At 66.7% G+C, this 53056-nt stretch carries 62 protein-coding genes, 1 tRNA gene and 2 pseudogenes (2 of these 65 running past the window's edge); 32 read left to right on the forward strand and 33 right to left on the reverse strand.

All coding sequences use genetic code 11. The features are described from left to right. The 3 genes in view from BSG17_RS04570 to BSG17_RS04580 are tightly spaced (at most 18 nt apart) and all read right to left on the reverse strand, a layout consistent with a single transcriptional unit that may run on beyond the window. A protein-coding gene (locus tag BSG17_RS04570) for a translation initiation factor IF-2 subunit alpha (RefSeq protein WP_089821486.1) crosses the window boundary here: on the reverse strand, positions 1-101 show its 5' end (the start). The gene continues 700 nt to the left of window position 1, outside the view; only the first 101 of its 801 coding nucleotides appear in the window; the start codon lies at positions 99-101; its stop codon lies beyond the left edge, outside the window. Between the two features lie 18 nt (positions 102-119). Continuing rightward, positions 120-293: a 30S ribosomal protein S27e gene (locus BSG17_RS04575; RefSeq protein ID WP_089821488.1), complete on the reverse strand. Its 174-nt coding sequence runs from the start codon at positions 291-293 to the stop codon at positions 120-122. A gap of 3 nt (positions 294-296) precedes the next feature. Continuing rightward, the gene (locus BSG17_RS04580; RefSeq protein WP_089821490.1) at positions 297-578 is read right to left on the reverse strand and encodes a 50S ribosomal protein L44e; all 282 of its coding nucleotides are present in this window, start codon (positions 576-578) and stop codon (positions 297-299) included. A 169-nt stretch (positions 579-747) separates the two neighbouring features. On the opposite strand from BSG17_RS04580, the gene BSG17_RS04585 reads away from it, so the two are divergent. Then, the gene (locus BSG17_RS04585) at positions 748-1014 is read left to right on the forward strand and encodes an HAH_0734 family protein (protein WP_089821492.1); all 267 of its coding nucleotides are present in this window, start codon (positions 748-750) and stop codon (positions 1012-1014) included. Positions 1015-1161: 147 nt separating this feature from the next. Then, a complete protein-coding gene (locus BSG17_RS04590) occupies positions 1162-2907 on the forward strand; it encodes a cbb3-type cytochrome c oxidase subunit I (RefSeq protein ID WP_394327949.1) in 1746 nt (581 codons plus the stop codon). A gap of 15 nt (positions 2908-2922) precedes the next feature. On the opposite strand, the gene BSG17_RS04595 is transcribed toward BSG17_RS04590, so the two are convergent. From BSG17_RS04595 to BSG17_RS04615, 5 genes are all read right to left on the reverse strand, one after another. Further along, complete coding sequence (locus BSG17_RS04595) at positions 2923-3678, reverse strand: helix-turn-helix domain-containing protein (protein WP_089821494.1); 756 nt, start codon at positions 3676-3678, stop codon at positions 2923-2925. A 71-nt stretch (positions 3679-3749) separates the two neighbouring features. After that, a complete protein-coding gene (locus tag BSG17_RS27735) occupies positions 3750-4061 on the reverse strand; it encodes a hypothetical protein (protein WP_089821496.1) in 312 nt (103 codons plus the stop codon). A gap of 2 nt (positions 4062-4063) precedes the next feature. Continuing rightward, a complete protein-coding gene (gene cydB / locus BSG17_RS04605) occupies positions 4064-5065 on the reverse strand; it encodes a cytochrome d ubiquinol oxidase subunit II (RefSeq protein WP_089821498.1) in 1002 nt (333 codons plus the stop codon). Next, positions 5058-6497 (reverse strand): cytochrome ubiquinol oxidase subunit I, encoded by a 1440-nt coding sequence (locus tag BSG17_RS04610; RefSeq protein ID WP_089821500.1) that lies wholly within the window; start codon positions 6495-6497, stop codon positions 5058-5060. The genes cydB and BSG17_RS04610 overlap by 8 nt, the downstream gene beginning before the upstream one ends. A 125-nt stretch (positions 6498-6622) precedes the next feature. Further along, positions 6623-8992: a DUF2298 domain-containing protein gene (locus tag BSG17_RS04615; RefSeq protein WP_089821502.1), complete on the reverse strand. Its 2370-nt coding sequence runs from the start codon at positions 8990-8992 to the stop codon at positions 6623-6625. Between the two features lie 119 nt (positions 8993-9111). Here BSG17_RS04615 and BSG17_RS04620 point away from each other — a divergent pair, with 119 nt between their 5' ends. The 4 genes from BSG17_RS04620 (at position 9112) to BSG17_RS26750 (ending at position 10944) form a co-directional block, all read left to right on the forward strand. Further along, positions 9112-9897 carry a glycosyltransferase gene (locus BSG17_RS04620; RefSeq protein WP_089821504.1) on the forward strand — a complete coding sequence of 262 codons (786 nt, stop codon included), beginning with the start codon at positions 9112-9114 and terminating at the stop codon, positions 9895-9897. Further along, complete coding sequence (locus tag BSG17_RS04625) at positions 9890-10336, forward strand: GtrA family protein (RefSeq protein ID WP_089821506.1); 447 nt, start codon at positions 9890-9892, stop codon at positions 10334-10336. Before BSG17_RS04620 ends, BSG17_RS04625 begins: the two co-directional genes overlap by 8 nt. 80 nt (positions 10337-10416) lie before the next feature. Further along, a tRNA-Met gene (locus BSG17_RS04630) sits at positions 10417-10491 on the forward strand. A 288-nt stretch (positions 10492-10779) separates the two neighbouring features. Further along, positions 10780-10944, forward strand: a complete 165-nt coding sequence (locus BSG17_RS26750) for a hypothetical protein (protein ID WP_170864706.1) — start codon at positions 10780-10782, stop codon at positions 10942-10944. Between the two features lie 9 nt (positions 10945-10953). On the opposite strand, the gene BSG17_RS04635 is transcribed toward BSG17_RS26750, so the two are convergent. Continuing rightward, positions 10954-11379 carry a Rieske (2Fe-2S) protein gene (locus BSG17_RS04635; RefSeq protein ID WP_089821508.1) on the reverse strand — a complete coding sequence of 142 codons (426 nt, stop codon included), beginning with the start codon at positions 11377-11379 and terminating at the stop codon, positions 10954-10956. A 136-nt stretch (positions 11380-11515) separates the two neighbouring features. Here BSG17_RS04635 and BSG17_RS04640 point away from each other — a divergent pair, with 136 nt between their 5' ends. After that, positions 11516-12028 (forward strand): universal stress protein, encoded by a 513-nt coding sequence (locus tag BSG17_RS04640; protein WP_089821510.1) that lies wholly within the window; start codon positions 11516-11518, stop codon positions 12026-12028. A gap of 11 nt (positions 12029-12039) precedes the next feature. On the opposite strand, the gene BSG17_RS04645 is transcribed toward BSG17_RS04640, so the two are convergent. The 6 genes and pseudogenes from BSG17_RS04645 to BSG17_RS04670 all read right to left on the reverse strand — a co-directional run bounded on the left by BSG17_RS04645 (position 12040) and on the right by BSG17_RS04670 (position 18468). Beyond that, complete coding sequence (locus BSG17_RS04645; protein ID WP_089821512.1) at positions 12040-12897, reverse strand: aminotransferase class IV; 858 nt, start codon at positions 12895-12897, stop codon at positions 12040-12042. Between the two features lie 77 nt (positions 12898-12974). Next, positions 12975-13562 (reverse strand): anthranilate synthase component II, encoded by a 588-nt coding sequence (locus BSG17_RS04650; RefSeq protein ID WP_089821514.1) that lies wholly within the window; start codon positions 13560-13562, stop codon positions 12975-12977. After that, positions 13559-15112 carry an aminodeoxychorismate synthase, component I gene (gene pabB, locus BSG17_RS04655; RefSeq protein WP_089821516.1) on the reverse strand — a complete coding sequence of 518 codons (1554 nt, stop codon included), beginning with the start codon at positions 15110-15112 and terminating at the stop codon, positions 13559-13561. Before pabB ends, BSG17_RS04650 begins: the two co-directional genes overlap by 4 nt. 83 nt (positions 15113-15195) lie before the next feature. After that, the gene (locus BSG17_RS04660; protein WP_089821518.1) at positions 15196-16206 is read right to left on the reverse strand and encodes a helix-hairpin-helix domain-containing protein; all 1011 of its coding nucleotides are present in this window, start codon (positions 16204-16206) and stop codon (positions 15196-15198) included. 45 nt (positions 16207-16251) lie between these two features. Beyond that, positions 16252-17088, reverse strand: coding sequence for a shikimate dehydrogenase (locus tag BSG17_RS04665; RefSeq protein ID WP_089821520.1), 837 nt, complete (start codon positions 17086-17088; stop codon positions 16252-16254). Positions 17089-17187: 99 nt separating this feature from the next. Further along, positions 17188-18468 (reverse strand): annotated as a pseudogene (locus BSG17_RS04670) (RNA-guided endonuclease TnpB family protein). A gap of 216 nt (positions 18469-18684) precedes the next feature. On the opposite strand from BSG17_RS04670, the gene BSG17_RS04675 reads away from it, so the two are divergent. From BSG17_RS04675 to BSG17_RS04695, 5 genes are all read left to right on the forward strand, one after another. Continuing rightward, on the forward strand, positions 18685-20022 hold the full coding sequence (locus BSG17_RS04675) for a sodium:calcium antiporter (protein ID WP_089821522.1): 1338 nt from the start codon (positions 18685-18687) through the stop codon (positions 20020-20022). A gap of 95 nt (positions 20023-20117) precedes the next feature. Continuing rightward, positions 20118-21470 (forward strand): D-aminoacyl-tRNA deacylase, encoded by a 1353-nt coding sequence (locus BSG17_RS04680; RefSeq protein WP_089821524.1) that lies wholly within the window; start codon positions 20118-20120, stop codon positions 21468-21470. A 175-nt stretch (positions 21471-21645) separates the two neighbouring features. After that, positions 21646-22800, forward strand: a complete 1155-nt coding sequence (gene ftsZ / locus BSG17_RS04685) for a cell division protein FtsZ (protein WP_089821526.1) — start codon at positions 21646-21648, stop codon at positions 22798-22800. Between the two features lie 148 nt (positions 22801-22948). Beyond that, entirely contained in the window at positions 22949-23125 is a 177-nt protein-coding gene (locus BSG17_RS04690; RefSeq protein ID WP_089821528.1) for a protein translocase SEC61 complex subunit gamma, read from the forward strand. A 4-nt stretch (positions 23126-23129) separates the two neighbouring features. Then, positions 23130-23567 carry a transcription elongation factor Spt5 gene (locus tag BSG17_RS04695; protein ID WP_089821530.1) on the forward strand — a complete coding sequence of 146 codons (438 nt, stop codon included), beginning with the start codon at positions 23130-23132 and terminating at the stop codon, positions 23565-23567. 88 nt (positions 23568-23655) lie between these two features. On the opposite strand, the gene BSG17_RS04700 is transcribed toward BSG17_RS04695, so the two are convergent. Further along, positions 23656-23919, reverse strand: a complete 264-nt coding sequence (locus BSG17_RS04700) for a hypothetical protein (RefSeq protein WP_139246548.1) — start codon at positions 23917-23919, stop codon at positions 23656-23658. A gap of 124 nt (positions 23920-24043) precedes the next feature. Further along, positions 24044-24346 (reverse strand): DUF7565 family protein, encoded by a 303-nt coding sequence (locus BSG17_RS04705; RefSeq protein ID WP_089821533.1) that lies wholly within the window; start codon positions 24344-24346, stop codon positions 24044-24046. 129 nt (positions 24347-24475) lie between these two features. On the opposite strand from BSG17_RS04705, the gene BSG17_RS04710 reads away from it, so the two are divergent. After that, positions 24476-25210: a PHP-associated domain-containing protein gene (locus BSG17_RS04710; protein WP_089821995.1), complete on the forward strand. Its 735-nt coding sequence runs from the start codon at positions 24476-24478 to the stop codon at positions 25208-25210. Between the two features lie 9 nt (positions 25211-25219). On the opposite strand, the gene BSG17_RS04715 is transcribed toward BSG17_RS04710, so the two are convergent. Together BSG17_RS04715 and BSG17_RS04720 are read right to left on the reverse strand one after the other, a co-directional pair. Further along, on the reverse strand, positions 25220-25714 hold the full coding sequence (locus tag BSG17_RS04715; RefSeq protein WP_089821535.1) for a metal-dependent hydrolase: 495 nt from the start codon (positions 25712-25714) through the stop codon (positions 25220-25222). Between the two features lie 72 nt (positions 25715-25786). After that, on the reverse strand, positions 25787-26308 hold the full coding sequence (locus BSG17_RS04720; protein WP_089821536.1) for a CinA family protein: 522 nt from the start codon (positions 26306-26308) through the stop codon (positions 25787-25789). A gap of 114 nt (positions 26309-26422) precedes the next feature. Here BSG17_RS04720 and BSG17_RS04725 point away from each other — a divergent pair, with 114 nt between their 5' ends. Together BSG17_RS04725 and BSG17_RS04730 are read left to right on the forward strand one after the other, a co-directional pair. Further along, entirely contained in the window at positions 26423-27520 is a 1098-nt protein-coding gene (locus BSG17_RS04725; protein ID WP_089821538.1) for a pyridoxal phosphate-dependent aminotransferase, read from the forward strand. A gap of 58 nt (positions 27521-27578) precedes the next feature. Then, the gene (locus tag BSG17_RS04730; RefSeq protein WP_089821540.1) at positions 27579-28718 is read left to right on the forward strand and encodes an ArsA family ATPase; all 1140 of its coding nucleotides are present in this window, start codon (positions 27579-27581) and stop codon (positions 28716-28718) included. A 3-nt stretch (positions 28719-28721) separates the two neighbouring features. Here the strand turns inward: BSG17_RS04730 and BSG17_RS04735 are convergent, their stop codons facing one another. From BSG17_RS04735 to BSG17_RS04750, 4 genes are all read right to left on the reverse strand, one after another. Beyond that, on the reverse strand, positions 28722-29570 hold the full coding sequence (locus BSG17_RS04735) for an SDR family oxidoreductase (RefSeq protein ID WP_089821542.1): 849 nt from the start codon (positions 29568-29570) through the stop codon (positions 28722-28724). 24 nt (positions 29571-29594) lie between these two features. Further along, complete coding sequence (locus BSG17_RS04740) at positions 29595-30389, reverse strand: endonuclease V (protein WP_089821545.1); 795 nt, start codon at positions 30387-30389, stop codon at positions 29595-29597. Continuing rightward, on the reverse strand, positions 30389-31294 hold the full coding sequence (locus tag BSG17_RS04745; protein WP_089821548.1) for a rhomboid family intramembrane serine protease: 906 nt from the start codon (positions 31292-31294) through the stop codon (positions 30389-30391). The genes BSG17_RS04740 and BSG17_RS04745 overlap by 1 nt, the downstream gene beginning before the upstream one ends. Positions 31295-31719: 425 nt before the next feature. After that, positions 31720-32253: an inorganic diphosphatase gene (locus BSG17_RS04750; protein ID WP_089821550.1), complete on the reverse strand. Its 534-nt coding sequence runs from the start codon at positions 32251-32253 to the stop codon at positions 31720-31722. Between the two features lie 323 nt (positions 32254-32576). Between BSG17_RS04750 and BSG17_RS04755 the strand changes: the two genes are divergently transcribed. Beyond that, the gene (locus tag BSG17_RS04755) at positions 32577-32936 is read left to right on the forward strand and encodes a PadR family transcriptional regulator (protein ID WP_089821553.1); all 360 of its coding nucleotides are present in this window, start codon (positions 32577-32579) and stop codon (positions 32934-32936) included. A gap of 15 nt (positions 32937-32951) precedes the next feature. Here the strand turns inward: BSG17_RS04755 and BSG17_RS04760 are convergent, their stop codons facing one another. Both BSG17_RS04760 and rnhA read right to left on the reverse strand, forming a co-directional pair. After that, positions 32952-33518 carry a DUF7108 domain-containing protein gene (locus BSG17_RS04760; RefSeq protein ID WP_089821555.1) on the reverse strand — a complete coding sequence of 189 codons (567 nt, stop codon included), beginning with the start codon at positions 33516-33518 and terminating at the stop codon, positions 32952-32954. Further along, complete coding sequence (rnhA, locus tag BSG17_RS04765) at positions 33511-34107, reverse strand: ribonuclease HI (protein WP_089821557.1); 597 nt, start codon at positions 34105-34107, stop codon at positions 33511-33513. Before rnhA ends, BSG17_RS04760 begins: the two co-directional genes overlap by 8 nt. Positions 34108-34206: 99 nt before the next feature. Between rnhA and BSG17_RS04770 the strand changes: the two genes are divergently transcribed. Both BSG17_RS04770 and nreA read left to right on the forward strand, forming a co-directional pair. After that, complete coding sequence (locus BSG17_RS04770) at positions 34207-35184, forward strand: transcription initiation factor IIB (protein ID WP_089821560.1); 978 nt, start codon at positions 34207-34209, stop codon at positions 35182-35184. Between the two features lie 219 nt (positions 35185-35403). Continuing rightward, the gene (gene nreA, locus BSG17_RS04775) at positions 35404-36678 is read left to right on the forward strand and encodes a DNA repair protein NreA (RefSeq protein ID WP_089821561.1); all 1275 of its coding nucleotides are present in this window, start codon (positions 35404-35406) and stop codon (positions 36676-36678) included. Between the two features lie 48 nt (positions 36679-36726). Here nreA and BSG17_RS04780 read toward each other — a convergent pair whose 3' ends face one another. Both BSG17_RS04780 and BSG17_RS04785 read right to left on the reverse strand, forming a co-directional pair. Further along, positions 36727-37176 carry a DUF302 domain-containing protein gene (locus BSG17_RS04780; RefSeq protein ID WP_089821563.1) on the reverse strand — a complete coding sequence of 150 codons (450 nt, stop codon included), beginning with the start codon at positions 37174-37176 and terminating at the stop codon, positions 36727-36729. A 95-nt stretch (positions 37177-37271) separates the two neighbouring features. Continuing rightward, the gene (locus BSG17_RS04785; protein WP_089821564.1) at positions 37272-37559 is read right to left on the reverse strand and encodes a DUF5789 family protein; all 288 of its coding nucleotides are present in this window, start codon (positions 37557-37559) and stop codon (positions 37272-37274) included. 125 nt (positions 37560-37684) lie between these two features. Between BSG17_RS04785 and BSG17_RS04790 the strand changes: the two genes are divergently transcribed. After that, positions 37685-38587, forward strand: a complete 903-nt coding sequence (locus BSG17_RS04790; protein ID WP_089821565.1) for a cell division protein CdpA domain-containing protein — start codon at positions 37685-37687, stop codon at positions 38585-38587. Between the two features lie 11 nt (positions 38588-38598). On the opposite strand, the gene BSG17_RS04795 is transcribed toward BSG17_RS04790, so the two are convergent. Genes BSG17_RS04795 through BSG17_RS04805 form a run of 3 tightly spaced genes read right to left on the reverse strand, consistent with a single transcriptional unit; the run spans position 38599 to position 41263 of the window. Then, positions 38599-39078: a Mut7-C RNAse domain-containing protein gene (locus BSG17_RS04795; protein ID WP_089821567.1), complete on the reverse strand. Its 480-nt coding sequence runs from the start codon at positions 39076-39078 to the stop codon at positions 38599-38601. After that, positions 39078-40829 carry a DNA polymerase/3'-5' exonuclease PolX gene (gene polX / locus BSG17_RS04800; protein WP_089821569.1) on the reverse strand — a complete coding sequence of 584 codons (1752 nt, stop codon included), beginning with the start codon at positions 40827-40829 and terminating at the stop codon, positions 39078-39080. Before polX ends, BSG17_RS04795 begins: the two co-directional genes overlap by 1 nt. Continuing rightward, positions 40826-41263, reverse strand: a complete 438-nt coding sequence (locus tag BSG17_RS04805; RefSeq protein ID WP_089821571.1) for a DUF5788 family protein — start codon at positions 41261-41263, stop codon at positions 40826-40828. The genes polX and BSG17_RS04805 overlap by 4 nt, the downstream gene beginning before the upstream one ends. A gap of 365 nt (positions 41264-41628) precedes the next feature. Here BSG17_RS04805 and BSG17_RS04810 point away from each other — a divergent pair, with 365 nt between their 5' ends. From BSG17_RS04810 to BSG17_RS04835, 7 genes and pseudogenes are all read left to right on the forward strand, one after another. Next, positions 41629-42978, forward strand: coding sequence for an alkaline phosphatase family protein (locus BSG17_RS04810; protein ID WP_089821572.1), 1350 nt, complete (start codon positions 41629-41631; stop codon positions 42976-42978). Positions 42979-43057: 79 nt separating this feature from the next. Next, positions 43058-43459: pseudogene (locus BSG17_RS28895) on the forward strand (DUF7286 family protein); the annotation flags it as partial. Continuing rightward, complete coding sequence (locus BSG17_RS28900) at positions 43456-43818, forward strand: DUF7286 family protein (protein WP_449271713.1); 363 nt, start codon at positions 43456-43458, stop codon at positions 43816-43818. The pseudogene BSG17_RS28895 and the gene BSG17_RS28900, both read left to right, overlap by 4 nt. Before the next feature lie 80 nt (positions 43819-43898). Further along, a complete protein-coding gene (locus tag BSG17_RS04820) occupies positions 43899-44330 on the forward strand; it encodes a DUF5791 family protein (protein ID WP_089821576.1) in 432 nt (143 codons plus the stop codon). Continuing rightward, entirely contained in the window at positions 44330-45229 is a 900-nt protein-coding gene (locus tag BSG17_RS04825; RefSeq protein WP_089821578.1) for an SDR family oxidoreductase, read from the forward strand. The genes BSG17_RS04820 and BSG17_RS04825 overlap by 1 nt, the downstream gene beginning before the upstream one ends. An 85-nt stretch (positions 45230-45314) precedes the next feature. Then, positions 45315-46493 (forward strand): DHH family phosphoesterase, encoded by a 1179-nt coding sequence (locus tag BSG17_RS04830; RefSeq protein WP_089821580.1) that lies wholly within the window; start codon positions 45315-45317, stop codon positions 46491-46493. 96 nt (positions 46494-46589) lie between these two features. Beyond that, positions 46590-47678 carry an aldo/keto reductase gene (locus BSG17_RS04835; RefSeq protein ID WP_089821582.1) on the forward strand — a complete coding sequence of 363 codons (1089 nt, stop codon included), beginning with the start codon at positions 46590-46592 and terminating at the stop codon, positions 47676-47678. Position 47679: 1 nt separating this feature from the next. On the opposite strand, the gene BSG17_RS28440 is transcribed toward BSG17_RS04835, so the two are convergent. Beyond that, on the reverse strand, positions 47680-47850 hold the full coding sequence (locus tag BSG17_RS28440; protein ID WP_342028328.1) for an HVO_0758 family zinc finger protein: 171 nt from the start codon (positions 47848-47850) through the stop codon (positions 47680-47682). A 125-nt stretch (positions 47851-47975) separates the two neighbouring features. Between BSG17_RS28440 and BSG17_RS04840 the strand changes: the two genes are divergently transcribed. The 4 genes from BSG17_RS04840 (at position 47976) to BSG17_RS04855 (ending at position 51430) form a co-directional block, all read left to right on the forward strand. Then, on the forward strand, positions 47976-49133 hold the full coding sequence (locus BSG17_RS04840; protein ID WP_170864707.1) for an MFS transporter: 1158 nt from the start codon (positions 47976-47978) through the stop codon (positions 49131-49133). 88 nt (positions 49134-49221) lie between these two features. Continuing rightward, entirely contained in the window at positions 49222-50313 is a 1092-nt protein-coding gene (locus BSG17_RS04845) for a glycosyltransferase family protein (RefSeq protein WP_089821584.1), read from the forward strand. Further along, positions 50310-50825, forward strand: coding sequence for a DUF7109 family protein (locus tag BSG17_RS04850; RefSeq protein ID WP_089821586.1), 516 nt, complete (start codon positions 50310-50312; stop codon positions 50823-50825). Before BSG17_RS04845 ends, BSG17_RS04850 begins: the two co-directional genes overlap by 4 nt. A gap of 5 nt (positions 50826-50830) precedes the next feature. Continuing rightward, a complete protein-coding gene (locus tag BSG17_RS04855) occupies positions 50831-51430 on the forward strand; it encodes an NUDIX hydrolase (protein WP_089822000.1) in 600 nt (199 codons plus the stop codon). 28 nt (positions 51431-51458) lie between these two features. Here the strand turns inward: BSG17_RS04855 and BSG17_RS26755 are convergent, their stop codons facing one another. Together BSG17_RS26755 and BSG17_RS04860 are read right to left on the reverse strand one after the other, a co-directional pair. After that, positions 51459-51617 (reverse strand): hypothetical protein, encoded by a 159-nt coding sequence (locus BSG17_RS26755; protein ID WP_170864708.1) that lies wholly within the window; start codon positions 51615-51617, stop codon positions 51459-51461. 64 nt (positions 51618-51681) lie between these two features. Then, positions 51682-51885, reverse strand: a complete 204-nt coding sequence (locus BSG17_RS04860) for a hypothetical protein (protein WP_170864709.1) — start codon at positions 51883-51885, stop codon at positions 51682-51684. Positions 51886-52069: 184 nt separating this feature from the next. Here BSG17_RS04860 and BSG17_RS04865 point away from each other — a divergent pair, with 184 nt between their 5' ends. Beyond that, positions 52070-52852, forward strand: coding sequence for a DUF7388 family protein (locus BSG17_RS04865; protein WP_089821588.1), 783 nt, complete (start codon positions 52070-52072; stop codon positions 52850-52852). 171 nt (positions 52853-53023) lie between these two features. Beyond that, a protein-coding gene (locus BSG17_RS04870) for an NAD(P)/FAD-dependent oxidoreductase (protein ID WP_089821590.1) crosses the window boundary here: on the forward strand, positions 53024-53056 show its beginning. 1086 nt of this gene lie beyond the right edge of the window; the window shows 33 of its 1119 coding nt (coding positions 1-33); the start codon lies at positions 53024-53026; its stop codon lies off the right edge, out of view.

The raw sequence follows: 53056 nt of genomic DNA on the forward strand, positions 1-53056 counted from the left end.
TTCTCGTACTCTTCGAGGTCGATGAAGACGCCGAAGTCGGTGATCTCGTCGACCTTGCCGACGACGAGGTCACCTTTGTCGGGCCAACCACTGTACTTCATGTTGGGTTCTCCAGGGAGTTACCGTGCCTCGACGGTCTCGGTAACCTCACCCTCGAAGGCGGCGTTGCCGCCGGTTGGTCGGGCGAGGACGGTGCCACAGACGGCGCAGTTGACGACCGTCGCAGCTTTGCCGAAGACGACCTGTTCGTTCTCACAGTCCGGACACGTGACCTTGTAGAAGCTTCCTGCCATCGTTTACTCCTGGAACTCCAGTCGGCCTGCGCGCCAGCCTTCGCGCATGTGAGCCTTGCCACAGTCGCTGCAGCGGTACTTCAGGTGGGTCTTCTTCGTCGGCTTGTCGCCGCCGGGCACCTTCGAGAACTTCCCGGCGTTCCCGATGACCTTCTTCCCGCGCTTCTGCTGACGCGCGTTCCACTTCATCCCCGTCGGACGGCCCGTACGGACCTTCTCGACTTCGTGTTCGTGGTGTGCCTTACAGTGCGGACAGTACGTGTTGAATCGGCGAGGCATCTGCATAGATATCTACCTTACGCGAAGTTTGACGTCGGACGTTAAAACGAGTTTGGTTTCCGAGAGCCGTGCGCCGGCGAATCGTCGGCGAACCGTCGGTGTCGCGAGGGGGTCACGGGGGGTGCTGACACTCCGTTCCGAAGCCGTTAAGCGGCGACTGTGCCAACCGTCGGTCATGAAGCACCTCATCGTGCACGGGGACCCCGGTATCCGCAAGGACGCCATCATCAACTACGACGACACCGAGCAGATCTGCTTCTCCATCCAGCGGCAGGGCGACTACCACGGACCCGAAGAGGTCCAGCTGTGGTGCGTCATCGGCACCGAAGACGAGCGCGAGGCGTTCGATAAACGCGAGTACGTCCCCCACTGGCTCGACGTCGACACCATCGACGCCGACGCGCTCGACGTCGTCAAGGGGAAAGGCGACATGGCGGTCTGAACCGGTTCTCCACGGTCCACGTTTTCTCGGACGTCAGTCTCCGGGCAGCACGTCTCTCGAGCAGTGACGACTCCCGGCGAACGCCACCGCAGTTGGCGCTCGCCAAGCCGTAGCATACGACGGTACAGTCGATGGGTACGCGTACGAATGGAACTCACGAGCAACCTGCTTCTGACCGCGCTCATGGGGACGCTCCTGCTCGGTGTCGTCCTCTGGCTCGCACGTGTCGAGAACTGGCGACCCGCCCGTTCCGTCGTCGGTGGTAGCACAGTCGTCGACCGAGAGGAGGCACGAACCCCGGCCGAGAAACCCCACGGGATCGTCCGCTGGCTGACCACGGTCGACCACAAGGACATCGGCATCCTCTACGGCGTCTACTCCGTCGCCGTCTTCGGATGGGCGGGCGCTGCCGTCCTGCTGATGCGCGTCGAACTGTTCGACCCTGGAATGACGCTCGTCTCGAACACGTTCTACAACTCGCTGCTGACGAGCCACGGCATCGCCATGCTCATCCTCTTCGGGACGCCGATCCTCGCAGCGTTCTCGAACTACTTCATCCCGCTTCTCATCGGCGCGGACGACATGGCGTTCCCGCGGATCAACGCCATCGCCTTCTGGCTGCTCCCCCCGTCGGCAGTGCTGGTCGTCGCTGGCTTCCTCCCGATTCCCGATCTCATCCCGGCACAGACCGCCTGGACGATGTACACGCCGCTGTCGGCCGGCGTCGGACAGGGCAACCAGGCCAACGCCGGCGTCGACCTACTACTGCTCGGCCTCCATCTCTCGGGGATCTCCGTCACGATGGGCGCGATCAACTTCATCGCGACCATCTTCACCGAGCGTGCCGAGGAGGTCAGCTGGGCCAACCTCGACATCTTCTCGTGGACGGTGTTGACCCAGTCGGGACTCGTCCTCTTCGCGTTCCCGATGCTCGGGAGCGCCATCGTGATGCTGCTGCTCGATCGCAACCTCGGGACCGTCTTCTTCGCGGGCGACGGCGGCGGCCCGATCCTCTGGCAACACATCTTCTGGTTCTGGGGCCATCCCGAGGTGTACATCCTCGTCCTGCCGGCGATGGGACTCGTGAGTCTCATCCTCCCGCGGTTCTCCGGGCGGCGGCTGTTCGGGTTCAAGTTCGTCGTCTACTCGACGCTCGCCATCGGCGTGCTCTCGTTCGGCGTCTGGGCCCACCACATGTTCGCGACTGGCATCGACCCGCGACTCCGTGCGTCGTTCATGGCGGTGTCGCTGGCGATCGCCATCCCGACCGCCGTCAAGACGTTCAACTGGATCACGACGATGTGGAACGGTCGCATCCGACTCACCACGCCAATGCTGTTCTGTCTCGGCTTCCTGTCGAACCTCATCATCGGCGGCGTCACCGGCGTCTTCCTCGCGTCGATCCCGATCGACCTCGTGCTCCACGACACCTACTACGTCGTCGGCCACTTCCACTACTTCCTCATGGGTGGGACGGTGTTCGCAGTGTTCGCTGGCATCTACTACTGGTTCCCCTTGGTTACGGGACGGATGTACCAGCGGAAACTCGGTAAGTGGCACTTCTGGCTCTCGCAGATCGGCGTCAACCTTACGTTCTTCGCGATGCTGCTGCTGGGCTACGGCGGGATGCCGCGTCGCTACGCGACCTACCTGCCGCAGTTCCTCACGCTCCACCAGGTCGCGACGGTCGGTGCGGTCGTCATCACCGTCGCTCAACTCGTCTGGCTGTTCAACGTGGTCCAGTCGTGGCTCGAAGGGCCGGTCGTCGAGAACGGTGACCCGTGGAGCCTGAAAGAAGACGGCCTCTACACCGCCGAGTGGGACTGGTTCGACCGCAAACTGCAGACGACCGTCACCGACGGCGGTGAGGCGACCGACACGGCCGACGGCTAGTCCACGCGACCGGTCTCACGGGGTGTTGTCGGCGTACTCCTTCGCCAACCGCGCCTCAGCCTTCCGGAGCCGGTACGACAGCGTCGACCGGGGCAGACCGAGCGTCGCTGCGAGTTCGTCGAGGGTGACGTCGCGCGGCGTCTCGTAGTACCCGTGTTCGATCGCCGACTCCAACGCCGCCTGCTGGTTGGCGGGGAGCGTCGCCGACAAGAGAATCTCTCCCGCCCACGTCGCGTCCATCAGATGGTCGAACCGGAACGTCACCCCGGCACGGAGTTTCTCGTGAAGCGTCTCGAAGAGCAGGCCCACCCGTCGTTCGTTGCTGGTGAGCACTCGCCAGTGTTGACACCGGCCGTGCCGCCGGACGCGACACAGCGTTCCGAGGGGGAGATACCGGTTCGCCAGCGAGGGTACCGTGTGGCACCGCTCGGTTCCCTCGACCAGCGAGTACACCGTACACTGGTTCCGGCGGTCGTCGAGGAGGTCGTGCGACCACGTCGCCTCGCATGGCGTCTCGCTGATCGACTCGAATCCACGGGCAGGGTCGAGGAGTAACGGCTTGATGTCCCCGAGCGCGTCTACGGGACCGCTCACCTGCTCGAGTCCCCACAGCCGGTCGTCCGAGAGGGCACAGACCAGCGCCTGCGAGGATGCGTCTTCGTGGGTGGCGAAGCAGTCTGTGAGAGGGTCTTCCCCGGCGTCGAACTGGAGCGTGAACGCGAACTCTCGCATCGTTCGATAGTAGGAGCGACCGACGAAGAACGCTCTCATTCCGCCGGTGTCCGTTCGCTGGTCTCGGGTGTCAGTGCAGCAGTAGACGGTCTACCCGCACCGTCCGACGTTCACGCGCCGAGACGGTCGTCGACGAGTCGGTCGACGTTGTAGAAGAGGACGCCGACCGAGAGGAGCGTCGTCGCCAGGAAGACGACGAGTTGCGGGGGACCCGAGGCCACAGTTCCCAGCGCCGCCCCCGCGAACCCCACGAGGGTCAACTCGACCCACGTGACGAGGATGCGCGAGAGCGGGAGACTGCCGACGGTCGAGTTCGGCTCCTCGCCGGTGTTCGTCTCGGCGTCGGTGGCAGTGTCGTCGTCGGCCTCGACTCCGGCTTCGACTTCGGTCCTCCCGTCGGTCTTCTGTTGTCTCTCGTGCATCGTCAGTACGAGTCCGTCGCCTGCACCGGGCCGCTGAACGCGCTGTACAACACCACGAAGTACGTCAGGATAAGCGGCAGCAACAGGGCGGCCGCGATCGACATCAGATTGAGCGGGAGCGTCGAGACGATGGCCTCGGCGACCGAGAGATCGGTCGCCGGGTCGACGAGCGGGAACAGCAGGAGCGCGACGACCGCGACGAGTCCGTACGTCATCACCGCGCTCACGACGAGCGCCAACAGGTCCTGCCCGGCTCGAAGCGCCCACACGTAGCCCCCCGCGAGACCCACCGTCGCGACGACGAGCATCACGACGGGGAGTGTGAGCAGACCGCTCTGGAGCCGGGGCGAGGCGAGCGCAAACGCCGCGAGCGAGACGACGACGGCGAGCAGGTAGCCGACGACCGCGAGTTCGCCGTATCGTCGGAGGTCGCGTCGAAGCTTACCGCGCGTCTTCACTCGCAGGAAGGCCGTTCCCGAGACGACGGTGAGAGCCACCACTGCCAGCCCGACGGTGAACGCCGGGAGCGTGAGCGTTCGCGGACTCCCGGTGAGCCAGTTGGCCACGAACATCCCGAGGAGGAACGGCGCGGCGAGGCTCCCGACGACGAACGACCGCCCCCACCAGCGCTGCCACTCCTCGTCGTGACGCTGCTCGTACATCTCCGGAGCCAGCCCCCGGAGGATCAGCGCGCCGAGGATGGCAAACATCAGCAGGTAATGTCGGCTGAACAGGTTCGCGTAGACGGGAGGGAAGGCGGCGAACAGCGCACCGCCGAAGACGACGAGCCACACCTCGTTGCCGTCCCAGAACGGACCGATCGCCGTGAGAATCGTCTCGCGTTCCTCGTGGTCGTCGCGGGTGGCGAACAGCGCGCCGGCCCCGAAGTCGAACCCGTCGAGGAACAGGAACGTCCCGAGGATGAAGAAGACGAGCGCGAACCACAGCGCCGGCAGTGGCAGGCCGAACAGCGGTCCGGCCGCCAGCGTCTCGACGCTAGTCATCGCCCGCCACCCCGCTAGCTGGCTTGCCGCGGTCCGCGTCCGACGGCGTCGGTGTCGACCGCAGGTCGTCGCTGCCGGGCGGCCCGCTGCGGATGATCCGCGCAACGACGTAGGTGTAGAGGGAGAGGAGTCCGAGGTAGACGACGGCGAACCCGACGAGCGTCGCCGTCGCCTCCGCGCCGGTCAACCCAGGCGAGACGCCCTCGCTGGTCTGGAGGACGCCCTGGACGACCCACGGCTGGCGACCGACCTCGGTCACCACCCAGCCGAGTTCGACGGCGAGGATACCGAGCAACGAGGAGGCCATGAGCGCCTTGTGGAGCAGGTCGTCCTCGAGCAGCTGGCCGCGCCACCAGCGGTAGCCACCCCAGAACGCGAGCAGGATGAACCAGAAGCCCATCCCGACCATCGCGCGGAACGACCAGAAGACGATGGCGACGGGTGGAGCCTCCGTCTCGAAGGTGTCCAACCCCCGTATCGTCGCCTGGGCGTCACCCCCGCTGGCGAGCCACGAGGCGCCGCCGGGGATCCCGAACCCGAACAGCTCCTTGGCGCGCGGGTCAGTGACGTCCGCCAGACTCGTCGGGAACGCGATGAGATACTCGGGGACGTACGAGTCAGTCTCCCACACCGCCTCCATCGCGGCGAACTTCTGTGGCTGCGTCTCGTAGACGTGCCGCGCGTAGAGGTCGCCGTGGATCACCTGCAGCGGCGCGGTGACGAGGAGGGCGACGAGCGCAATCTTCAGCGTCGTCTCCCAAAACGAGATCTCGTCGACCGGGTAGCCCCAGACGTGATGGCGGAAGACGTGGTACGCCGCTACGCCGGCCATGAACAGCGCAACCGACTCGACGGCGGCGTTCTGCATGTGGACGAACATGTACGGGAACCGCGGGTTCGCGTACGCCGCCAGCGGGTCGGTGAGGTGGACGATCGTCTGGCCGCTCTTCTGGGCCAGTTCGAACCCGCGCGGCGTCTGCATCCACGAGTTCGCGATCAGGATCCACACCGCAGACAGCCACGTCCCGGCGGCGACGGCGACACTCGAGACGAAGTACAGACGGTCGGAGACGCGCTCGCGACCGAAGACGAACACGCCGAGGAACGTCGCCTCGAGCATGAACGCCATCATCCCCTCGGTCGCCAGTGGGCCACCGAACAGTTCACCAGCGAACGTCGAGAAGGCGGCGAAGTTGGTCCCGAACTCGAACTCGAGGACGATACCGGTGACCGTGCCGACGACGAAACTGACGGCGAATATCTTCGTCCAGAACCGTCTGAGTTGTTCGTAGACGGGCGCACCGCCTCGGATCTCTTTCCACGTGAAGTAGACGAGGAAGGGGGCGAGCCCCATGCTCATCACCGGGAAGATGATGTGCACAATCGTCGTGAGCGCGAACTGCAACCGACTGGCGATGACTGGATCTACCATGATGCGATGAAACAGGAGACGGCGTGGCTTCGTCGGATGGACGTCTCTACTAGAGGGGTCCGCACGAAGTGAGATAAGCCTGGAGTTGGCGTGCGCTAACTGAGAATCGCCGACAGTGTTATCCGTTACTGCTCACTCGAGTCGACGTCTCGTAACCGGTCGCCGTCGACCCGGTACACCGTCACCTCGTCCGTCCGGTAAACCGGCTCGACGCCCTGTCCCTCCATCTCGTCGATCGACAGCGCGTCCCCGTAGCGAGCGCGCTCAGCCGGTCCGACCCAGACGTACTCGACGTCGTACTCGGTAGTGACGGACGCGAGATCGGCCGTCGACCCGGTGTACGCCGCGTCGACGGCGCGGACCCGCTCGTAGTAGGCGTCGTAACCACGGTAGCCGACCTCGTGGTGCCAGCCGGCGACCGTCGGAACGCCGGTCAGACTGGCCGCCGGACTGGAGTCCCAGTTGTACATCCCGGGCGGGTACGGGTACGACCCGCTCGTCGCGTCCGGGTAGATGCTCGTCGCGGGCGCGGAGAGGATCGTCGTCTCCGAGGTCGCCTGCGCGTCGAGCCACCGGATGGCCTCGGCCTCCGCGGGATGTCGTTCCGTCGCGAACGCCGTCGCGTCTAGCGTCGACGCCGAGTTCTGCTCGAAGTGTTCCGCGAGCGCGAGGCCGCCGTACACCGACGTCGAGGCGACGAGGAGCACGACGAGGACGACGCCGACCGACCGACTCGTCTGCGGTCTGAACGTCGGGGTCCGACCGGCGACGGCGAGTCCCGATCCGGAGAGCAGGCTCGTCAGTACCACACCCATCGCCGTCGCCCACAGCACCCACACCTGCATGTAAGTCTTGAAGACGGTGTTCATCCGCCCCGGGCCGGCCTGCTCTTTCACGTAGATGAACTCTACGAGGAGCACGAGTCCGGTTCCGGCGACGATCAGCACCGTCTCGTAGCCGACGTCGCGGTCCATTCGGAGGGCGACCCAGCCGAAGACGAGGAGCGGCCCCGCCAAGAACAGGACGGCGAACTGTTGGAGGACGCTGACGACGCCGACGGCCGCCAGCGCGACGACGAGGAGCAGTCGGCTGTCGACGCCGAGTCGGTCGTAGAGGTAGACGGCGAACGCGACGACGAACGCCCCGTGGACGAGAAACAGCGGGCCAAGCGCGCTGCGCATCTCTAGCGTCAGGAACGTGACCTCGCGGCTGGCACCGGCCGAGAGCAGGAAGGGGAGACTGACTAGCACGGCCAACCCGCCCGCGCTGGCGGTGACGACGAACGCACTCGCCGTCCGCACGAGTTCCGTTCCGAGCCACGACTGCTCGACCCACCCGCCGACCCGCGCCGCGAGGTCGTCGGAGACGACGGTGAGCGGGTGGGTCGGTGCGAACGTCAGCGTGAGAAAGAGCAGCCCGAAGATCGAGGGAAAGCTCCACGTGTCGGTGTACACCTGGAACCCTCCGAGAATCGGGAGGACGACGAAGACGAGCGTCCAGCGTCGATGCCGGTTCGCCGCCGGAGTCCGGTAGTAGCTGTAGCAGATGGCCGCCGCGAGGAGGAGAAACACCGTCCCCATCATGTGGGCGTGGAGGTCACCGTTGAGCCACGCGAACAGCGGGAACTCGTTTATCGTTCCCGGGATGACGCGGCTCGCGGACCAGTAGCTGAACGACGAGACGCCTGCGAGCAACTCGCTCACGGAGTAGCGCGACTGCTCGGCGACGGCCTCCGCCACCTGCGTCCGAAGCGGGTTCGGAAGGACGGGGAGTACCAGCCGACCAGCCGTGACGAGGTTGCTGGCGAAGCCGACGAAGAAGGCGGACAGGAGTCCGGCGAGTCGTCGTGGACCGCCGCGTCCGACGCTGATCGCGCCCGCGAGATCGAACGCGGCGGTGACGAGCATCGCGTAGAAGCCGGCGAGCGAAAGATTGTACGCGTACGCGGGGGCGACGCCGGAGAGTTTCGCGACGAGTGCGGTCGTCAGGTGGCCACCGTAGTAGTAACGGACGGGTTCGCCCGCGAACCACATATCCTCCGGCGGCAGCGTCGGCGACAGCATCAGCGACTGCAGGAGACCGAAATCGAGGAACTTCTCGCCGCCGGCGGCGTGCACCGCCGGGTCGGCCGCGCGGACGAGGACGAGCAGTCCGAAGGCGACGAGGAAGACAACTGCGCTGTCGGCGGCGGCCGACCGGTCGAACTCGAGGTCGGTGGCGAGTTCGAGACGGCGCTCTCGGAGTGCCCGACGGTCGAACCCGGCCAGCGCGGAGAGTGCGAGCAGGACGAACAGCCCCGCGACGGGGGCGACGAGGCCGAACGAGAGGTGGCCGACCCAGTAGCCGACGGTAGTCAGGACGACGAGAGCGACCGGCAGCGCGAACCCGACACCACGAGTCGGAAGCGGCGCGAACAGGCGGAGGGCGAGCGGCATCCCCGCCCCGGCGAGCAGCGCGTAGAGCAGAAGCCACAGAACGAGAGGGACGAGTTCCATCTACCGAAACTGACGGCGGGGTGGCGGTAAACGCTTTTTGGGTTCGGATACGCAGGCGGCGCGGACGTTCCCGGGCGGGAGTCAAACGCTTTTTTAACGCGTGTGTGGAACGCGAGGATATGACGCGCACCGTCGGGGTGGTGATCCCCGCTTATCGCCCGGACGTCGCTCTCCTCGGGAAGTACGTCCGAGCGCTGACCGACCGCCTCTCCCCCGACGTCGTCCGGATCGAACTCGACGCGGCCACCGCCGACGTGGTCGAAGCGCTCGCCGACCTCCCCGCGGAGGTCAACGCCGTCCGGTATCGGCGCGGGAAGGGGACCGCCATCACGGCCGGGTTCGAGGCGCTCGACACCGACGTGCTCGCCTTCGCCGACGCCGACGGCAGTACGCCCGCCGACTCCATCGCCGACGTGCTCGCACCCGTGCTCGACGGCGAGGCGGACCTCTCGGTCGGCTCCCGCCGACATCCGGACGCGACGGTCGCCTCCCACCAGACGTTCGCCCGTCGCTACCTCGGCGACGGCTTCGCGTGGCTGGCTCGACAGCTCCTCGACGCGAAGCTCTACGACTACCAGTGCGGCGCGAAGGCGACGACCCGCGAGACGTGGCGGGCGGTTCGCCACCACCTGTACGAACCCGGCTTCGCGTGGGACATCGAACTCGTCGCCGTCGCCGCTGCGCTCGGCGCACGCATCACCGAAGTGCCGGTCGTCTGGGAGGACCAACCGGGGTCGACTGTCTCGCCTGTTCGGACGACGCTCCGACTCGGTCGCGGCCTCCTGATCGCCCGTCACCGGGCGAAACTGCTCGCTGACGACGACCTCCACACGCTCCTCGAGTCGCGCCGCAACGGCCCGCAGTCGCTCGTCGACCGCCTCGCGGCGGAGGCGTTCGATGAGTAGCGGCGTCGACGAACTCGTCTCGGGGGTCCGGTTCGGCAAGTTCGCCTCCGTCGGAGCCGTCGGCGCGGTGTTCGATCTCACGGTGAGCACGGTGTTGACGGTGTTCTTCGACGTCCTCCCAGAGTACGCGAAGCTCGTCGGCGCCGAGGTCGCCATCGTCGTGATGTTCCTCATCAACGACAACTGGACGTTCGCCGGCCACGGCACTCGCGGACGGGTCAACGCCCTCCGGCGGTTCCTGAAGTCGAACCTCGTCAGGAGCGGCGGACTGGTCGTCCAGTTCCTCATCGTCCGCGGGCTGCGGATGGTCGACGTCTCGGTGGTCGTTGCCGGCTTCGACCTCTGGACGATCATCCCCTTCCCCATCGCCATCGCGGCGTCGATGTTCTTCAACTACGTCGCCGAGAGCCTGTTCACGTGGCGCGTCACCGACCACTGAGCGGCGTGCGAACGAGTCGAAAACTCACATACGGCGGTGGAAACACAACCCTTAACAGTCAGCCGCGAGTTGTGACTGATAGCGGGATGGGATAGCCAGGAGATTCCGCCGGGCTCATAACCCGGAGACCGGTAGTTCAAATCTACCTCCCGCTACTTCTCTACGACAGTCACCCACCGAGCGAGGCGTTTTATCGCCGAGCGACTGCGTGACTGTCGTTGCGAGCCGACGAGGTGATTTGAACTAGGGAACGGAACGAAGTGAAGTGACCGAGGTTCAAATCTACCTCTCGGTACTTCTCTCGAACTCACACTCGAACGCCGAGTCTCGACGTGCTAGCTGTGAGTTCGTGCAAGTCAGACGCAGTAGTGACGTAGCGGCACTCGCTGTTTCTCTCCTCCGGCAACACACCCGTTTTGTCGTCAGAGCGCCTCTACGAGGACATGGCTAGGGAGCGAAAGGAAGATGCGACGCGCCTGCCGGTCGAGTGTCCGCTCTGTCACCACCCGGTCGCCGCGGAGGCGACGCTCGTCGACCACCTCCGGGGTGACCACACGAAACACGAACTCGCGGCGTTCATCGAGCGGTACTACGAGGAGTTCGCGTAGCCGCTCGCCTCAGAACTCCACGTTCGACTTCGAGGAGAGGTCGACGGGGTCGGACTCCATCGCACCCGACGTCACGAACTCGTACCGCTCGTCGGCGAGGTAGACGACGCCGTCCTCGATCGTGAGATCGAGGCCGTTGAGATACGCGCCTTCGCAGGGACCGAACGTACACAGCCCCGACTCCGACGCGAAGTACGCACCGTGGTTCGCACAGACGACTTCGCCGTTGCGCATCGGCGCGCCCGACCCCTTGTCGAGTTTGATGTGCGTGAAGTGCTGACAGTAGTTGAGCCACGCGGCGACGTCGCCGTCACCGTTGGCCTCGACGAGGATCGCCTCCTGCTCTTCGTCGGTCTCTACGTCGCGAACGGTGAAGAGAAACGTACTCTCGTCGGGGACCTCCTCGACCGTCGTGATGCGGCGGTCTGCATCCATCACTGGCCGGTAATCGACGACGACATTTATCTGTGTAGTTTGCGGTCCGACGACCCCCTGTCGGTGCGAATCAACGGGACAGACAGTCCCTCCGTGTATGAACAATGGTTATCAAACTGTCCAGAGAACTAGCTGTATGTTCCGTGTACTACTTCCGGTCGACAACGACACAGAGCGTTCGACCCGGCAAGCAGAGTTCGCAGCCTCGTTACCGCACGCCGACGAGAACGTAGAAGTCACGCTCATACACGTCTTTCCGGACGAAGGAACGGCGGAGCGGACGTCGGTCGAGCAGGTCGCCGCTGGTCGTCAGGCACACGAGTACCTCACCGGACAGGGAATCGCGGTCCGAACTCAGTCGCACTTCGGCGATGCCGCGAGCGAGATCCTCCACGCCGCAGACGACATCGACGCCGACCTCGTCGTTCTCGGCGGGCGCAAACGGTCGCCGCTGGGGTCGCTTCTCTTCGGCAGCGTCAGCCAGTCAGTCACGCTCGATGCGTCTCGACCGGTCACCGTCACGGGTGGGGCGACAGGCCCCGCCGAAGCGTCGGCGACCGAGGAAGCGTTGGCGACCGAGGAAGCGTCGACGGCCGACGAAGCGACAGAGGGGGACGTCACCGCCGAGTCCGGCGACACACGGGTGTGAGCGGGGGCCGGTCAGTAGAACTCCTCGACCCGCTCGTCGTACAGTTTCGAGAGGAGTCTCGTCACCGGCCCGCTCTCGACGTCGAGACCGTCGACCGTCTCGACCGGGCGAACCTCCCATGTCGTGTTGGTGAGAAACACCTCGTCGGCGTTGCGGACGTCGTCGAGCGTGTACGTCCCCTCCTCGATCGGGATCTCCTCCGAACGAGCGAGGTCGACGACGACGGAGCGCGTGACACCGGGCAACACCGGTCCGTCGAGACTCGGCGTCTTCAGCGCCTGCCCGTCGGCGAAGAAGAGGTTGCTCGTCGCCCCCTCTGCGAGGTGACCGTCGGCGTCGAGCATCAGCGCCTCGTCGGCACCCGTCGCCCGCAGCTCCAGTCGCGCGAGGATGCCGTTCAGATAGTTGTGCGTCTTCGCCTTCGCGGGGATCGCCCGATCCGCCACGCGCTGCGTCCGGACGGTCTGGAGCGTCGCCGGATCGTCCCAGACAGGGGTGCCCCCGCGGCCGCCCCGTGGGAGTTCCTTGACGATGACGACGACCGTCGGATCGACGTCCTCGCTCGGAGTGAGTTTGCCGGGTTGGACGCCGCGGGTTACCGACAGTCGGACGTAGGCGTCCTTGAGATCGTTCGCGGCCAGCGTCTCGTCGATACGTCTGCGGAGGTCGTCCTCTGTCAGTCCGTGGTCGAGTTCGAGGAGCTCGCAGGTCTCCCGTAACCGCCGGGCGTGAGCCTCCCACTCGAACAGGTCGCCACCGTAGGCGCGCAGGGTCTCGAAGGCGGCGTCGCCGTAGAGGAACCCTCGGTCGCGGACGTTCACGGTCGCCTCGTCGGCGTCGTGGAGTTCGCCGTCGACGTGGTACTGCATCGGGTCGTCCGACGAGGGGGACGACAAAGTAGTGTACCCTTTCGAGTCTCCTTCTCCGGGCCGGTGCGCTCTCGCGGCTACGCGTCGGGTTCGAGTCCCCCCGCCCACTCGACGAAGTTCCGCACCATCGCTTTCCCGTCCTCCGTAAGGATGCTCTCGGGGTGGAACTGGACACCGAGGTGCGGCTTCGTCCGGTGGCGGACGCCCATCACGACGCGCCGCTCGTCGTCGGTCCAGGCCGTCTCGACCAACTGCTCGGGGAGGTCGTCGCGCTCGACGGCCAGCGAGTGGTAGCGACCCACCTCGAACCGCGCCGGCAACCCCGCGAAGATCCCCTCGCCGTCGTGGACGACGGTGGAGGGTTTGCCGTGGACGACCTCCGGGGCGTGGCCGACGGAGGCGCCGAGGGCGGCACAGAGCGCCTGGTGGCCGAGACAGACGCCGAGCGTCGGATACTCGAGCTCAGCGAACACCGGGATCGAGACGCCGGCGTCTTCGGGCGTGCCGGGACCGGGCGAGACGACGACGCCGTCTGGGTCCAGTTCTCTGATCCCGTCGACGTCGACGGCGTCGTTGCGGCGGACGACCACCTCGTCCGCGAACTCGCCGACGTACTGGACGAGGTTGTAGGCGAACGAGTCGTAGTTGTCGACGACGAGGATCACCGTTCGGCCTCCTCGACCCGGAGGTCGCCGCGCTCGCCGAGCGCCTCGTCGATGGCGTTGACGAGCGCGCGTCCCTTCGCCAGCGTCTCGTCGTACTCGCTGTCGGGGTCGGAGTCGTGGACGATGCCCGCGCCGACCCGGAGGTGGTACTCCTCGCGCCAGCGGACGAGCGTCCGGATGACGATGTTGAGCGTCGCCCGGCCGTCGAAGCCGAAGACGGCCATACTTCCGGTGTAGGGTCCACGGCGCGTGGCTTCGAGTTCGTCGATTATCTCCATCGTCCGGGGTTTCGGCGCGCCGGTGATGGTGCCGCCGGGGAACGTCGCGGCGACGGCGTCGGCGAGAGTTGCGTCCTCGCGGAGTCGCCCCTCGACCAGCGAGACGAGATGCATCACCTCCGAGTAGCGGTCGACGCGACGGTAGTCGGTCACCTCGACGCTGCCGTACGCCGAGACCTTCCCGAGGTCGTTGCGTTCGAGGTCGACCAACATCGCGTGTTCGGCCCGCTCCTTCTCGTCGCCGAGGAGATCGGCTTCGAGAGAGTCGTCTTCCTCGGGTGTCGATCCCCGAGGACGCGTCCCGGCGATCGGTTCGGTGACGAGTCGGTCGCCGTCGCGCTCCAACAGGAGTTCGGGACTCGCGCTCACGAGGTCGACGCCACCGACCCAGCCGGGACCGGAAAACTCGACCAGCCCCGAGTACGGCGCGGGGTTGACACGACGCAACGCCGCGTAGGCGTCGACCGGGTGGACCGCCGCGGGCGCGACGAGTCGCTGCGCGACGTTCGCCTGGAACGTGTCGCCGTCGCGGATGTACTCTTTGACCCGACGGACGCGGTCGGCGTACGCCTCGCGGCCGCAGTCGCTGACGAACTCGGCCTCGGCGGCGTCGACTGGCGGGGCACCGACCGCCGGATCGCCCTCGGTCGCCGCTTCGGCGAGCGCAGTCGCCCGGGCGAGCGCGTCGTCGTAGACGGTATCGAGTGCGTCGCGGTCAGCGTCGTCCGGGATGCGCGGACAGCAGGTGATCCGGAGCGTCGTCTCGCCGTCGCTGGGTTCCCGCCACGCGGCGACGCAGTCGTAGACGCTGACCTGCAGCCGGGGGAGCAGTCGGTCGTCGACGGTGTGGTCCGGGAGCGACTCGAGTTCGCGGGCGACGTCGTAGGAGAGCCACCCGAACGCGCCGCAGGGGTACGGGACGTCGCAGTCGCCGCGGACCAGCGTCTCGTCGGCGAGCAGTCCGTCGAGCGCCGCGAGCGACGGCGACTGACGAGCGAAGTCGTCGTGGCCCGGCGCGTCGGGGTCCGAGAGGACGGCGTCGGCGCTCACCTGCAGCCGTTCGACCGGGTCGACCGCGAAGTAGCCCCATCCGTCCCGACCGCCGGTCGTCTCGAGATACACCCCACCGGGACCGTCGCGTGCCCGTCGGTAGGCCACGAAGGGGTCGGCCACCGCCGTCCGGACTTCCACGGGGACGCGGCCGCCGACCGGCGTCTCGGCGGCGAGCGCGCGGAAAGTCGACCGGTCGGTGACGACGGTGGGTACAGCCATACCTGTGGGGTGGTGGTGGGGCCAAGTAACGGTTTCGTGACGTCCGACGGGGACGACAGAGCGATTCGACAGCTGTCTCCGGGTTACTGCTCCTCTTTCACGCGGTCGATCCAGCGACCGACGCGCTTCTCGGAGACCGAGATCTTCTCTGCGAGCTCCGCGGCGTCGGCGGTCGCGAGGTCGTGGACCGTGTGGATCCCTGCCTCCTCGAGTCGGTCGGCGTAGGCCGGACCGATCCCTTTCACCGTGTCGACGGAAGGCGAGTCGTCCTCCTCGCCCGCGGCCGCCTCTGCGGCCGTCTCCGGCTCCTCGGCGGTCTCGGGTTCGCGTGCCTCGGCCGCCTCCGTCTCCATGTCGACGTCTTCCTCCGCGTCGTCGAGTTCGACCTCGTCGACGTCGGTCGTGACGTCCTCGGACTCCGGCCCGGCCGCTTCACCGGGTTCGGCCGCCTCCTCGTCTTCGACGGCCTCGTCGACCATCGACTCGGTGGAAGCCGTCGCGTCCGTCTCCTCCGCGGCGGTCCCTTCGTTCGCTTCGCCTTCGGTCGCCGCTGCGTCGCTCTCGGCCTCGGCGTCGGTCGACACCTCTCGCTCCTCGGACTCCGGACCCGCGGCCTCGGAGGGTTCGGCCGCTTCCTCGTCTTCGGCGTCTTCGTCGACCATCGACCCGGTCGAGGCCGTCGCGTCCGTGTCTTCGACGGCCGGTTCTCCCTCCACGTCGGCGTCCTCGTCGCCCGGTTCGGCCGCTTCGACGTCCTCGGCCGCCTCCGCGGCCTCCGTCTCGACGTCTTCGGACTCCGGACCCGCAGCCTCCGCGGGTTCGGCGGCTTCCTCGTCTTCGGCGGCCTCGTCGACCATCGACTCGGTGGAGGCCGTCGCGTCCGTCTCCTCCGCGACCGGTTCCTCGTCTGTCTCCGCTGCCTCGTCGGGCGTCGGTTCCTCCGTGCCCTTGGCTGCCGCCTCGCTCTCGGCGTCGGCGTCCGCCCGGTCCGCTCGCGTGTCGCGTTCGACCGTAACGCTGGAATCTCGACGCTCTCGCTCCGAGGACGACCCGCCCATCCCGAGCACCGACTTCAGCTTGTCGAGTAGTGACATTGGGCGACAGTAAGAGTGCCCGGTATTTAAAGGCCAACGACAGGCTCAGAGCCGCGACCGAAGCGCCGTGTTCATCTCTTCGACCGGTGCCTCCCGGCCGGTCCACCGCTCGAACGCCTCGACCCCCTGATACAACAGCATCCACGCCCCGTCGACGGTGGTCGCACCCGCCCGCCGCGCGTCTTCGAGGAGGCGGGTCTCCAGCGGACTGTACACCGCGTCCATGACGGCGAGGTCGGCGTGGAGAAGCTCTGCGGGCACCGGCGTCTCCTCCGACTCCATCCCGACGCTCGTGGCGTTGACGAGCACGTCGGCACCGGGGACGGTGGGGGCCAACGAGTCGAGACCACCCGCGGTCACCGCGTCGGCGGCGACGCCCGTCGAGTCAGCGACGGCCGCCGCCAGTTCGTCGGCGGTCGCCTCCGTCCGGTTTGCGACGTGGACTGCCGCACCCGCCTCGGCGAGCGCGAACGCGATGGCCCGGCCCGCGCCACCCGCGCCGACGACGACGGCGTCCGCACCGTCGAGGGAGACGTCGTGTCGTTCGAGCGCGCGACGTGCGCCCGCGGCGTCCGTGTTGTACCCGTCGGGGGTGTCGCCGTCGCCGGAGAAGTCGACCGTGTTGACCGCACCGATGCGGGCGGCCAGCGGGTCGGGGTCGACGAGCCCCTGCTCGAGGAGGTCCTGTTTGAACGGGATAGTGACGTTCAACCCGGCAATACCGAGCGCGTCCGCGCCACGGATCGCCTCAGCCAGCGACTCGTGGGTCGGTTCGAAGGTGACGTAGCGGGCGTCCATCCCGAGCGACTCGTAGGCCGCCTCGTGCATCGGCGGCGACAGCGAGTGCCCGACGGGGTTGCCGACGAGACCGAAGACCTGCATACCGCGGTGCAGGAGGGCGGCGAGTATAAACGGCCCGTCTCCCGCACGCGACGTCCCGGGCTGCTGTCGTCTCACGACCCTACCGGGATAGTGACATCCTCACCCGCCCTTAAGCGCGGGGCTTCCTACAAGGGTAGCCTCGTCGTTCGAGGAGGTTTCAGAACTGAAGTCCCCAAGCGTCGTCTGTCGGGATTGCCGACTCTGCTCGCGGTGTCCTGTGGTGCTGTCACAAGCACTCCCGTCCCGTGGCGAGTCATTGCGTTCGGGTTTCCAACGAACGCTCTCTCCCCACGGGTTGACGCGACGTGCGATGTTCACACTCGCGTTAATATCCGCTTGGTACCCCGTCACCCAACAGTCATCGTTCGTACATCGGAACGTCGCCTGCGACCCACGAGCGCCGATGTGACTGCACTCGTGGCAGGTCTGACTCGTGTAGGCGGGATTCACGTATCGAACAGGAACGCCCTCCTCACGGGCTTTGTCCTCGATTCGACCTGTGAGACGTGCGAACGCCCGGTTGTGAAGACGGCGATTCATCCACTTTCTGTAGTCCAGATGCTCACGGATGTACGACAGGTCTTCGAGAACGATTACGGGGTCCTCGAACTGTTGTGCGTACTCAACGGCCTGTCGAGGTGCCTTTTCGACAATATCCGTGAGTGCGTTCTGATAGTGGTCGAATCGCTCGTCTACCCGCCAGCCAGCATCGCGTTCTTGCAGACGGCGGAGGGTCGTGAACATCTCTTTGCGGAGGTGTCGCGCCCGTCCACCGTCGTAGATGTACGGTTGGGTGGGAGTCCCGTCCGTCAGGGCACAGCCCGTCAGGAGTTTGGATTCCCCAATATCGAATCCGACAAGCGTCGGCTCGTCTGGTTCAGCAACTTCGTATTCGACGGTGACGTGAAGTTCCCATGTTGTTCGGTGTTCCTGAAGGCGGAACTCTCCAACTGTCACGTCACCGTTGAGCAGGTCGTCCTACAACTCTCTCTGAACGGGGTTGATACGAAGCGGAATCCAGAACGCATTGCCACGCCCTGCCTGCGGAACGCGCCAGCAGAACTCATGTCGGCGTTCCTCCGAATGGTCGAGATTCCACCCACGGTTCGTGAACCGAACGGGGTGGTTTTCGTCCAATTCCGAGACGTTGTACGTGTCTCGGAGTTTCGGGACGTAGTTCTTGAGCGCGTCTTTGGCGTAGGACGTGAGCGTGTACGGCGTCACAACGTCGTTGACCGCTGTCTGCGTGTCAGCGCCACTCTCGAACGACTCGGAGAGAGCGCGACGATAGGTCGCCACAGTCCGTTGAAGCCGACGCTCTTTGTGCGCCGTCGGGGGCGCGAGCGTGGCCTGCAACGTCTTGGTGGCAGTAGCGGTCACACCAATACCAACAAACCTACGCAAGTTAAAACTATTGACATTACGGGCGCAGAATCGCCCGACACCGACGGTATCGAAGTTGGACAGACAGCCAAGTGTCGCATTCCTCCCCCGCCCCTTGGGGCGGGGTTCCTGCTTGAAAAAAGATGACTTTGTCGGCCGATATCGACCGCTCGAAGCGGAAAAGATACCTGTCTCGCTTGAGTCGACATGGCTATGAGTTCCGTGCTTCGACATCCGCTCTCGGCGTTGGCTGGAGCGGCCATCTTGACCCTCCCGTGGCTGGTGTTCTACGCCACCGGGATGCACCACGCGCCGTCGACCAGCACGCTCGCCGTCGTCGGCGTCAGCGGACTGGCGGTGCTCGGTGCGTCGTTCCTGCTCGCGTGGGGGGCCGAGACGGCCGAGAAGGACGTCCCGCGGGCGTTCGCGCTCGCCGTGTTGGCGGTGCTCGCCGTCGCCCCCGAGTACGCGGTCGACGCGCTGTTCGCCTGGCAGGCGGGCGCACAGCACGGGACACCCGCTGGTCGGGAGGCCGCGAACCTCGCGGTCGCCAACATGACCGGTGCGAACCGCATCCTCATCGGTCTCGGCTGGTCGGGAATCGCCCTGTTCTCCATCTGGCGCGCACAGACGACCAACGACATGGCCGTCGAGAAGAACCCCGGCTTCCTCGCCGACGCGGTGAAACTCGACCGCAGCATCGCGACCGAGATCCTGTTTCTCGCCGCCGCGACGCTCTACGCCTTTCTCGTCCCGCTCGGCAACGGTATCGACGGGGTGGACATGCTGGTGCTCGTCGGCATCTACGTCACCTACATCGCCATCATCATCCGCGGCGACGTCGACGAGACGGAGGCGCACGTCGGCGTCCCCGGCTACCTCCAGCAGTTCTCGAAGGTTCCCCGGATCGCGACCGTGCTGACGCTCTTTGCGTTCTCCGGCTTCCTCATCTTCACCGCCGTCGAGCCGTTCGCTCACGGACTCGAAGAGCTGGGCAAGGGCATCGGTATCCCGCCGTTCTTCATGATCCAGTGGATCGCCCCACTGGCGAGCGAAAGTCCGGAACTCATCGTCGTCGCCTACCTCGTCAACAAGGCGCGTTCGACGGCGGCGTTCAACGCGCTCATCTCCTCGAAGCTCAACCAGTGGACGCTGCTCATCGGGACGCTCGTCGTCGTCTACAGCATCGCGCTCGGACGCTACGGCGTCCTCCCGTTCGACCAGAAGCAGGCGGGCGAGATCTGGATCACCGCCGCACAGAGCTTCTTCGCGCTCGCGGTGCTCATCAACTTCCGCATCAGCGTCCGCGAGTCGATCGCCATCCTCGTGCTGTTCGCCTCGCAGGTGCTCGTCGAGTTCTACTTCATTCGGACGATGCCGGCGTTCGACACGTACCAGATACTGATCGCCTACACCGCCGTCTACCTCGTTCTCGGCCTCGCGATGTTCCTCACCCGACTCGACGACGTCCGGGAGGTGACGCGGCTGACGGCTGCGACGATCCGGCAGGCCCGTACCGGGACGCCGGAGGCCGAACAGAGCGACGACTGAGCGCGGGTAACGTGCGGGTGACGTACTTCTCCGGCGTGACGAGGCAGCGACCGACATCGACTCGTTTTAGCGGCTCGGCGCACCTACTGTCGGACGTGATCGCTATCGTCGTCAGCCACGCCGACTTCGCATCGGAACACATCGGCGAGCGACTGCTCGAACTCGTCGACTGGACCGAACACCGAGACGGCAGTCGTCCCGACGCCGACGGCGGCGGCGCAGTCTACCGCACCGGCGACGACGGGTCCGGCGCGCCGGCGTTCGAACTACGGACGTTCGAGCGCATCCACGTCGAACTCGACGGCGTCGACGCGGCGTTCGACGACCCCGACCTGCTCTTTTTCGCCTCGCGACACTCCGGCGACACCGGGCCGCTCCTGACCGCTCACTTCACCGGCAACTTCGGCGAAGCGAAGTACGGTGGGACAGACGGGTCGCTCGCTCGCGCCTGTCCGGGCGCGCAGAAGGCCGTCGTCGCGGCGTTCGAGGAGTCCGCGCCCGACCGTTACGACGTCGGTATCGAGTGTACCCACCACGGCCCGAGCGAACTGGACGTCCCCTCGATGTTCGTCGAGTTGGGCAGCGGCGAGTCCGAGTGGGAGGACCCCGAGGGTGCCCGCGCCGTCGCCCGCGCCATCCTCGCCGTCGAGGGCGTCGAGGCGGACGTCGACGACGGACAGCGCCACCTCGTCGGCTTCGGCGGCGGCCACTACGTCCCCCGGCCGACCCGACTCGTCCGCGAGACGGCGTGGGGCGTCGGCCACATCGCCGCCGACTGGCAGCTGGCCGAACTCGGCGACGTCGAGGCGGGTCGCGACGTCGTCGCGCGGGTGTTCGAGCGGAGCGCCGCCGAGTTCGCCGTCATCGACGGCGAGAAACCGGAACTGAGACGGGTCGTTGACGATCTCGGCTACCGCGTCGTCAGCGAGACGTGGGTCCGGGAGGTCGACGACAGACCGCTGGCACTCGTCTCGGAACTGGAGGCGGCGCTGTCGACGGTCGACGACGGTCTCCGGTTCGGAGCGGAGAGCTTCGAGACTGCAGAATTCACCGTCGTCGACCTGCCGAGCGAACTGTTGCAGGAAGCGCAGGGCGTCGACGCCGACGCGACCCGCGAGGCCGTCGAGACCCACACCGTCGCGTTCGAGACCGACCAGAACGGCGCTCGCGCTTCGGGTCGGGCGGCCGTCCGCGACCGAGACGCCTACGACTCACTGGTCGCGTCGCTCGCCGATCTGCTCGCCGAGAAGTACGACCGCGTCGAACGCGACGGCGACGTCGTCGTCGCCCACGAGACCGCCTTCGACCCCGGGAAGGCCGCGACGCTCGGCGTGCCCGAGGGTCCCGCCTTCGGCAAACTCGCCGCCGGCGAACCGGTCGAAGTCGGCGGCGACCGCGTCCCGCCCGAGTCGGTCCGGACCGAACGCATCCACCGGTTCCCCGTCTGAGCGCGTTCCACTGTCTCCGAGGCTCTCTCGTCCACCGAAGACGGTTGTCTGGACACCTGTCTAGATATCTCACCAGCTATCTTCATAGGATTGCAACCGGAAACGATCGTCATACATCCGTCTGACGAGAGGGAGAAAGATAATTAGGGTGCCTCGACAAACCCTGCGCATAAATATGGATTCTCTCGTCGAGGACGCGATCAGTGAGGCCGAGGAGACAGAAGATGGGCCGGCTCAGAACGGGGGCGGGTCGTCCGAGACGACCGTCGACACCCAACCGGGGCGGACGGGGAAGATGACCGACGACGAACTGCAGGACATCCTGCAGGACCTGCAGACCAACATCACCGTCGTCGGCTGTGGCGGCGCGGGCGGGAACACGGTCAATCGGATGGCCGAGGAGGGTATCCACGGCGCGAAACTGGTCGCGGCCAACACCGACGTCCAGCATCTCGTCAACATCGAGGCCGACACGAAGATCCTGATGGGTCAGCAGAAGACCCAGGGTCGGGGGGCCGGGTCGCTGCCGCAGGTCGGCGAGGAGGCCGCCATCGAGAGCCAAGAGGAGATCCACGACTCGATCGAGGGCTCCGACATGGTGTTCGTCACCGCCGGTCTCGGCGGCGGGACGGGGACGGGGTCCGCCCCCGTCGTCGCCAAAGCCGCCCGCGAGTCGGGTGCGCTCACTATCGCCATCGTCACGACGCCCTTTACTGCTGAAGGTGAGGTTCGCCGGACGAACGCCGAGGCCGGACTCGAACGCCTCCGTGACGTCGCCGACACCGTCATCGTCGTCCCGAACGACCGTCTCTTGGACGCGGTCGGCAAACTCCCCGTCCGTCAGGCGTTCAAGGTCTCCGACGAGGTGCTGATGCGCTCGGTGAAGGGGATCACCGAACTCATCACGAAACCCGGGCTGGTCAACCTCGACTTCGCCGACGTCCGGACCGTGATGGAGAAAGGCGGCGTCGCGATGATCGGGCTCGGCGAGTCCGACTCCGAGTCGAAGGCCCAAGACTCCGTGAAGTCCGCGCTCCGCTCGCCGCTGCTCGACGTCGACATCTCCAGTGCGAACTCCGCGCTCGTCAACGTCACCGGCGGCTCCGACATGAGCATCGAAGAGGCCGAGGGCGTCGTCGAGGAGATCTACGACCGCATCGACCCCGACGCACGCATCATCTGGGGGACCTCCGTCGACGAGGAACTGGAGGGCGAGATGCGGACGATGATCGTCGTCACGGGCGTCGAGTCGCCGCAGATCTACGGCCGCAACGAGACCGTCCAGGCACAGACGGACGGGCGCGGCGAGGACATCGACTTCATCGACTGAACTCGAACGCATCGTCGCACTGCGACGCTTCCTTTTCGACTCTCGTCTCCGCCCAGTGGCCCAGTCGACGTCGTCCCGACTCCGGTTCGCGTACCGCGCTTCGCATTCAATAGATAGAAATGGTGGGACGTGCTAAGAGAGGGTAACTATGGACGTTAAATACGACCTCACGAGCTACGTGCGAGTGTTGAAGCTCGCCAGTACGCCCTCGTGGGACGAGTTCTCTCAGATCGCCCTGATCGCCGGTGTCGGTATCTTCCTCGTCGGACTGCTCGGCTTTCTCATCTTCGCGGTCATGAGCTTCGTCCCGCCGGGAGGCGTCTGAACAGATGCCTATCTTCGCCGTCAAGACCACCGCGAGCCAGGAGCGGACGGTCGCCGACATGCTGGCGAGCAAGGAGGAACCCGAGATCCACGCCGTGCTCGCCCCCGACCAACTCACGAGCTACGTGATGGTCGAATCCGACGGGACGGCCGTCCTCGAACGACTGCTCGAGGAGATCCCCCACGCCCGCAGCATCGTCCCCGGCACGTCGTCGATGGCGGAAGTCGAACACTTCCTGTCGCCGACGCCCGACGTGGAGGGGATCGCGGAGGGGGACATCGTCGAGCTCATCGCCGGCCCGTTCAAAGGCGAGAAGGCGCGGGTCCAGCGCATCGACGAGGGGAAAGACCAGGTGACGGTCGAACTGTACGAGGCCACCGTTCCGATCCCGGTGACGGTGCGCGGCGACCAGATCCGCGTCCTCGACAGCGAAGAGCGATAACGCCCCCCTCTTTTCTCCGCCCTCTCGCCGCTCGTGAGAGTCCCGCCGCTCGGTGGATGTCTTCTCTCCAAGACGGTCCGCTGCCGGACTACTCGTCCGGCTTCGACGGCTCCATCTCGATTCGCGCGTTCGATGTGAGCGACGCCGTCACTACGGTCTTCAGTCCCCAGAGGAGACAGGCGGCCCCGAACACCGGGTAGACCACCGACCGGTCGCCCGTCGTGAGAACGAGGAGCACCGCGACGGCCGTCGAGACACCGAGGAGGTTGCGGGCGCTGAGTAAACTCGCAAGACGATTCCACGACGTCTCCCGAGCCGACTGCACGGGTCGAAAGCTAGCGTCCCCTTTCATGTCATCACCTCAACAGACGGTTGAGGCGGCACCATTGTAAACGTACCCCTCGGTAATCTTATCATACCAAGACGGCTAGAAGATGGCGAACGGGGGAGACGGGGGCCGGATCGTCGGACTGCGGTCAGACGGGGCGCTCTAGGTCCAGTCGGTCGACGACGGACTGGAGATCGACGGTCGATTCGACGGCGTCTTTGACCGCTTCGCGTTCGCGGACGACCGAGGAGTCCGCGTCGTAGGCCCGGACGTACTCCGCGCGAGTGTGTTCGTCGAACGCGTGACGGATCGCGAAGTAGCCCTCGGGGACGACCGTCCCACACACCCGACACTCGTGGCGCTCGTGCTCGTTCGTCTGGTGGACGACGACCGCTTCGACGTCTCGGAACCTCGCACCACAGTCACCGATTCCGCACCTCCAGAGGGACATGTGGCGTCGGTTACACCGTGAGGACAAACCCGTTTTTACTCCGGGGGTGGCGACTCGCGGATAGCAATCACTAATTGTCCGGTCCGTCGACACACCAGTGTGACCGAGGCCGACGCGACGCGGGTCGACATGCACGTAAAGACACTCGACGAGCGCGTAGTCCGCCGAGCGAAGCGACGTGGACTAGACGTTCTCGTCTACGCCCCCCACTTCGTGCGACTGCCGGAGATTCGAGCGACTGCGGCACGTTTCTCCGACGACGAGTTGCTCGTCGTCCCGGCCCGCGAGGTGTTCACCGGGTCATGGCGGAACCGACGGCATCTGCTCGCCGTCGGCCTCACTGACCCCGTCCCGGACTTCATCACGCTCGACGGCGCACTCCGCGAGTTCGGCCGACAGGACGCGGCCGTCGTCGTCCCCCACCCGGAGCTGATGAACGTCAGTATGGGCCACGAGGACGTCGCGAAGAACCGGACGGTCATCGACGCAGTCGAGACCTACAACGCGAAGTGTCGACCGTACCAGAACCGTCGCGGACAGCGGATCGCGGCCGCGCTCGACGTCCCGAACTTCGGGTCGTCGTACGCTCACCTTCGAGGGACCGTCGGCGAAGCGTGGACGCAGTTCGACACCGTCGTCGACGACGAGTCCGATCTCGTCGACGCGCTCAGAGATGGGATCTCCCGACGCGTGCTCCACCGTCCCGGTCTCTCGCATCGCGTGCGCAGTCTGGTCGAGTTCTCTCACCTCGGCTTCGAGAACTCGTGGGGGAAGTTCGACCGCCTCCTGCTGTCGGGGATGGAGCCGACGCATCCGCGACAGGTCGCCTACGACGGACGCTTCGACGACGTGAGCGTCTACTGAACCACCCGCTCAGAGACCGACGCCGAACGCCGCCGCCAACGCGGCGACGTCGATGTCTAGGGAGACGACGTAGAAGTGGACCGCCGCGAACGCCGCAACTTCGAAGCCAGTGATGAGTACCGTCACGAGGTCGGCGTACTTCGAGTGGGTGGCGACGCCGACGGGGAGCGCGAACTCCTCGTCCCACGGGTAGAACAGTGCGATGCCGCGTTTGCTCCCGACCATGTCGAGGACGTAGTGCGTCAGGACGCCGATCCAGACGAAGTGGAGGTTGTCGAAGACGAGCGGGTAGGCGGCGACGATCCCGAGGACGGCGAGGTTGTGCAGCGTCTTCCGGTGGCGGCCGAAGGCGGTGTCGACGTCCGGGAAGAGCGCACCGAGGACGACCGGGACCGAGATCTGTGCGATCTTGACGAACGTCTCGACGTCACCGGAGGGTTCGAGGACGTAGCCGAGGCCGATGCTCAGGAGAACGGCGTTCAGCACGTGCCCTTTCTTGTTCATCTACGGAGAGATGCCGCGGCCGGCGATACAAACGTTTCCAAGACGGTAGGCGTCGGGCGACCGCTCGGACGGTCACTTCCGTCGCTCATCGACTGCCTCCATCACGTCCTCCAGCGCCTGCCTCGCGATCTTCGCTTTGATTTCGGTCCGCGACCCGTCGAACTGGTGGCGCTCGACCGTCGAGAACGACTCGCCGGACCCCCACTCGCCGGCGTAGGCGACGCCGACGTAGACGGTTCCGACTGGCTTCTCGGGCGTTCCGCCGGTCGGCCCGGCGATGCCCGTCGTCGCGACGCCCCACGTCGTGTCGGCGACGTCTCTGACTCCCTGGGCCATCTCGCGGGCGACGGGTTCGCTGACCGCGCCGTGGTCGTCCAGCGCCTCGCGGGAGACGGCGAGTTGCGCGCGTTTGGCGTCGTAGGAGTAGGTGACCAGCGAGCGGTCGAAGTAGTCCGAGGAGCCGGCGACGTCGGTGAGAAGCGAGCCGACGAGCCCGCCTGTGCAGGACTCGGCGGCGGCGATAGTTGCATCACCGCTCCGGAGTGTCTCACCTAACTGTTCGGAGACGGCTCTGCCGTCGTCGAGGGGTGTCATGGTCGGGGTTGGGGGAGAGGGGTCAAGAAGGTGAGTGAGTTCCACGCACGCGACTCGTGCGGCCGGTGACACGAGGACGAAAGACACACGTCACCCCGGCGAAAGCACACGAGCATGGAGTACGACGAGCCACTGTTCTTCCGGGTGATGCAGTACGCAGCCGACGCCGACCGCGACGTCGTCGACATGGTGAGCGGCAACCCCGACTGGGAACCGCCCGCGGCGCTCCGGGAGGGGCTCCGGGAGTACGCCGACGCTTCGACCGACGAGTTCCAGTATCCGCCCAGCGAGGGCCTCCGGGAACTCCGCGAGGAGATCGCCGAACGCCGCAACGTCGACGTCGAGCAGGTGGTCGTCACCAACGGCGCGGGCGAGGCGAACTATCTCGCGATGGCTCGTGCGCTGGAGCGAGACGCCGGCGACGAAGTGATCCTCACCGACCCGGTCTACCCCTACTACCCCGGCAAGACGACGTTGCTCGGCGGCCGATCGAAACTCGTCCCGACCGAACGCGACGGCTCGCTCGACCCGGCGAAGGTTCGCGACGTCGCCGGCGACGACACCGCCTGCATCGTCGTCAACACGCCGAACAACCCGACCGGAGCCGTCTACGGCCGCGAGACGATGGAAGAACTGGTCGAAATCGCCGAGAAACACGACGCGTTGCTCGTCGCCGACGAGGTGTACGACCACTTCGACTTCTCCGGCCGCTTCGAGAGCGCGCTCACCATCGACAGCGACCACCGGATCGTCACGACCGCCTACTCGAAGTCGATGGCGATCACGGGCTACCGCGTCGGCTACGCCGTCTTCCCGGAGTCGCTCGTCCAGGCCGCCAAGACCCGCCACATGCTCGTCAACGTCGCCACCAGCCGTCCCGCCCAGCAGGCGGTGCTCCACGCGCTGCGGAACACGCACGCCGACTACTACGAGGAGACCCGCGAGATGCTCAGAGCGCGCATCGACGCGTTCACCGACGCGCTCGACGCGGCGGGCGCGGAGTACTCTCGCCCCGACGGCGCGTTCTACGTGATGGCGCGGTTCGAGGAGTTCCCCGGTACGCTCGACAACGTCTACACGCTCATCGACGAAGCGGGCGTCGCGGGGATGCCCGGTGAGGCGTTCGGCGAGTCCCGCGAGGAGTGGATCCGGTTCGCGCTCGTGACACCGAGGGCGGAGGAGGCGGCGGCGCGACTGGCCGACTACTTCTAATCCGGTTGATGACTTCTGTACCGAGAAGTACACAAGTCGTCGGCGTCCACCTCCCGGTATGTCAAACATCGACGTCGAAGCCGTCGATTCGGTCGAAGACGAGTCTGACGAGTCGGCCGGGTCCGAGACGCACGAACGCGACGGATCCACCGAGGTCGAGGTGCAGGCGACGGAGGGCGAGCGACTGCCGGAAGGCGTCGACGCACCGGAGTACGTTCTCTACGGTGGGAAGGGCGGCGTCGGCAAGACGACGATGGCCGCGGCGACGGCGCTGGCGAGCGCGGCCGGCGGCGTCTCGACGCTCGTCGTCTCGACGGACCCCGCTCACTCGCTTTCGGACACGCTAGAGGCGATGGTGCCGCCCCGTCCGACCCAGATCCGGGAGGACATGCCGCTCTACGCCGCCGAGATCGACCCCGACGAGGCGATGGACGACGGGCTGTTCGGGCAGGATAACGAGGAGATGGGCGGCGAGAACCCCCTCGGCGGGATGGGGCAGATGGGAGAGATGTTCGGCGAGGAGGGTGGGATGAACCCGATGATGGGCGGGACGATGCCCGGTGCCGACGAGGCCGCCGCGATGCGCCAACTGCTCGAGTATCTCGACGACCCGCGGTTCGACCGGGTCGTCGTCGACACCGCGCCGACGGGCCACACGCTGCGACTGCTCCAACTGCCGGAGATGATGGACTCGATGGTCGGTCGGATGATGAAGCTCCGCCAGCAGTTCAGTGGGATGATGGAGGGCGTCAAGGGGATGTTCGGCGGCGGGTCCGACGACGCGCCCGGGATGGGCGACCTCGACGAGCTCCAGGAGCGTATCGAGCGTCTCCGGAGCGTGCTGCAGGACCCCGAGAAGACGGACTTCCGGGTCGTGATGATCCCCGAGGAGATGAGTGTCGTCGAGTCCGAACGCCTCGTCTCCCGCCTCGGCGAGTTCGAGATTCCGGTGCAGACGCTCGTCGTCAACCGGGTGATGGAGAATCTCGACGACGTCGCCGACGTCGACCCCGAGTGGGTGGTCTCGCCCAACCTCGAGGAGTGTGAGTTCTGTCAGCGTCGGTGGCAGGTCCAACAGGACGCACTGCAGCAGTCGATGGAGCTGTTCCGCGGCCGCGACGTCAAGCGCGTCCCGCTGCTCGCCGACGAGGTACAGGGGGAAGCGGCGCTTCGCGTGGTCGCCGCCTGTCTCGACTGACGACTAAGCCAGTTTGTCCATCAGGCCGACGAGTTTGTCGCGGACGCCGTCCGGGAGGAACCGGGCGAGCACGCCGATCTGTGCGAGCGTCCCGACCGGGTAGCGGGCCGCCGGTTTCGTCGCGCTCGCCGCGTTGACGATGTCCTCGGCGACGCGCTCCGGTGCGACGGCGCCGGGACCGCCGCCGCCGAGCGCCTGCGTGTCCGAGAACGCCTTGTAGAACGACTCGTAGGCCCCGGAACGTTCGATACCCTGGATCTCCTTCTCGTCGTCGCCGTTGACCTCGTCGTCGACGCGGTTCTGGAACCGCGTGTCGACCGGGCCGGGTTCGACGAGCACCGCGTCGATACCGTACTCTTCGACCTCGCCGCGGAGCGCGTCGGTCATCGCCTCGACGGCGAACTTCGACCCCGCGTAGACGCCCATCCCCGGGATGGAGATCCGACCGATGACGCTGGAGACGTTGACGATCGTTCCGTCGCCCTGCTCGCGCATGTGGGGGAGCACGGCGCGGGTGAGTCGGTGCGGGCCGTAGACGTTGACGTCGAACTGCCGGTGGACCTGCTCGGTCGGCACGTCCTCGATCGGACCGAGTTGGCCGAAGCCGGCGTTGTTGACGAGACACTGGATGTGACCGTCCTCCTCGACTATGCGGTCGACGACACGGTCGACGTCGCCCTGGTCCGTGACGTCGAGCGTCGCGAGCTCACAGCCCTCGTCGCCGAGCGTCTCGATGTCGGCCGGGTTCCGTGCGGTCGCGTAGACCTTCCAGTCCTCGGCGAGGAAAGCACGAGCCGTCGCACGGCCGATACCGGACGAACAGCCGGTGATGAGTACGGTGTCGGGTTTCACATCGGCGAGACGAACGGTGGGAAGTTAATACTCCCTCTTGCAGTCGTCCGCGTAGGCGTCGGCCAGTCGCGTCGGCTCCGGGAGTTTGTACTCGCCCCCGAGCCGTTCGACGAGGTCGACCGTCGTCTCCGCGGAGACGCGGTGGCCGGGGCTGACGTAGAGCGGGTTGATCTGCTTCGAGTTGGGGTACTGCCGGGACTGATAGGCGTAGCCGACGACGGTGTCGGCGAACTCCTCGGTGTCGTCGGCGTCGACGTCGCGGGGTTCGACGCCGTCGGCCGCCTCGATGGGCGTCCGCCAGCCCTCGGGGCGTTCGTCGACCGACTCGCGGGGGCGACCACAGAGGAGGCTCTTGGCGACGCCGACGGCGGGCACGTCGAGTGTGACGCCCATGTGGGTCGCCAGTCCGGCCTGTCGGAAGTGGATGCGGCCGCTCCCGTCGAACAGCACGAGGTCGGGGTCACACTCCAACTCGGCGAAGGCGTCGAGGATGGGACCGCCTTCGCGAAAGGAGAGCAGTCCGGGAACGTACGGGATCGACAGCTCTGTCACCGCGTGTGCGCGCTCGACCACCTCGCCGCCGCGGAGGACGACGATGGCGCTCACCGCGTGGTCGTCGAGGAACGCCTGGTCGACGCCGGCGACGAGCGGCCGCCGCTCGTCGGGGACGAGCGACGACGACGCCAGCGAGACGTTCGCGGGGTCGAACGAGAGGTCGTCGTCGAACGTCGCGGCGGCGGCGACCTCGTGCTGGAGCGTCTCCATCTCCTCGCGGGAGAGTGAGGCGTCGGGGACGAACTCCGGGCGGGCCGGCCGCATCAGAACCGGCCGCGCCCCGGTCCGCCGCCACCGCCGCCGAAGCGGAGCGACTGTGGCGCACGCTGGTTACCCTTGATCTGTGAACCGTAGACGAGCCCGATGACGAGTCCGGCGAGGTGGGCGATGTGGGCGATGTTGCCGCCGAGGAAGCCGCCACCGCCGTTCAGCGTCCCGAAGCCGGCGACGAGGCTCAGCGCCGCGAAGCCGAAGGTGAGTACCCACAGCGGCATCGGAATGACGAAGTACAGATACACCTTCAGATTCGGGTTCAGGACGGTGAGCACACCCATGATCGCCATGATGGCCCCGCTGGCACCGACGACGCCGGTGATGGGGTCACCGAGGGCGAAACTGAACCCGATCTGGGCGAGTCCGGCGAGGATGCCGCCGCCGAGGAACAACGCCGCGTACTTCTTCGAGCGGAGTCGCTGTTCGACCGGCGGACCGAAGAAGTACAGCGCGATGGAGTTGAACGCGATGTGCTGGAACCCGCCGTGAGCGAAGACGGAGGTGACCCACGTCCAGACGTACTCGACGTGCGTCGACCGGAGGACGAACAGCGACGCCGACAGCCGCGGCAGTCCCAACAGCTCCCCCAAGACCACCTGCGCGAGGAACGTCACCCACATCAGTCCGAGGAAGAGGTAGGTCAGGTTCCCGCGGAAGTAGCCGAAGAACCCGCCCGTACTCGTCGCACGCTCGATGATACCGCTTGACTGCCCGCCTCTGTTGTCCACGCTGTCGTCGAACCCGCTGTCGAAGACGCCGCTCGGGTCGTCCCACTCCGACAAGCCGGGACAGGTGTGATTCTCCGGGAGTCGATGCTCCGCACAGAACGTCTGCCCACAACGTCGACACTGGTACGGTAGGTTCTCGTACCTGCCGCACTCGTCGCATTCGGCCATTACCGCAGGGTAGTAGCCAGTCGGTAAAAGGGGTTTGGCTCCGGTGTGTCCAGAACACGCAAACGGCTGGCCGTTTCCACGGTCGAGACGGGGTGACGACTGGTAGGGACCGATTGCCGCTCCCCCCGATCCCGCGTGGCGAAGACTACTCGTCGGCGGACGAACGGACTACTCGTCGACCGTCTCGTCCGTGACGTCGGCGTCTTCGGTCCCTTTCTCGAAGTTGGCCGGGACGACCGTGAGGTGGTTCAGACCGAGCCGCGGGTGTTTCGCTGCCATCGAGTAGTCGTACGGCTCCACCCCCCAAATAATTACCCATGCGCATAAATCATCGGCGGACCGGCCGCTGATACGTGGGAGGTATGAGCGCCGTCGCTGTCGGACGATCGGCGTCGGGAGAAGATCCGCGAGGTCGCGTAGAACGCTCAGTCGAACTGTTCGTCGTAGAGGTCCTGGGCGTGTTCGATGGCGTCCATCGCCGCCTGCTTGTCCTCCCACCCGAGCGTCTCGACCTCTTTGCCCTTCTCGAGGTTCTTGTAGGTCTTGAAGAACTCGTCGATCTCGTTGAGTCGCTGCTGGGGGATGTCTTCGAGGTCGCCGATGTGGGCGAACCGGGGGTCTTCGGTCGGGACGGCGATGACCTTGTCGTCCTGCTCGCCGTCGTCGTCCATCTTCATGAGCGCGACCGGACGTGCTTCGATGACACAGCCGGGGAAGGTCTGGTCCTCGACGAGCACGAGCACGTCGAAGGGGTCTCCGTCGTCGTAGTACGACTGTGGGATGAACCCGTAGTCGGAGGGGTAGTGAACGTTGCTGTGAAGGACCCGGTCGAGGACGACGCCGGGGATGTCCTTGTCGTACTCGTATTTGTTCCGTTCGCCTTTGAGACATTCGACGACCGCGTAGATGGTCTCCGGCGGGTTCGGGCCGGTTTCCAGGTCTTCCCAGAGGTTCGTCATGCGTTCGTAGTTCTCCGAAACGGTGCAAAGGGTTTTCGGCATCGCCTGCGATCCTCCCCATGCCAAAAAGTTCATTTGTTGGGGGGTCGACTATTCGCGTGCGAATCTCAACAGCATCTGCGACCGGCACGTGAAGAATACCACGGCGGTACGTCGGCTACGCAAGCGACTCGGAAGACCGGAACTGACCGGTGAGAACGGGCAGTTTTCGTCGCGGCGGCAGATGTCTCGCAGGTTGAGACGACGCCGAAATATCCGTGTAAAACCCGGAAACAAATAGAAAGTTGAGAAGGGTTAAATAGCACGGAGACATTTCAACAACTATGTCAGAGGCACAAACAATTGACGACGAAGCAGGCATTGCACGCGACCTGACCGCGTTCCAACAGAACATCCTCGTGATCCTCTCGGAGGAACCGATGTACGGGCTCGCGATCAAGCGGAACCTCGAGAGCTACTACGGGACCGAGGTCAACCACGGGCGACTGTACCCCAACCTCGACGACCTCGTCGAGATGGATCTCGTCGAGAAGAGCGAACTCGACAAGCGGACGAACCAGTACGAGCTGACCGAAGAGGGCCACGACGCCGTCCTCGACCGGCTCAACTGGATGCTGTCGAAGTTCGTCACGGACGAGACGCGCGGCGAAGAAGTCCGCGACCTCGTCGACACGCGCCTGTAAGGGTCGAACAGTCGATCACTTTCTGCGCGGACGACCGGGCACGTCCGCGCCGACCGCCTCGAACAGTAGCTCCAGCGACTGCTCTACCACGTCGCGCTGGTCGTCGCTCGGCCACGCGTTCCGCGGGTAGTACTCGGAGAGGAACACGTCGACTTCGGCAGCGGTCGCGTCCTCGACGCGGCGGACGTAGTGGTTCCCCAGAAAGTCCACGAACGCCCGACAGTTCGCGGCGTGGACCGGACCGTGTGCGTCGGCGACCGACTCGACGAGGGCGGCGTTGTGTGCCTCCACCGCCTCCCAGTCGTCCTCGTCGCCCGGTGCGGAGAGCGGGATCTCGACCGCACGGTCCGTGTCGCCGATGCGTTCGACGCGGATCGTCCCGTCTTCGACCCACTCGTCGGGGTGGAGGACGAGCACGTCGTCCTCCTCGCGGATCCGCGCGGTGAACTCGTGCTCCGAGAGCAGGTCCTCGCGGTGGTTCTCGTAGGCGGTCGCCTCGTCGTCGTCGACTGCGTTGCGTGCGAGTCGCGTCAGTCGCTCTGCCTCGTCGACGACGTCGTCGGGGAGGTCGTGCTCACTCATTGTCGAGTGCCTCGTTCGCTAGGGTGTCGGCGCGCTCGTTTATCTCTCGCGGAACGTGGGCGATAGACCAGCGGTCGAACTCGGTCAGCAGTTCGCGAACCTCGACGCGCCGCTCCCGGAGGTCGGGGTCGTTCGTGTTCCACTCGCCGCGGACCTGTTTGACCACGAGTTGGGAGTCGCCGCGGAGGTCGACCTCCTTCAGCCCGTACTCGCTGGCCGCCTCCAGTGCCCGGACGAGCGCCGCGTACTCGGCGCGGTTGTTCGTTGTCCGACCGATGCGTTCGGACCCCTCGGCGACGATGCCGTCGCTCGTGACGATCGCCCACCCGATGGCCGCCGGCCCCGGGTTGCCACGACTGGCCCCGTCGAAGTAGACGTGTCCCCGTGTGGCCGACCCCTCCTGCAGCAACAGTGTGATGCCGGTCGGATCGCCTCCCTGAACCACGACTTTCCCGTCGTAGGCGACGGCGATCGCGTCCCCGCGTTCGGCACGCCACTCCTCGTGGTCGGTGTTCCCGGGCCGAATCTCCACCCCGGCGGCACGGAGCGCCTCGCGCGCCTCGTCCGTGTCACACTCGATAGTCGGCATATCGGAACCGACCGACGGGAGACGTAAAGCCGGTTCGTTCCGTCGAACCACGATCGGCCCCAGAGTTATATTTTCTCGTCTTAAGAACATAAAAATGCGATGACACGCCCCACCCGCCAACGGGAGCACACCGACCGGCAGCGGACGTGGCAGGGCGACGAAACCACCGCGGACGAGACGGTCGACCTCGACCCCGACGACCTCGACCCCGAGGATCTCGTTCGGACGGCCGATGGGGAGCTGATCCACGAGGAGACCGGGCTCATCGTCGAAGAGGATCAGATCGACCGAGGGCCGGAGTGGCGCGCGTTCAACCACTCGGAACGACAGTCGAAGTCCCGGGTCGGCGCGCCGACGACGAAGACGATGCACGACAAGGGGTTGACCACCCAGATCGACTGGCAGGACAAAGACGCCTACGGGCGGTCGCTCTCCTCGGAGAAGCGCTCCCAGATGCACCGGCTGCGGAAGTGGCAGGAGCGCATCCGGACGAAAGACGCCGGCGAGCGGAACCTCCAGTTCGCGCTGAGCGAGATCGACCGGATGGCCTCCGCGCTCGGCGTGCCGCGGTCAGTCCGGGAGGTGGCGTCGGTCATCTACCGCCGCGCACTGAGCGAGGACCTCATCCGCGGGCGCTCCATCGAGGGCGTCGCCACGAGCGCGCTCTACGCCGCCTGCCGACAGGAGGGGCTGCCACGTTCGCTGGAGGAGATCTCGGAGGTCTCACGGGTCGATCGCAAGGAGATCGGCCGGACGTATCGCTACGTCTCCCAGGAACTCGGGCTCGAACTCGAACCCGTCGACCCGACGAAGTACGTGCCGCGGTTCGCGAGCGAACTCGACCTCAGCAAGGAGGTGCAGTCGAAGGCCAACGAGATCATCGAGACGACTGCCGAGAAGGGACTGCTGTCGGGGAAGTCGCCGACCGGGTTCGCCGCCGCCGCCATCTACGCCGCCTCGCTGCTCTGCAACGAGAAGAAGACGCAACGCGAGGTCGCCGAGGTGTCGCAGGTCACCGAGGTCACGATCCGCAACCGCTATCAGGAACAGATCGAAGCGATGGGCATCCACGGCTGAGCGGGGCGACCACGCGCTCGTCGGCCTCCTCACCCGTCGCCACCGCCGAACCTTTTTCTCCGGGAAGGTGACCACCAGAATTTATGCACTGACTCCGACCCACGGGCCGGCAGCGATAGTGCGACACACCGGCCCGTGATCCCGACGGCGTGTCGCCTGTTCGCTTTCCGAACTCCCATCTCCGAAGCTTCATGTCGACAGAGCCGTTAATGCGGTCGAATGCGGCTCGACGACTACATCGAGATGGAGGCCGACGAGGCGGCCGACCGACGACACCTCGCGAAGGAGAAATCCTACGCGATCCTCGACGAACTCGAAGCGTTCCAGCACCGCTTCGACGACGCCGTGCAGGACGACGCCGTCGTCGGTAGCGTCTCGCCCTCTATCTTCGTCGGACGGTCGAACTACCCGAACGTCTCGACGGGGATCCTCTCGCCGGTCGGTCACGAGGACGACGCCGCCCGCTTCGAGACGAGCGCTGCCTGGTACGAGGAGGGCGTCAGCATCGACGACGTGTTCCAGCGGCGGACGAGCCTGCTCAACTCCAACCGGTCGGCCAGCGTCGACCTCGGTCACGAGGCGAACGTCCACGACGCGTGGGACGGGTTCGTCGGCACCCAACGGGAGGTCGCCATCGCCGACCGCCCGGTGAGCGTCGAGATCGGTCTCGAGGGCAGCCCGGAGCTCGACTTCGACGTCTCGCGGACGGACGTCGCCACGCCGACCGGCCCCCGAGCGCGGGCGCGCTCTGCGGACCTCGGCGAGAACCCACACGTTCCGAAGGCGGTGAAGAAGACGCTCGAGGACGACGACTGGCAGGCACAGGGGGCGATGAACTACCTCTACCGTCGCGGGTTCGACGTCTACGACATCAACACGATCCTCTCGGCGGGCGCGCTGGGACAGGCCGAGCATCGACGACTCGTGCCGACGCGGTGGTCGATCACCGCCGTCGACGACACCGTCGGCCAATATCTCCGCGGAACGATCAGGGACGCACCGAGCGTCGACACCGTGCAGGTCTGGCGCAACGAGTATCTCGGCAACGCCTTCTGGGTCGTCGTCGCCCCCGGTCGCTGGGAGTTCGAACTCGTCGAGATGAAGGCACCCGGGAGCATCTGGAACCCCGACGGAGAGAGACTGTGGCTCGCGAGCGACCGCGAAGGGTTCGAGGGCCGGACGAGCTACGTTGAGGAGACCGCCGGCGCCTACTACGCCTCCCGGTTGGCTGCGCTCGAACAACTTTCGGAGATGGGCCGACAGGCGAAGGTGCTCGTGTTGCGACACGTCTCTGACGACTACTGGGGGCCGGTCGGCGTCTGGCAGGTCCGCGAGGCGGTCCGTCACGCGTTCGACGGCGACCACGGCGAGGCGGAGACGTTCGGCGACGCCGTCCGCGAAGTGACGACGCAGCTGCCCGTGTCGCTGGCGGGCCTACGACGGAAGTCAACGATGGTGTCCGGGCTCCAGGCGAATCTCACGGACTTCGTCTGAGCGCACAGAACGGAACCGTCGAATCGCGCCGTCGTCCGTTCGTGTTCGCTACTTATTGTCGAGGTTCGCGAACGCCTCGTCGACGAGTTCGCCGGTCTGCGCGACGATCTCGGTCATCTCGTCGTCGTCGGGTGCGAGACCGACGAGGCGACCGATGCGCATGATGCTCACGTGGTAGACGGTCTGGACGCCCGGCTCCTCCTCCCAGATGACGACGTTACACGGGAACAGCGCGCCCATCCTGTTGTCCGAGGCGGTGAGCACCTGGTCGGCCATGTCGGGGTTGCACGCGCCGAGGACGTAGTAGGGGTCGCGACCGGCGTCGACCTTCTCGTTGAGCAGTTCCGAGGGAGAGAACTCGGTGGCGACGCCGAACCCGGCGTCGGTGAACGCCTCGCGGACGTGTTCGATGGCCTCCTCGTGCTCCATCTGCAGCGTCGCACGCTCCTCGCCGATGTCTTCACTTTCGAGTACCGTCGGGTCGATAGGCAGCGCCATAGCTGTCCGTTCGGCTGCAGGGGCGGAAAAGCTACCGGGGAGGTGTGTGCTCCGCACCACTGGAGAGAGACCTGCCGCAAAGAACGGGATCGTCGCTAGTTCTCGGTCTCGACGGGGCCGGCGCCGACGACGCCGTGGACGGCCTCGACGAACGACTGTCGGGTATCGAAGTAGGTCACGTCGATCTTCGTGAGGACGTCCGAGAGCGTCTGTGGGCCGTCGGGGGTCCGTACGACTGCGTCGCCCTCCTTCCGTTCGATCAAGCTCTTCTCCTGGGGCCACGTGAGTCGGGAGGCGACCTGCGCCAGCGGCGCGCCCTCGACGGTCTCGCCTTCACCGAGTTCGACGGCAGGAGCCTCGTCTTCCGCTTCCTCGTCAGCCATATCCGTCGATTTGCGAGCGCCGACATTAATCCCTTCGGACCGACGTCGGTACCGAGAGACGGTCGTGGCCCGTCATGCGTGTGTCTGACGCATCGTTTTTGTGGTGTGATTACATACTCGCCGCCATGACTAGTCTCTCCGAGGCGTACACTAGCGCGGCGGGGCAGAGTACCCCCCGTCGGCTCTACCTCGGCGTGACGCTGTTTCTCGTCGGTGCGCTCCTCGTCATCGCGGGCATCGTCGTCACGACGACGAACGTCCTCCGACCGGAGAGCGGTGGGTTCGTCACCGCCCGCCTGTACGGCGGCGTCTTCGCGGGCGTCGGCGTCCCCGCGGTGTTGCTGGGCGTGTTCACCGTCCTCCCGGCGGCGCGGAAGACGCGCGCTGCGGCCGTCGTGGGTGCGAGTATCTCTCTTCTCGGCGTCGCGCTCTTCTGGCACGCCTACCCCTGCGGCTGGATCGGGGCCGTCTGTCGCGGGACTCACACCGACCTCACCCTCCCGACGGTCGGCGTCTACTTCCTCGGCACTATCACCACGTTCTGGTGTCTGTTCGCCGGCGTCGCGAACTTCAAGACGCGAAACGACCCCGGCGGCACGGTGAAGATGGAGGTGACTCGGCAGGGCGAGACACGAGTCATCGAGGTGCCCGCCGCACAGGCCCGTTCGTTCGGCGGCGTCGGCCTCCTCGGCGACACGCCCGACGGGAACGTCGAGACGCAGACGAACGGACGAAACACGACTGTTAGCGACGGCGGCGCGGCGGACACCGGCGTCCGCTCGCCGACAGACGCGTCGTCGTCGGCGGGAGAGACGACGCCGGAACCCTCGAACACCGACGGTGCCGAAGTGCTGACCGACTCGCCTGCCGCATCTCGAGACGAACCGAGTCGCGGCGACGCCTACTGCGGTAGCTGTGCACACTTCCAGTACGTCCGCACCGACGACGGGATGGTCCCCTACTGCGGCTACCACGGCGAGGCGATGGACGACATGACCGCCTGTCGGGAGTGGACTCCGCAGAACTAACCACCGCCCGTCTACAACTCGTTCAACCGCGCTTCGACGTCGTCCCAGTGGCTTCCTCTCCAGAAGTACTGCCCACACTCACGACACTGCCAGAGTGGCGTGTCGGCGGGGACGTAGTCGGGAGGCGGTTCGTCGGCGTCGACGGCGCCCGTGTCGCCGACCGGGTCGACTCGGCCGTTACACCGCCCACAGAACTTCGGACCGTTCTCGAGTGAGAGCGTGAATCCCCCGGAGTGGAGTTCACGGAGTTGGTCTTCGACGTCGCGCTCGGCGAGGAGCACCGACTCGGTCGCCCGGCTCGCCAACTGGCGGTCGCGGGTGAGGAGCACTCGCGACTCCGACGCAGCGAGATCGAGGACGGCATCGTCGTCCTCGACGCCTCGGTCCAGCGCGTACGCCGCGTCGTAACCACACATCCGAAGGTACGTCGCGAGTTTGCCGAGCATCACGTCGAGGAGAAGTCGCGGTCGGTCGTCGTCCGGACAGATCATCAGTGGAGGAACGCGCGGAGCCCCTCGACGCCCCGCGTGTTCAACACGTCCGTTTCTTCGGCCCAGCCGCGCCGAGCGGTGTGGACGCCGTACCGCATGTAGTCGAGCGTAGCGGGGGAGTGAGCGTCGGTGTCGACGGCGATAGTCGCGCCCGCCTCGACGGCCGCCCGGACACCGGCGTCGTTCAGGTCGAGTCGGTGCGGGTTGGCGTTGACCTCCAGCGCCGTCCCGTGTTCGACGGCCGCCTCGGCGACGCGTTCGTAGTCGAGTTCGAGTCCGGGTCGGGTGTGGATGAGTCGTCCCGTCGGGTGGCCGAGCACGTCGACCGACGGGTGTTCGATGGCGCGGACGAGGCGTTCGGTCGCCGTCTCGCGGTCCTGTCCGAGTGCGCTGTGCGGCGAGGCGACGACGACGTCGAGTTGGTCTAGGAGGTCGTCGGCGACGGAGATGCCGCCCTCGGCGTCGACGTTGGCCTCGACGCCGTGGAGCACTTCGATGTCGGCCCCGGCGGCGACGTCGGCGACGGCGTCTATCTGTTCCCGCAACTCGTCGTCGTCGAGGCCGACGCCGCCGACCATCCCGGGTCCGGTCGCGTGGTCCGAGACGACGTGGTACTCGTAGCCTCGTTCCGCCGCCCCGGCGACCATCTCGGCGATGGTGTTGTCGCCGTCGGACCAGTCGGTGTGCGTGTGGAGGTCGCCGCGGATGGCGTTGGGTTCCAGCAGGTCGGGGAGTTCGTCGTCCGCGGCGGCCTCGATCTCGCCCGTGTCCTCCCGCAACTCCGGCGAGATGAGGGGGAGATCGAGCGCGGCGTACATCTCCGCCTCGGTCTCGCCGCCGACGCGCCGTCCGGCACGCTGGTCGCTCGTGTCCTCGACGTCCGAGACGTCGAAGACGCCGTACTCGTTCATCTTCAGGTCGCGCTCGATGGCGACGTTCCGGAGGTGGACGTTGTGCTCTTTGCTCCCCGTGAAGTACTGGAGCGCCGACCCGAACTCTGCAGGGACGACGACTCGGAGGTCGACTCTGATCCCGTCGGCGCGGACGCTCGCCTTCCCGGTGCCGGCTTCGATGACCGAGTCGGCCCCGGGCCAGTCGGTGAAGGCGTCGACCACCGACTCGCCTGCATCGCTTGCGACGAGCACGTCCACGTCGCCGATCGTCTCCTTCCACCGGCGGATCGACCCCGCGACGTCGGCGCGTTCGACGGCGTCGACACTGTCGAGGAAGTCGAGCACCGAGTCGGCCAGCGGGCGGGCGTCGCCGAGCAGTTCGCGCTCCTGTGACTCGCGGGCGAAGGGGATGTTCTCGAGGATGTTCTCCTCGGTCTTCGCACCGTACCCTTTCACTTCCTGAATCTCACTCGCTCTGGCGGCCTCTTCGAGTTCGTCGAGCGTCGTGATCCCCAGCGCCTCGTAGAGGTCGCCGACCGTCTTCGGACCGACGCCCTCGACGCTGGTCAGTTCGCGCATGTCGACTGGAAGGTCCTCGCGCAACGCTTCGAGCTCCTCGATCTCGCCGGTTTCGAAGTACTCGACGATCTTACTGGAGATGGCGTCGCCGACGCCCTGGATCTCCTCGACGGCGTCCTGTCCCTCGGCGGCGAGCTCCTCAATGGGCTGGGGGTACTCGCGGACGTTCTCCGCCGCTCGGCGGTAGGACCGGGGTTTGTACTCGACGCGTTTCGCATCGAGGAGGTCGGCGAACTCCTCGAGCAGCGTCGCGATCTCGTCGTTTCGACTCCGGCTCATCGGCGGATCCCCTTGTTGTCGCTGTCGCGGCCGAGCGCCTTGTTCAGGAAGTTCATCCACCGTTTCTTGTCGGCCGCCTCTTGGACCTGCGCCTCCTGTTCGAGGTCGACGGGTTCGAGCTGTTCGAGCGCGTTCAGCGCCCGGTCGATGCCGATGATGCTCTCGACCAACCGCTCGCCCTCCTCGTAGCTCACCTCGTCGTCCTCGATCTTCTCGAGGCGTTCGATACGTTCCCGGCGGAGGTTCCGCTTCGCCCGGTCGACGCGGTCGCGCTCGCCCGACGGGATGGTGTCGCGGCGTTTGATCTCGAAGACGAACTCCTGGAGATCGAGAGTCTCCCCCTGGACCTCGATCTCGTCGGGGATGGTCGCCCCGATGGTCGCCCCCTCCCGGTTGACGCGCTCCAGGAGCTGCTTCCGCTGGAACTCTTTCACGAGACGGTGTTGGCGTGGTTCGCACTTTGCTCCTTCGCCGCTACGAGACGAACGGGACGTTTCAGCCGAGAGTACGAGAGACGCTAAGAAGACTACTGCTCCGCAAGGGCGCCGAGGACCGCACCGCTCAGCATCGCGCCTACCCTTCCCCACTTCGGGCGTTCACGGGCTGTGCCCGTGAGCCGAGGAGCGCTTCGCTCTCCGCTCGCGCCGTGGCGCGTGGACTCGCTACCTCGTCTGACCCACCTGTTTCCCGCCTCATGACCGCCCGTCGAAAACCCAAACACGGCGGTCCGCCGTCACAGACACCGACAGAAGCGGCATCTATGGAAGGTTCTTTATGGCCTTCGAGGGTAAGCGGACCTATGGGATTGTTCGACCGACTGCGCGGCAACGACAACCCGCGCGTCGCCTTCATCGGCATCGACGGGGTGCCGTTCAGCCTCCTCGACGAGCACCGCGACGAGTTCCCCAACTTCGCCGCCCTCGCCGAGGAGGGGAGCGCCGGCGCCATCGACAGCATCGTCCCGCCGGAGTCCAGCGCCTGCTGGCCCGCGCTCACCACGGGCGTCAACCCCGGTGAGACCGGCGTCTACGGCTTCCAGGACCGAGAGGTCGGCAGCTACGACACGTACGTCCCGATGGGGCGGGACGTCCAGGCCAAACGGCTCTGGGACCGCGTCGGCGAGGCCGGCATGAACGCGACGGTGATGAACGTCCCCGTCACGTTCCCGCCGCAGCGCAACGTCCAGCGGATGGTCTCGGGGTTCCTCTCGCCGGGCGTTGACAAGGCCGCCTACCCCGACGAGTTCCGAGACTACCTCCAAGAGATCGACTACAAGATCGACGTCAACGCCAAACTCGGACACAAAGACGACAAGTCCGACTTCGTCGAGGACGCTCACGACACGCTCGACAAGCGCTTCGAGGCGTTCGAACACTACATCCAGGAGGACGACTGGGACCTCTTCTTCGGCGTCTTCATGACGACCGACCGGGTCAACCACTTCCTGTTCAAGGACTACGAACGCGACGGCGAGAACAAGGAGGCGTTCATGGAGTTCTACCGCAAGGTCGACGAGTACGTCGGGAAGATCCGCGACATGCTCCCGGAGGACGTCACCCTCGTCGTCGCCTCCGACCACGGGTTCACCTCGCTGGACTACGAGGTTCACTTCAACACCTGGCTCGAGCAGGAGGGGTGGCTCTCCTACGAGAGCGACGACCACTCGGAACTCGGCGACATCGCCGACGAGACGGACGCCTACTCGCTCATCCCCGGGCGGTTCTACCTCAACCTCGAAGGCCGCGAACCCCGCGGCTCCGTCGCAGAAGACGACTACGAAGCGAAGCGCGCCGAGCTCAAGGAGGCGCTCGAGAACCTCGAAGGCCCCGACGGCAACAAGGTGGCCGCCCGCGTCGTCGAGAAGGAGGAGGCGTTCCGCGGCGAGCACGACGACATCGCCCCGGACCTCGTCGTCATCCCGAACCACGGCTTCGACCTGAAGGCCGGCTTCAAGGGCCACGACGACGTCTTCGGCACCGGTCCGCGCAACGGGATGCACAGTTTCGACAACGCCTCGCTCTACGTCGACGACCCCGAGGCGAGCATCGAAGACGCCGACCTGTTCGACATCGCGCCGACCGTCCTCGACCTGATGGAGGTCGAGTACCAGCGCTCTGAGTTCGACGGCGGCTGTCTGCTGTCGCGGTAACTGACGAACCTGTCTTCTCTTCCGATCTTCTCGTCGAGAACACCGGAGAGGCGCGTCTCACCCCGTGAGTAGCGCAGCGATGAAGGGTGCTTCCCACCTGGACTGTTCCGGTTCGTCGGGGACGTCCTACTCGTCGACGACGTCGAACCCCGCGTTCACCGCCGAGGTCCGCGCTCGCGCCGACCTCGGCGCCCGGGAGGCAGACCGACTCGGGACCCGTCTCCGCGTCGACGTCGGCCGGGCGACGCAGGGGAGCGAGACGAAGGTGCCACAGGGGGAGGCGAACGCGACAGCTCAGTTCGTCCGCGAGTACGCCGACGCGACGGTGGAGAAGTACGTCACGGACGGTGCCGAGCGTCTCTCGGAGCGCGCAGGCAAGCGGGCCGCCCGGCGCGTGCTCAACGAGACGGTCGAGGGCGTCCCCGCCGGGGTCCCAGTTGCGCCCGTCCCCGGCTACTGGTATGCGACGGCCAACGTCTGGCACGTCACGGTCCGCGGCGAGTACCTGCGCTTCACGGTCCGAGCGTACAGTGGCCCCTCCGACGGGAGCGGGCGACGCTCCAGTACGTCCGCGACGGGTCGCCCGTCGCGCTCGACGTCGACGGAGACGGCGAGACGGAACGGCTGGGCCGGAGCGAACGGCTCTCGTTCGAGACGACGGCCGTCGCCGTCACCGCGATTCCTGGCGGGCAGTGGATCGGCGACGTCGACGGCAACGTCGACGAGCGGTCGGCGGGGTGGGCCGACGGACCGGGTTGCGTCGGGGATGCTGCGTCGGCACCGCCGACGACGCCGACGACGTCGGCGCCGGCGGCCGCCAACGACTGTCGAGCCGACTGACGGCGATGGTCGGAGACGCCGTCGACGAGGGCGACAGCAGGTGACAACCGTTTTGCCCGCAGGGGCGCGAGAGAGAAACGATGCTCTACGACGCAGCCGACGAACCCGAGACGCTCTCGACCGACGAGCTGTTGACGACGTACGCGACCGAACTTCAGGCCGTCGTCGACGACGTCGGAGCCGACACGGTCGTCGCGGAGACCGACCTCGACCGCGAGACGGTCGACGCTGTCGTCGCCGGCGACGTCGCCGACCTCACGCTCGAGGAGGCGGCCGCCGTCCTCGCCGTCTCGCCGAACTACCCCGACCAGCGCGGTATCGTCCTCGAGGTCCGCGACCATCTCCTGATGGGAATGACGACAGCCGTCCTCGACGTCGACACCATCGCTGCGAACATCGACGTCGACCTGACGGGACAGGAGGTCCAGCAGGCCATCGAGGGACGGACACCGATGACGCTCACGGAGTTCGCCGCGATCCATCGGCTGATCGCCGAGCGCAAGGACCGATAATGCGCGTCGCCATCCTCGGCTGTGGCTACGTCGGGCTCGAACTCGGCCGCCAACTGACGGCGGCGGGCCACGACGTCGTCGGCGTCCGCCGCTCCGACGAGGGACTCACGGCCGTCGAAGACGCCGGATTCGAGGCGGTGCGCGCCGACGTCACCGACGCCGGGTCGCTGTCGGCGGTGCCGGACGTCGACTGGCTCGTCTTCGCGGCGAGTTCGGGCGGTCGCGGCGCAGACGCCGCCGAGCGCGTGTTCGTCGACGGGCTTCGGACGGCCATCCAACAGTTCGCGGCCCGTGAGGATCCCCCTGACCGACTGGTTTACACGTCGAGTACGGGCGTCTACGGCGACCACGACGGCGAGTTCGTCGACGAGTCGACGCCGCTCGACCCCACGACGGAGAAGACGCGCGTCCTCGCGGAGGCCGAGCACGTGGCCCGCGAGGCCGCCGCCGACCACGGGATCGACGGGACGGTCGCCCGCTTCGCCGGGCTGTACGGTCCCGGTCGGTACCGCCTCGACCGGTATCTGGAGGGCCCCGTCACCGAGGGGTATCTGAACATGGTCCACCGCGACGACGCCGCCGGGGCAGTGGCGTACCTCCTCGAGTCGGACCTCGCGCGCGACGAAGTGGTGCTCGTCGTCGACGACGAACCCGCCGACAAGTGGACGTTCGCCGACTGGCTGGCCGAGCAGTGTGGGCGTCCGTCCCCGCCGAAGCGGACCAAGCAGGAGCGGCTGGGCGAGGGCGACCTCTCGGAGGCCGCCCGACGGCGGATCCTGACGAGCAAACGGTGCTCGAACGCTCATCTCCGCGATCTCGGCTACGACCTCCGGTATCCGACCTACCGGGAGGGGTACCGCGCCGCCGTCGAAGCGTATCGAGACGGACGCTCTGCGTGAACGGCGCGTTCTCCTCGTTTCCTGCTTCGAACGCCACGATAAAATATGGGGAACATTCTTGCCAGTCGGCCCAAACAGGGGGTGTATGGCTGTACCCGTCGACCCGGGGCTACTCGAGCAGATCGAGTCGGCCGTGCTCGCGAACTCGACGGTAGTCGTCGCGCTGGTCGTCGGACTGCTGACGCTCACGTTCGGTCTCCACGCCCTCTATCGTCTCCGGCGGCCGATGGGGTCGCGATTCTGCGAGACGCTGGCGAGTCGGGAGGAACTCACTGTCCTGATGCATCCGAACCCCGACCCCGACGCGATGGCGGCGGCCGTCGGCGTCGCCTGTCTCGCCGAACAGATCGGAACCGAGAGCAGCCTCCAGTTCACCGGACAGATCCGCCACCAGGAGAATCGGGCGTTCCGAACCGTCCTCGATCTGGATCTCGACTGTATCGACCACGTCTCGGATCTCGCCGCCGAGCACGTCGCTCTCGTCGACCACAACACGCCTCGAGGGTTCGCCGGGGCGAGTGCCGTCCTCCCCTTCGCCGTCGTCGACCACCACCCCGGCGAGGGAGCGGGCGAGGAGTACACGGACGTCCGAACCGACTACGGGGCGTGTTCGAGTATCGTCGCGGAGTACTTCCAGGACATCGGCGCCAAGCCCGTCCCGCCGGACCAGCACGCGAGCGAGATCGATGCCGACTACACCCTGCCGTCGACGGTCGCGACAGGGTTGCTCTACGGTATCCTCGCAGATACCAAACATCTGACTGCGGGCGGTTCGGCGGCTGATTTTCACGCGTGTTCCTATCTCTCGACCGGCGTCGACGAGGACCTGCTCGACCGTATCGCCAACCCGCAGGTGAGCGCCGAGGTGCTCGAGATCAAGGCCCGCGCCATCGCCGGCCGCCAGATCCAGGGGTCGTTCGCCGTGAGCGACGTCGGCCAACTGTCGAACGTCGACGCCATCCCGCAGGCCGCCGACGAGCTCATCCAACTGGAAGGCGTCACCGCCGTCGTCGTCTGCGGCGAGCGCGAGGGGACGATCTACCTCTCGGGGCGCTCGCGGGACGACCGGGTCCACATGGGACGGGCGCTGGAGGCCGCCGTCGAGGACGTCCCGAACTCTTCGGCCGGTGGACACGCCCGGATGGGCGGCGGACAGATCCGAGAGCGCGTCGCCCTCCCGAACGGCGGCGAGGAACTGCCCGAGTCGGTGGGGCGACCGGAACTGATCGACCGCCTGTTCCGGTCGATGTCCGGCGACATCTGAGCGAGGGCCGACGGCGGCGGGCGCGAGCAGAACCGGACCGTCCCGCCGAAGCGAAGGGAACGAGGGGCATTTCAACGCACCGTCCGTACGTCGCCCATGGCGACTCATCAGGGAACCTGGAGCTACCGCGACCGCTTCGGCGACAGTTTCGGGCGCACCTACTTCCGGCGGTTCGGTCCCGGCGTGGTCTCAAGCGTCGGCGTCGGCACTTACCTCGGCGACCCGACCGCCGCCGTCGACGACCACTACCACGACGCGCTCGTGACGGCGTTCGAGAGCGGCGTCAACATCGTCGACACGGCGATCAACTACCGCTGTCAGCGCAGCGAACGCGTCGTCGGCCGCGCGCTGCGCGACGCCGACGTCGAGCGTTCGGAGGTCGTCGTCGCCACGAAGGGCGGGTTCCTCCCGTTCGACGGTTCACGGCCCGATAACCCCGGTCGGTACGTCCAAGAGCGGTTCGTCGACACCGGCCTCGTCGACACCGACGACCTCGCACACGGGAGCCACTGCATCGCGCCCGACGTGCTCGACGAACTGCTCGACCGGTCGCTCGACAACCTCGATCTCGACGCGGTCGACTGCTACTACGTCCACAACCCCGAGACGCAGCTGGCGGTTCGCTCGCGCGAGGCCGTTTACGACCAGCTGGAGGCGGCGTTCACCCGGCTGGAGAAGCGACGGACGGAGGGCGATATCGGCGGCTACGGCGTCGCCTCGTGGAACGCCTTCCGCGTCCCCGAGGACCACGAGCAGTATCTCTCGCTCCCGGAGGTCGTCGCCCGCGCGGAGGCGGCGGCCGAGGCGGCCGGCAACGAGGAGTCGGGGCTGACGGCGATCCAGCTCCCGTTCAACGTCGTGATGGCCGACGCGTTCACCGTCCGGTCGCATCCGACCGACGACGGTCCGGCGAGCGCACTGGAGTACGCCCACGACCAGGGGCTGTCGGTGTTCACGAGCGCGAGCATCGCACAGGGCGAGCTCGCTCGGGAGTTGCCGGAGGCGATAGCCGCAGAGCTCGCGGGTGATTCGACGGTCCAACGAGCGATCAACTTCGCGCGGAGCGCCCCGGGGGTCACCTGTGCGCTGGTCGGGACCAGCCGTCAGAGCCATCTGGCCGAGAACGTCGCGGCCGGCACGTTTGACCCGCTCGGAGCACAGGCGTTCGACGCCGTCTTCGAGTGAGCTATCGGAGTTCCTTCCACTCGGAGCCGCAGTCGGGGCAGGTCCGCACCGAGAACACTTCGTCGGGGTCGTTTCGCTTCTTGAGCGTCTCGTCGCAGTCGGCGCAGTTCAGTCGGTCGTAGGTGTCCTTGGCGAGTTCGCCCTCTCGAAGCCCCTTGCGAGTCGATTTTATCGTGCCCCGCGTTTCGGAGCCGAGAGCAAAAGCTCTCCGGTGGTGAAAGTCTCCCCGCCCGATACGTATTCGACGACTGCGTCGGTTCCGGAACGTTTGACACGGGGGACGTGGAACCGCTCTGCGTGTCCCGTGGCCGGCTGTTCGGAACGCTCTGCTCGCTCGTCTTCCTGGTGAACCTCGCTCGCGTCGTCTTCGCACCGCTTCTGAAGGAACTCATCTCGGTCTTCTCGATGGGTGAGGGGACGGCGGGGCTGGTCGCGACGCTGGTCTGGGTCGGAAGCGCGGCGCTCCGCGTGCCGACGGGGTGGCTGCTCACCCGCGTCGCCCGCCACAGAGTCGTCCTCGGGACGGGCGTCGTCCTCACGGCTGCGGCAGCCTTCACGGCGGGGGCGAACTCGGTGCCGATGCTCGCCGTCGGCGCGCTGCTCATGGGGCTGGCGTCGGGCGCGTACTTCGTCGCCGCCAACCCGCTCGTGAGCGAACTGTACCCCGAGCGCGTCGGTCGCACGCTCGGCATCCACGGGATGGCCAGCCAGATCGCTGCCGTCGTCGCCGCTCCCTTCGTCACGCTCGCGCTGCTCTACGACTGGCGACTCGCGTTCGTCGCCATCGGCGTCGCCGCGGCGCTCGTCACACTCGCGCTCTACGTGACCGCTCGTCGGACCGACCTCCCGGCAGCCGGCACTGCGGACCGCGACGTCGTCGGTGCGGCACGGCAGCAGTGGCGCATCATCCTGCTCGGCGTCGCAGTCCTCGGGTTTACCGGGTTCGTCTGGCAGGGGCTGTTCAACTTCTACGAACTCTACATGGTACAGAAGGGGCTCGCCGAGACGACGGCGAAGAACCTGCTGACCGTCGTCTTCGCCGCGGGCGTCCCGGCGTTCGTCGTCAGCGGTCGGCTTGCCGACCGCCTCCCGCACGTCCCCTACCTGCTCGGCATCGTCGCCGCGTTCGTCGGCTGCCTGTTCGTACTGACCCGCATCGAGGGAGTCGTCCCGGTCGTCGCCGTCACCGCAGTTCTCGGCTACGTCATCCACAGTCTCTTCCCCGCGCTCGACACCTACCTGCTCGACACGCTACCGGACGAGAGCCGCGCGAGCGCCTACGCCGTCTACAGCGGCGGAATGATGATCATTCAGGCGATGGGGTCGGTCGCCGTCGGGACGCTCGCCGAGGCCGGAGTCGCCTACGACACCATCTTCGTCGGCTTCGCGACCGGTCTCGGCGTGCTGGTCGTCGTGCTCACCGGACTCCGGCTGGCGGGTCGATTGCCGACGTGACCCTTCCGACCTCACGTTCGCCACCGTTCCGTGCCGTCCCGCGACGTAACCGGCCGGCTTTTGCCGTCGGAGTCCGCAGTCACGAGCGATGGAGTACGTACAGGAGCGGGTGACGACACTCCACGACTTCCGGGACCCGACGCCCGACGCGCCGACCGACCGGACCGCCGTCGTCGTCCCGATGACGGAGCGAGAGTACGACGGTCTCGCGGTCGAGCGGGTCCTCTCGGAACTCGAAGCCGTCGACCCCGCGCGGGTCGTCGTGCCGCTCCGCGCCTCCGCCGAGCAGGTCGGCCCGTTCGCCGACTGGCTCACCTCGTTCGAGCTCCCGGTGGAGGTGCTGTGGTGCGGTGGCCCTCGACTCGCCGACCTGCTCGCCGACCACGGATTGGACGGCGAGCGCGGGAAGGGACGGGACGTCTGGCTGGCGCTCGGCCGCGCGACGATCGAGGAGTACGTCGTCGTCCACGACGCCGACACGAAGACCTACTCGCGGTCGGACGTCCCGCGTCTGCTCTTCCCGTTGACGCACGGCCACGAGTTCTCGAAAGGCTACTACGCCCGTATCGAGGACAACAGGCTCTACGGGCGGCTGCTCCGGCTCTTCTATGCCCCCTTGGTGCGGACGCTTCTCGACGAACACGACGCGCCGCTGCTCCGGTATCTCGACGCCTTCCGGTACGCGCTGGCCGGCGAGTTCGCGGCGACGAGCGACGTCGCCCGACAGCTGCGCGTCGCCCGGACGTGGGGGTTGGAGGTGAGCACGCTCTGTGACGCGTTCGACGCCGTCGGCTTCGACGGGAGCGCACAGGTCGACCTCGGCGCGTACGAACACGACCACCGCTCCGTCGGCGGCCCGACCGGCCTCTCGGAGATGAGCGGCGCCGTCGGCGCGACGCTGTTCCGCGCGCTCGAAGAGCACGGTATCGACGTCGACTACGCGACGCTCCCCGAGCAGTACCGCGAGGTCGCCGAGCGATCCGTCGAGCAGTACGCCGTCGACGCGGCGTTCAACGGCCTCGACTACGACCGCGACGCCGAGACGGAGCAGATCGAATCGTACGCGACGGCGCTCCGCGCGCCCGGTACGGACACGCGACTCCCCGCGTGGGATGCCGTATCACTTACCCCGGAGGCCGTCTTCGATGCGGCAACGGAGGATCTGAAAGAGACGAGATGAGCGAACGTGAGACGTACGACGAACTGGCGGGCGTGCTCGACCTCTTCGGAGCGCTGACCCGCGAGGAACTTCGGCGCGCACTCGTGGAGCTGGCGTACAAGCAGGGGCGAGAGACCGACGAGACGGCGCTGTCGGCAGCCGTCGAGGACGCCGTCGCGGAGTACTACCTCGTCGAGTGTGCCGGCGAGGCGATCGACGGCGGTGGCGACGCCGACGCGACGTTCCTGACGGTCGGCCCGGTCGCCTTTCCGACCCTACCGCCGAACGCCGAGGACCTCCCGCACATCCTCGACGTCGAGCGTCGCACGGTCGACCGCGAGACGCTCGGCGAGCAGGTCCACGAGCGACTGCTCGGCGACGCCGCGCGAGCCGTGGCCGCCGAAGACGGCGAGCGCGTCGACCATCTGCTCGACGTCAGCTACGACCTCGAGGCGTGGGCCCCGGTCGACGTCGCCGACGCCCGAACGCGGCTGGACGAAGCCCTGCAAGATAAGAGCGCCGAGCGTCAGTGATGGGTATGGATCTCTCGGGGGTGACCCGCCACGAACCCACCGCCATCGAAGGTGCGGCGCGGCGCGCAGCCGTCCTCGCGCCCGTCCTCGACCGTGGCGGCGAGCCACACCTGCTGTTCACGAAGCGCGCGGACCACCTCGGCGAACACGCCGGGCAAATGAGCTTCCCCGGCGGCGGCGAGGAACCGAGCGACGCAGACCTACAGGCGACGGCGCTCCGCGAGGCCGACGAGGAGATCGGCCTCCCGCCCATGTCGGCGCAGGTTGTCGGCCGCCTCGACGACATCGAGACGATCACCGACTACTCGGTGCGCCCGTTCGTCGGCCGCGTGCCGGACATGGCGTTCACGCCCGACGAGCGAGAGGTGGCCGAGATCATCGTGCTCTCGGTCGCCGATCTGACGGATCTGGCCAACTACGAGTCCGAACGCCGCGACCACCCCCACTACGGCGACATCCGCCTCCACTTCTTCCACGTCGACGGCTACACCGTCTGGGGAGCAACAGGGAGAATACTCGTGCAGCTACTGGAACTGACCACCGACTGGCAGATGCCGCCGGAGGCCGACCGGGTCGTCGACCCCGACGCGGACTACCCGGTGTAGGAGCGACCGTTTTCGGACGCTCGACGGCTCACCGCGCACAGAGGTCGGGGACGATGCCGACGGCGATGTAGAGCGGAACGAGCCACATGAGCGTGATGGCAAAAATCGCGACGACCGTGAGCGCCACGTTCGATCCGACGGTACCGGTCTGCAGGAATATCAGCACCGCGAACCACAGCGTCAACATCTGGACGATGTCAGACCGAGACGTGTCGGCGAGTGATAACGTCCACGGAGAGAACGCTACGCACTTACTCCGTGTCGATGTGATGCACCGCCGCGGGCGACAACAGCCGCCCGCTCGGCAGTTCGACCCACCCCGTCGCGAGCACCCGGGCCGGCCCCTCGTGGAGCACCGCCTCTCGTTCGGCGTCGACGTAGACGACGGCCTCCCGGTACTCCTGTTCGAGCAGTTCGGTGAGGTACTCCCACAGCGAGTCGGTGGAGACGACCATGTCACCCGAAAACCACCTGTCCGTACAAAAAGACTCTGCCGGAGCGAACGCCGTCGCAAAACACCGTCGTCAACGACAGGCTTATTGCCGAAACCACGGAACGAGCAGGTACATGGTCGCACAGACGATGGGTCGCGTTCCGCGACGCCACTGACCACCTTCTCTCTATGAGTAGTGATTCCACATGTTGACCGGTGAGCGCACAGTCTCGAAGACGGGCCTCGACGTCGCGGCGCTGAAGCCTGCCGAGTGCGACGTCCGACGGGCACTGGAGCTCCCGTTCGACACCGTCGCCATCGACTACGAGGGCCGCGAGCGGCTTCCGTCGACGGAGCTGCTGTCCGAACTCGCCGCCGAGAAGCGCGTGTTCGTGACGACGCCCGTCCGTGCCGACGGGTTCGACCCGCTCGGCGACGACAGCCTCTACGACACCCTGCCGGCGGAAGTCGACCCCGTGTTCGTCGCCGGGCACCCGGCGTATCTCACCGACGCCGAGCGATCGCGAGCGATCGCCCCGCGACTGGGGGCGGCCCGCGAACGGAACGCCGACGCGTGGGTCGGCACCGAGGGCATCGAACGCGTCGCGCTCGCCGCCGGCGGCCCGCAGTACGAACTGCTCTCGCGGACCACCGACCGCGACGTGCGGGCGCTCCGCGCCGCCGGGTTCGAGGAGACGATCGTGCTCTACGCGCCGACCGTCTGCTCGGACGACGAGGACGAGATCCTCGACGCCGTCGGCGGCTACGTCTCGCGACGCGGCCCCGTCCGGCGGGCGCTCCCCGAGGACGCACCGACCGACAGCAGCGCGACGGGCCGTGCGCGCGAGGTCCTCTCGAAGGCCAGCCGGGACTACACGCTCGTCGGCACACCCGAGGAGGTCGGCCAGCGCGTCCGGGAGCTGAAAGCGCTCGGCGTCGACGTAGTCGCCGGCTACCCCGCCCGCGGCGTCGACGAGTTCCTCGACTGACTCGGCCGCGCCGGGGTGAGTTCTGACGCCTCGACCGAGTGGAGGAATTTTCGCCCGCAAGCTATAGTCCCGAGTGCAAGTCATCACACACCCGACCAGCCGCTGTCGTGCGGTCGGGTGTGTGAACAGTTGTCCGAGCTACTATATGTGCCCCGGGAGTGACGCCTCGGTATGCACGTCGCAGTCGTCGGAGCGGGTGCAGTC

Source organism: Halogranum amylolyticum (genome assembly GCF_900110465.1).
In the GTDB taxonomy this organism is placed as follows: Archaea; Halobacteriota; Halobacteria; order Halobacteriales; family Haloferacaceae; genus Halogranum; species Halogranum amylolyticum.

Excerpts from the sequence above, each read along its gene's own strand:
- BSG17_RS04575 (WP_089821488.1), bottom strand. The coding sequence starts at position 293 with ATGGCAGGAAGCTTCTACAAGGTCACGTGTCCGGACTGTGAGAACGAA.
- BSG17_RS04580 (WP_089821490.1), bottom strand. The coding sequence starts at position 578 with ATGCAGATGCCTCGCCGATTCAACACGTACTGTCCGCACTGTAAGGCA.
- BSG17_RS04585 (WP_089821492.1), top strand. The coding sequence starts at position 748 with ATGAAGCACCTCATCGTGCACGGGGACCCCGGTATCCGCAAGGACGCC.
- BSG17_RS04590 (WP_394327949.1), top strand. The coding sequence starts at position 1,162 with ATGGAACTCACGAGCAACCTGCTTCTGACCGCGCTCATGGGGACGCTC.
- BSG17_RS04595 (WP_089821494.1), bottom strand. The coding sequence starts at position 3,678 with ATGAGAGCGTTCTTCGTCGGTCGCTCCTACTATCGAACGATGCGAGAG.
- BSG17_RS27735 (WP_089821496.1), bottom strand. The coding sequence starts at position 4,061 with ATGCACGAGAGACAACAGAAGACCGACGGGAGGACCGAAGTCGAAGCC.
- cydB (WP_089821498.1), bottom strand. The coding sequence starts at position 5,065 with ATGACTAGCGTCGAGACGCTGGCGGCCGGACCGCTGTTCGGCCTGCCA.
- BSG17_RS04610 (WP_089821500.1), bottom strand. The coding sequence starts at position 6,497 with ATGGTAGATCCAGTCATCGCCAGTCGGTTGCAGTTCGCGCTCACGACG.
- BSG17_RS04615 (WP_089821502.1), bottom strand. The coding sequence starts at position 8,992 with ATGGAACTCGTCCCTCTCGTTCTGTGGCTTCTGCTCTACGCGCTGCTC.
- BSG17_RS04620 (WP_089821504.1), top strand. The coding sequence starts at position 9,112 with ATGACGCGCACCGTCGGGGTGGTGATCCCCGCTTATCGCCCGGACGTC.
- BSG17_RS04625 (WP_089821506.1), top strand. The coding sequence starts at position 9,890 with ATGAGTAGCGGCGTCGACGAACTCGTCTCGGGGGTCCGGTTCGGCAAG.
- BSG17_RS26750 (WP_170864706.1), top strand. The coding sequence starts at position 10,780 with ATGGCTAGGGAGCGAAAGGAAGATGCGACGCGCCTGCCGGTCGAGTGT.
- BSG17_RS04635 (WP_089821508.1), bottom strand. The coding sequence starts at position 11,379 with ATGGATGCAGACCGCCGCATCACGACGGTCGAGGAGGTCCCCGACGAG.
- BSG17_RS04640 (WP_089821510.1), top strand. The coding sequence starts at position 11,516 with ATGTTCCGTGTACTACTTCCGGTCGACAACGACACAGAGCGTTCGACC.
- BSG17_RS04645 (WP_089821512.1), bottom strand. The coding sequence starts at position 12,897 with ATGCAGTACCACGTCGACGGCGAACTCCACGACGCCGACGAGGCGACC.
- pabB (WP_089821516.1), bottom strand. The coding sequence starts at position 15,112 with ATGGCTGTACCCACCGTCGTCACCGACCGGTCGACTTTCCGCGCGCTC.
- BSG17_RS04660 (WP_089821518.1), bottom strand. The coding sequence starts at position 16,206 with ATGTCACTACTCGACAAGCTGAAGTCGGTGCTCGGGATGGGCGGGTCG.
- BSG17_RS04665 (WP_089821520.1), bottom strand. The coding sequence starts at position 17,088 with ATGCAGGTCTTCGGTCTCGTCGGCAACCCCGTCGGGCACTCGCTGTCG.
- BSG17_RS04675 (WP_089821522.1), top strand. The coding sequence starts at position 18,685 with ATGAGTTCCGTGCTTCGACATCCGCTCTCGGCGTTGGCTGGAGCGGCC.
- ftsZ (WP_089821526.1), top strand. The coding sequence starts at position 21,646 with ATGGATTCTCTCGTCGAGGACGCGATCAGTGAGGCCGAGGAGACAGAA.
- BSG17_RS04690 (WP_089821528.1), top strand. The coding sequence starts at position 22,949 with ATGGACGTTAAATACGACCTCACGAGCTACGTGCGAGTGTTGAAGCTC.
- BSG17_RS04695 (WP_089821530.1), top strand. The coding sequence starts at position 23,130 with ATGCCTATCTTCGCCGTCAAGACCACCGCGAGCCAGGAGCGGACGGTC.
- BSG17_RS04700 (WP_139246548.1), bottom strand. The coding sequence starts at position 23,919 with ATGAAAGGGGACGCTAGCTTTCGACCCGTGCAGTCGGCTCGGGAGACG.
- BSG17_RS04705 (WP_089821533.1), bottom strand. The coding sequence starts at position 24,346 with ATGTCCCTCTGGAGGTGCGGAATCGGTGACTGTGGTGCGAGGTTCCGA.
- BSG17_RS04710 (WP_089821995.1), top strand. The coding sequence starts at position 24,476 with ATGCACGTAAAGACACTCGACGAGCGCGTAGTCCGCCGAGCGAAGCGA.
- BSG17_RS04715 (WP_089821535.1), bottom strand. The coding sequence starts at position 25,714 with ATGAACAAGAAAGGGCACGTGCTGAACGCCGTTCTCCTGAGCATCGGC.
- BSG17_RS04720 (WP_089821536.1), bottom strand. The coding sequence starts at position 26,308 with ATGACACCCCTCGACGACGGCAGAGCCGTCTCCGAACAGTTAGGTGAG.
- BSG17_RS04725 (WP_089821538.1), top strand. The coding sequence starts at position 26,423 with ATGGAGTACGACGAGCCACTGTTCTTCCGGGTGATGCAGTACGCAGCC.
- BSG17_RS04730 (WP_089821540.1), top strand. The coding sequence starts at position 27,579 with ATGTCAAACATCGACGTCGAAGCCGTCGATTCGGTCGAAGACGAGTCT.
- BSG17_RS04740 (WP_089821545.1), bottom strand. The coding sequence starts at position 30,389 with ATGCGGCCGGCCCGCCCGGAGTTCGTCCCCGACGCCTCACTCTCCCGC.
- BSG17_RS04745 (WP_089821548.1), bottom strand. The coding sequence starts at position 31,294 with ATGGCCGAATGCGACGAGTGCGGCAGGTACGAGAACCTACCGTACCAG.
- BSG17_RS04750 (WP_089821550.1), bottom strand. The coding sequence starts at position 32,253 with ATGACGAACCTCTGGGAAGACCTGGAAACCGGCCCGAACCCGCCGGAG.
- BSG17_RS04755 (WP_089821553.1), top strand. The coding sequence starts at position 32,577 with ATGTCAGAGGCACAAACAATTGACGACGAAGCAGGCATTGCACGCGAC.
- BSG17_RS04760 (WP_089821555.1), bottom strand. The coding sequence starts at position 33,518 with ATGAGTGAGCACGACCTCCCCGACGACGTCGTCGACGAGGCAGAGCGA.
- rnhA (WP_089821557.1), bottom strand. The coding sequence starts at position 34,107 with ATGCCGACTATCGAGTGTGACACGGACGAGGCGCGCGAGGCGCTCCGT.
- BSG17_RS04770 (WP_089821560.1), top strand. The coding sequence starts at position 34,207 with ATGACACGCCCCACCCGCCAACGGGAGCACACCGACCGGCAGCGGACG.
- nreA (WP_089821561.1), top strand. The coding sequence starts at position 35,404 with ATGCGGCTCGACGACTACATCGAGATGGAGGCCGACGAGGCGGCCGAC.
- BSG17_RS04780 (WP_089821563.1), bottom strand. The coding sequence starts at position 37,176 with ATGGCGCTGCCTATCGACCCGACGGTACTCGAAAGTGAAGACATCGGC.
- BSG17_RS04785 (WP_089821564.1), bottom strand. The coding sequence starts at position 37,559 with ATGGCTGACGAGGAAGCGGAAGACGAGGCTCCTGCCGTCGAACTCGGT.
- BSG17_RS04790 (WP_089821565.1), top strand. The coding sequence starts at position 37,685 with ATGACTAGTCTCTCCGAGGCGTACACTAGCGCGGCGGGGCAGAGTACC.
- BSG17_RS04795 (WP_089821567.1), bottom strand. The coding sequence starts at position 39,078 with ATGATCTGTCCGGACGACGACCGACCGCGACTTCTCCTCGACGTGATG.
- polX (WP_089821569.1), bottom strand. The coding sequence starts at position 40,829 with ATGAGCCGGAGTCGAAACGACGAGATCGCGACGCTGCTCGAGGAGTTC.
- BSG17_RS04810 (WP_089821572.1), top strand. The coding sequence starts at position 41,629 with ATGGGATTGTTCGACCGACTGCGCGGCAACGACAACCCGCGCGTCGCC.
- BSG17_RS04820 (WP_089821576.1), top strand. The coding sequence starts at position 43,899 with ATGCTCTACGACGCAGCCGACGAACCCGAGACGCTCTCGACCGACGAG.
- BSG17_RS04825 (WP_089821578.1), top strand. The coding sequence starts at position 44,330 with ATGCGCGTCGCCATCCTCGGCTGTGGCTACGTCGGGCTCGAACTCGGC.
- BSG17_RS04830 (WP_089821580.1), top strand. The coding sequence starts at position 45,315 with ATGGCTGTACCCGTCGACCCGGGGCTACTCGAGCAGATCGAGTCGGCC.
- BSG17_RS04835 (WP_089821582.1), top strand. The coding sequence starts at position 46,590 with ATGGCGACTCATCAGGGAACCTGGAGCTACCGCGACCGCTTCGGCGAC.
- BSG17_RS04845 (WP_089821584.1), top strand. The coding sequence starts at position 49,222 with ATGGAGTACGTACAGGAGCGGGTGACGACACTCCACGACTTCCGGGAC.
- BSG17_RS04850 (WP_089821586.1), top strand. The coding sequence starts at position 50,310 with ATGAGCGAACGTGAGACGTACGACGAACTGGCGGGCGTGCTCGACCTC.
- BSG17_RS04855 (WP_089822000.1), top strand. The coding sequence starts at position 50,831 with ATGGATCTCTCGGGGGTGACCCGCCACGAACCCACCGCCATCGAAGGT.
- BSG17_RS26755 (WP_170864708.1), bottom strand. The coding sequence starts at position 51,617 with ATGTTGACGCTGTGGTTCGCGGTGCTGATATTCCTGCAGACCGGTACC.
- BSG17_RS04860 (WP_170864709.1), bottom strand. The coding sequence starts at position 51,885 with ATGGTCGTCTCCACCGACTCGCTGTGGGAGTACCTCACCGAACTGCTC.
- BSG17_RS04865 (WP_089821588.1), top strand. The coding sequence starts at position 52,070 with ATGTTGACCGGTGAGCGCACAGTCTCGAAGACGGGCCTCGACGTCGCG.